We start from the raw sequence: 57,671 nt of genomic DNA on the forward strand, positions 1-57,671 counted from the left end.
TCAGGCGCAGCCTGGACATCTACGGCGCAGATGAAATCGACCTGTGGCGCATCTTGCGCAAGGACGTGGAGCGCAAGCACATTGCCATGCTGTTCCCGCAGTTGATCGCGCTGCAACACGAACACCCCGAGTTCTGGCTGCATTGCGCTTGCGACACCTACCTGGATGCAAGCCTGTATGACAGCAGCACCGAGCTTGGTCTGCAGATCCGCCTGATCCGCCAGCTTGCCCGGCATTGGGAAACGCACAAGACCGCCGGACGCGAGACAGCTGCCGCGCACTACCAGGGAGTGACGGCACTGCAAATGTTCTCGGTGCTGGGCGGTGCCCTGACCCCACGCATGCTGCCTGCACGCGACCCGGCTGGGGTGCATGTACTGGCCGTGCCATCGGCTTTTTCCAGCATGCAGCAACTGTGGTTGAGCGCGTGTGCATCCTGTCTGGAAGACCCCGACGCCTCGTTGTGGGCAGCCCGCCCGGTGCTGCTCGATGACACCGTGGCACGGCTGGTCGAACACCCTTGCCTGCGCGGGCTGGTATTGCAATTCCTGTGCGCCGACCAGGACAAGCGCAAACGCCACGCCCCCGAATATGCCCATGCGGTCAGCAACAAAATGCCCTACTTTGCGCAAGCTGCCTGGCACGGCCGCACCGAGCGCTCATTCTGGTCACGCGATGCGAGCCACGTACTGACTGAATTCGGCATTGCGCAAGCCTTGGGACACCGATTGACGGCGTCAGCGAGACGGCAAAGCGGCAGCGATGGCGAAGGTGCCACGGATGATATGGGCTTCGATATTTTCTGTGCCAGTGCGTTTCATTGTGTGGGTACGCTTCCAAGGATTCCGATGTCACGAGAACTGGAACCCCTGTTCGGTGCAAAGCTGTTCAGCGGCTTCCTGCAAGCCACGCTGGCGCTGTCGCGGGCAGCGGTACTGACAGGATCAGTGAGCGAGGCGCAATGGGACGGTTGGTGCAAGCAGGTCGAGCAGCGCAACAAGCTGCTTGGTCGCCGGTGTTATGCGTATGCGAAGGAAACGTACGCCCGCACCGCCAGCGATCGGCGACTGGCGTTCATGGGTGGATTAGGGGCAGTGGTTGCGCTGGAACATGTGATGAGCCGCGTGGTGCTGGCGATCGAGCAGTGTGTGAAGGAAGCACCGTTGGGGCCGTGGTTCAGGGTGCGGTAACACAGGCGTGTCAGCAGCCTCTACACCTGATACTGCACACCCGTCGCGATGATCGTCTCGACTTGTGCCACGTTCTCGATCGATTCCGAGAACTCGGTCAAAATCCTCGCGCGACTGACGCCGTTATCCAAACCGTTCACCCAGAAATCGCTTCCTGCCTGATCGAGCTCGCGATGCAGGACGTGCTTGTAGAGCAGCGATACGAAGTGCTCGTTGCTGCTGTTTGCGCCGTACATGCCTTCGAATTCCGGGCTGCCGATGAATGACGATGCAATGTTGATCAGCGACACACCGTTGTCCATGGCTGCGAGCCAAAAGCCCGTGCCTTCCTTGTCTGCCGTCCGGTCGAAGGCCGCCGTATAGAGCCGGAAGACCTTGGCCGCCGATTCGTCGAAAGCAATGCCATTGGTTTCATCAAACACGATTCGATCGATGCCGCGCGCGGTCACGTCCACGGTCTGGCCCTTGACCGTAAAGCCGTCGGCAATCTTCGTGATGGCGTAGGAAGCACTGGTGCCTGCCAGCTTCAGCGTGTCCCTGCCGCCATTTCCAACAAAGACGTGGTTGCCACGATGCGTGGCGATGAAGGTATCGTTGCCTGCGGACCCGACGAGTTCACCGCCGCCGAAACCCGCCTTGTAGATGTGCTGGTTGACCAGGTTGTTCGTCCAGACGTCGATGCCGGTGTAGTCCTGAGAACGCGTGATGAGGTCGTACATGCCGGAATTGTCGACATCTGCCACGTCGCCACTTCGCGGGCCACCGGGAAGTTCGATCTTGTCGTTGAAACGCCCGGAAGCATCGCCCAGCCAAACCGATACTGGTGTGTTCCCAGACGTGAACGCGACAATGTCCTGATAGCCGTCGTGGTTGAAATCGACCACGCTGACGTGCTTGTACCAGCCGCCGGATTCCGACACAGCGGTGCTCTGCGGCAGCCGAAGCTGGGTTTCGTCACGGAACCTGCCATTTCCGTCGTTGACGAGTAATTGCAGATACGCCTTCTGATAATAGTTGGCACCTTCGTCGCTATTCGTGATCGACATCACCAGATCGGGAAGATCATCCCCGTTCAAGTCGATAGCGTCGATCGAGACGACAGTTTCCTTCTGAACCCCGCTGCCGGGCAGATTGATGGGCAATGAGCCGGTGAAGTTGCCCTTGCCATCGTTCAGCAGCACCTGGGATGTCGTAAAACCGCCAGATGAGTACCAACCGCCGAGAACCATGTCCGCAAAGCCGTCATTGTTGACGTCGATGAACTCGGACATCGTAAACGTCTGTGCAACGGTCTGGGCAGGGTCCCAAGGTGCCAGATAGGTCAAGCGAGGCATGATCGACGTGCCTGCGGTGGTGAACTGGCCTTTGCCATTGTTCAACCACAGTTCGTTACCCCCGAACATCAACGCGTTGACAAGGATATCCAGCTTGCCGGTGCCGGTCGTGTCGCCTGCGGACGCGCCATGGCTGAACAGGATTTTCTGAGGAAGCGCGCTGGTTGCGTTGACCAGCTTGCCGCTGGCCGCATCAGACAGGAAAAGCTTGTTTTGTGCACCTGCGTACGGTTCGACGTCGGTGCCGGACTCGATCAGAAATACGTCGTCGATTCCGTCTCCGTTGAAGTCGCCGACTACCGTCCGAGCCACATAATTCGTCGTGGTATCGCCTTGAAGCAGCGTGTTCGATACGTCAGTGAATCCGCCACGGCCATCGCCGATGAATGCCTGAAGATTGGAGGCGGGCGCGCTGGGGTTCTCGATGTCGATGCGGCCAATCAGAAAGTCTGCCTTCCCATCACCGTTGAAATCACCGACGCTGATGCTGTCGACATATCCGCGTGCGATTGACGGAATGAAATTCGAGCGAATGAATTGATTCAACCCCGTGCCCCAAGAATAATATTAGAAATTAATTTCCCGTCATTGTATTAAGAAAGGCGATCAGAGCACATTAACCAGAGGAGTACGCTGCGCGAAGCAGTGATATCCGCGTTCGGTTGCTGCTACCTGGGCGCGACGGGGTCTGCTCCTTCATTGGTGCTTATCATGAACAAAGCCTCCGTTTTACGGGAGGCTTTGTCAGTAATCTGGACCGGCCTCTGTAAAGAGGCCGGTTCCGCTTGCGTTCAGCAGTTCTTTCCGTATCGATCAGGCCATCTGCGGGGGCAAGACGATGTTGGACGGAAGTGCAAGGTTATTCGTCAGTGTGCCTTGCGCCACGTTGACAAACACATTGCTCAGATTGATCAGACCGATCAGTTCGACCACCACGTCGCCCGCATCGAACGTGCCGTCGCTGTTGATGTCTGCCGCGACATAGGTGTTGCCATCCAGCTGGAAGGTGGCAAATTCCTGTGCGGCCGTGCCCTGTGCAGCCGCAGTCGCGATGGCAGCAATGGCAGCGCTGCTGATGGTCTGACCATTGCTGGTAGTGTAAGAGAACAAGGTGGTGCCCGTGCTGCCCAGAATATTGCCGACGTTGATCTGGTCGCCCTGCCCGAAGTTCGTGATGCTGACCAGATTGGCGTCGATGCTTTCGTCGGCGCTATCAGCCAGTTGCAAGCTCGATTTCAACAGGAAGATATCTGCGCCGCTCCCGCCGGATACGAAGGCCCGCTGCGCGATGCTCAGATAGTTGGCAGCCGTGGCGCTGCCAGTTACCGTCAGGCCGACCTCGGCGTCTGCCACCAAGTTGCTGGTATCCAGAACCAGCGAGCCGGTAAGACCCGAGGCATCGATCAAAGAGGTAGCCGTCGTCTCGGTGGTAAACGACACCTTGATCGGGAAGCTGCCTGCAATGTTGAGCGTCTGCAGTGCAGCATCGGCAATGGCGATCTCGGTGGTGTTGCCCGTGGTGCTTCCCGAGTTCAGATTCAGGGTCTCGACACCTTCCACGGAAACCGTACCGGCGTTCAGCGCAACCGACGATGGCGTGGTGGGATTGAAGACGATGCTGTAGCCGTCGTTCTCACCGCTTACGTCCCTGAACACCAGGGTCGTTACCCCACCTGCGGTCGTCCCGGTCACGTTCAAGGCTTGCGTCAAGTCCACATGGATTGCCGTGACACCGCCTGCCGAGTCACCACCGCCCAGCCCCAAGGAGCCGATTTCGCTGTTGACCACCCAGTCTAGGTCAACCGTCTTGGCGTTGCCCACCTGGTCACCTGCCACGCTGACGCGCTCGAAATTCACGAAAGCAGCTGCGTTGGTCGCGGTCATTGCATAGGCCGACACCGAATCGAAGCCGTCGCCACCATCCACCGTGACCCCGCTTCCGAAGATGGCACCGCTACCACCAACGTAGTCATTGCCAGCGCCAAGGTCGATGACCGAACCGGCAATGAACGTCGTGTTGGTGGTCAGACGAATGTCATCGTGGCCGGAGCCACCCAACACGGTGGTGATCTGGCCAACCTGTCCAGACACACGCCCCACCACGCCACCCGTGTTGCCGGTCGCATCCAGCGAGTTGATATTTGCATTCAGGAACGCGCTGTTCAAGCCCAGATCGACACGACCTGCACCGGTGACGATCACCGCCAGATCGTGGCTGGCACCACCGGTCAACGGGGCAGAACCTACAGCAAACGAACTCAGTGCATTGATGGTCAAGGTGGTGACCTGGTCGGAAAGCGCCAGACCAGAGAGTTTGTTCGCCGCGAAACCGTTGGACGTGAGCGTGACCGACGACAGCGATTCACCGGTTATCGACACTTTGCCAGCCGTGACACCGCGCGACACGGTGACAGCACCGCTGGTCACGCCCTCGGCATAGGCGAACGATGTATGGCCATTGGCAATGTTATTGCCGCCGAAGTTCTTGCTGTCCACCAGACCGGTTTGTCCAGCGGCCAACCCGGTGAAGAAGACATCTGCCGTCGACCCGACAATGAAGTTCTGCGCGCCGACAAACCGGGCGGTATTTACGCTGATGACTTCTACACCCAAGCTGGTGTAGATACCGATACGCTCGACATTCTGAACGTTGGCCGGTGTGCCGGTCACGTCCTGGTCGGTCGTCAGCCACAGGGTGTCGGAGGCGGTGCCACCCACCACCGACGCACCGGGTGCCGACAATTGGGCATACGTGCGGGTGAACGTCAACGGCTGGTCGGGCGTCGTCGCCCCACCACCCGTCGTGGGCGTCTGGCCAATCGGCGTGCCGTTGCTTTGCGCGGTATCGGCGGCCGTCTTCTGTTCGGTCACCGAGGTCGGATCAGCGGTGATCTTGGTCAGCGAGAAGTTGCCTGCCGGTGCATCAGGCCCGGTCAGGTCGGTCTTCGTGGCGACGTATACACTGTATTCAACCTTGTTGGCGAACAACGCACGATCCAGCGCAGCTTGAGAATCGGCAGGCAAGTCGTCGGGCAGCGGGGCAGTGATCAGATCGGTGATCTTGCTGACCAGAAGCGTGCGGGCCGCAGTCGACTCCACACCACCCGCGGCCTCCAGCACAGCCAACCAGAACGCCAGCCCATCGGCATCCGCTGCACGGCCAAACGTCGACTCATAGAAGGCTTCAACAAATGCTGTGGCAGATTGCGTAGCCGGATAACGCGCCTCACCCTCGGGTGCCAGCAGGAAACTTTGGCTGATGCTCTCGAGGCTTGCTCCATCCGCCAATGCCGTTGCCCAAAACGTCAATCCGGCAGAGTCAGGTGTGCGACCGAAATAACCGACGTAGAGCCGGGTGATGCTTGCAATGTCGAGATCGGTAGGCTGGGCCATCGATGAACTCCGGAGGGCTAAGTGAAAAGGGCCATCACGCCTTAAAATCGATGGCATTTCCCGAAGGAAATGCATGCCGTTTCAACCGCAGTGAATGGATGTGCTCGTTTTACGGATGAGCCTTTCCAGCCACATCCCTCAAATAAGGTATGGCTCCACTTTTCTCCGGTATTTCGCATTGGCGGTGTGATGGCCATCACACCAAGATGCAAGTCACCTTGCTGCAAGATGAAGTGGCCTGTGTGCTACCGCATTTGCTTAGGCGAGCATTCAGGCGAAAATCAAGCACATCAAAATCAGCGTCTCGACTGTTTTCCAGTGGCCCCATATGGATTGGGTCGACGCCCTTGCCCGCGCAGATTACATCGGCATTTACACCTGAGATAAGCTCGGTATCGTGTGACCAGCCCCGCAAGTCCACGACATTGCTGCTAGCGGTCCCTTGGACCACCATGCTCGCGTTGACATCAAGTACGCAATAACCACTGCCCCCCATAATTTCCAGTCGTATTTTTAGATATAACTTCGCCAGCAGCCTTAATAAGCACGGGGCTCCAATTCCCTTCTGGCAGGGCGACAAAAGCGCCAATCAAAAAGCAGCCCATATCACTCAGAGATACTGACTGCCTTTTGAAGCGGCACCGCCTTCAGCGCGGATCGATGGGATTTACGTTGCCCCAATACCCCTCGGACTGCGGATGCACCTGCGGGTCACGTTCGCACAAAAAATGCCGCGCAACTGCGCGGCATTTCCTCGATCGTCAGGTTATGGCCAGATCAGGCAGCGAACAAGATGTCCGAGGCATGCAACGCACCGGTCATACCGGTGAGTGAGATCATCGTATCGGCCACGTTCACGATTCGATCACCGTTGTCCATGACCAGATAACGCCCTGCCAGTAATCCGCCGGTCACGGTCACGTCGTAGACCTGAGCCACGGCGTTCGTCGAGGCAATTGCCGTGGCCCCGACCTCGGCCCAGATTTTCTCGTTCAGGCTTCGGATATCCGTTGCGTTGCTGACCGCAACCGCGGTCACTACTGCGGTAGTCCCCGAAGTGAACGTCAGTCCGACCCCAAACGCATTCGCACCGATGCCGAACGTGATCGTGTCACCAATTCCCGCGCCGTTGCCGTTGAAGTCCGTAATCCGGTCCATCAACGCAGCATCAGTACGCAGACTGTTAAGTAAGTCGTTGTTGCGGGTTTCCGCCAGCGTCAAGAACTTGAAATTGTCATTGCCTGCGCCACCGGTCAGGATATCGGCGATGTTGTTGCCACTTGCCGTCCCCCCAACGATGGTGTCGTTGCCGGAACTGCCAACAATGGTGTCGGCACTACGACCGCCAATAAGCACTGCGGCCGTATCGGACGCCGTCAGATTGAGTCGGCCGGTGAAGCCTGTGGCATTGATGGTGCTCCCGACGCCGGCCGCCAATGAGAGCGTCAAGTTAACGTTTCCATCAATGCTCACCGTGGTACTGCTGCTCGTGCTCAGCGCAGTGATTATGTTGGCTTGTGCGCCCGACCCCGCAGACGTAAGCGAAATAGTCGACGCGCCGGTCACCGACAGCGCAGCCAACGCGCTGGGCGGGCCGTACTGCAGGCCATTGTTGTTCAGGGTGATGTCGACATTGGCGACGCCGTTTGCGCTTTCGATATTGACGGCAGCCACATTGACGCTGGTGTCGATGCTGAAGGCAGACCCAAGCTTCGCATTGATGAACGAGGTCGTCCCGGTGTTGGCAACGGCAAAGCTGCTGAGCGTCGTGTTAGTAATCTGGCCGACATCTACCAAGGCTCCACTTGCCGCGAGCGCCAACACCTCGAAACTGATGACGCTGTTGATAGCGGCATAGTTCGGGGTCACGTCACTGATCTGCAAGGTATCGCGTCCGGCTCCGCCATTGATCGTGCCACCGGCCACGAAGGGCACGGTGACAACGAGCGTGTCGTTGCCTGCACCAAGGTCGATGCTTGCGCCAGCGGAAAGTCCGCTGCTGATCAAGGTGACGACATCGTTGCCGCCACCTACATTCAGTGTGTCGATGCTTGCGCCAACTGCGGTGATCACATCCACGCCTTCGCCGGTGATCACATTCAGCACGCCAGCCGTTGCATTGGAGCTGATCAGCTTGACGCCACCATTGGCGGCCGTGAACGAGGTCAGCGTCAACATATCCTGGCCGGAAAAGTCGACGGACCCGGTGCCGGTAACGACCAGACTGGTGATCTTTCTGGCATCAGGTGCGGACAGATTGATTGCATTGGTGCTGGTTGCCGCACGGTCACCTCGGTCAGATTGGCGGCTTCGCCGAGCAATTGGACGTAGACGTTGTCCGCCCTGATCGCGTATGCCGTGGCTGCCGGCCCGTTGCCTGCAGCAGCCAGGTTGACGTTGATCATGCCGCCCGAATAGCCAAATCTTTTCAGACTCAGTGACAACACTGCGGCAGCGGAACCATCAAAGCCCACCGCAGCAGCGCCATACAAGCCCGAAACGGCGAGCGTGGCGTCGCCAACCCCGCTTACGTTTGCACCGAAGGTGCCACCCGTCACCTGGATGACGCGAGCACCGCTTCCTGCGAGATCCACACCAGCCCCGGCAACCTGTGCGGATACGTTCACCGTTTCGATGTTGCGCAAGATTGGCGCAAGCGACAACGGCGAGATCAACGTCAAATTCAGCGTGTCATCACCGTCGCCCCCATCGATCTCGGCCCCATCTTCCATTCCCGTCAGCACAGAGAGAATGTCGTTTCCGCTTCCCAAGTTGATCAGGGCATCGGAAGCGAGTGCGTTCCCATTGACGGTGATGAAGTCAGCACCGCCACCGACGTTCAAGGTTCTGACACTGGCACCATTCACAGCGATGGTGTCGTTACCGCGGCCCGTGTTGATGTCGAGCGCGTTTGAACCAATGGATTTCAAGGTCACGCCGCCGTCGCCCACGACGAGCGTTTCCAGCGCTGACAACTCACGGCCGGAAAATTCGACTGAACCGGTCCCACTGACGGTGATGCTTGTCACCTTGCTTGCGTCTCGCTCGGAGAGCTTTAGCGAGCTGTAGCTGGTAGCCGTTACCTTGACCTCTCTGATGTCGGCACTGTTTGCCGTCTTGAGTAGTTCGACGGAAGAACTTTCGGTGATGACATCAATTGCCGACGCTTGCGCTTCCAAGGTCAACTGCAACGGCGTACTGAGCGAGTAGGCAAGTCTGTCAAAGGACAGTTTCAAGGTGCTTGCTGTTGAACCCGTGAAACTGACTTTCGAGCTTGCGAAAGACGCAAAGTCCCGCGCAGAGATCGACAACGCCGCAGCACCGACATTTTCGATCCGCACCTGCGAGTCTATTGGTATGTTGACGATGTTCGCTTGCTGCAGCCCGGTAAGCGAGCCAAGATCAAGCAATACATTGCTGCCCACAGGCGTCAGATTCACGATTTCGATATTGCGCAGCGTGGCAGCCGCGCCAGTGCTGGAACTCAGACTTACGTTCAACGTGTCGATGCCGGCACCGCCATCGAGTACGTCACCCGCCGTCAAAGTATCCAGACCGTTGATTTGCTTGGCATCGAACACGTCATCGCCCGCCGTTCCCGTTTTCGTGTCCTGACCAGTGGTCAGCGACAAGTTCGACGCAGGCGGCGTCGTGGGGGTGGTCGGTGCTGTCGGAATCGTTGGAGTCTTCGGGATGGTAGGCGTTGTGGGTGGAGTGGGCGTGGTGGGAGTGGGCGGCGAGGTCGGAGTCGGCGTAGTGACAGGGGGTACGCCAACTACGTCGGCAAATGCCTGCTTCGCCGCATCCATGTCATTGCTTTGCAAGGTGACCGCAAACTCAAGCCCGATCACGGCTTTCTTGCTGAATGCATCACGATCCTTCACCGTCTCGGCATATTGTGCGTCGCTCAGGCCCTCAGGCTTCGTGGTCATCGGCGTACTGACGACCTGCACAATGCTGGCCACCAACACCGCTTTCCCCGCGTCTGACTCCACTCCCCCAGCGGCATTCAACACATCAGACCAGAATTTCAGACCAGCTGAGTCGGGCGCACGCCCGAATACGGTCTGGTAGAAGGTTGCAACGAACTGCTCAGCCGTCTGTGACGGACCGTAGATCGCTACCGACTCGGGACTTGTCAGAAACGCACTGATGAGGCTGGTGGGTGACGCACCGTTGGCGACGGCTTGGCTCCAGAATTCAAACCCGGCGGCATCAGGGGCACGGTTGAACAATGCGGTGTAGAGGTTTGCGATCTCAGTTTGCTGGGCGGGTGTGATAACAGCCATTTATCCAAATTAATAAATTAATATTGGCCTTATAAGGCCTAGTTTGTTTGGATTAATGTAGCGGCGCATTGACCGATATGCGAGATAAAATAGTAACGCCCACCGCGCACAATCAAAGATAAATCGCTTGCGATTTGGGCCAGCGGCTGAACCTGCCAACCAGGAATCGTGGATACGATCAGCGAGACAGATAAGGCGTCAATAATTGCGCCAAGGCCAAATCTTCGGGCGTAGTCAGTTTGATATTGTTCTTCTCGCCAGGCACCGGGTGTACCTGTCGCCCCGCGTCCAGCCACAACTGAATTGGCGACTGACGCTCGATGCCATCACGCTGCGCATCATCAAGCAGCGTCAGCAGCGCAAGACGATTGAATGCCAGCGGCGTCTGAAAAAGGGCTACCTGCGACGCGTTCAAGTAGCGTTTTACGGTGCCGCCCTCGATGCGCGCCACCGGCACCTCGACTGGCAGAAATGCTGCCGTCGCGTCGTGTGTCATGCCGGCCTTGATCACCTCTCCCAGCAAACTGCGCGTGGCAAAGGGCCGGGCCACATCGTGAATGACGACCCGTTCACCGTGCGCCACCGCCACCATGCGGCGAATGGATTCTTGCCGCGTGGTGCCGCCTTCGATCAGACGCACCTGCAGGCCGTGCTCTTGTACGACTGTTTCCGCGTAGGCCAAGGCATCGGGTGGAACCGCCATCACGATTTCATCGACCAGGCCAATAAACTTCGACACCACCCACACGAAGATTGGCTTCTGATCCAGCGCCAGCCACGCCTTGGGGCCTTCACCCAATCGGGCACCAAACCCAGCGGCGGGAATCAACGCTGAATACGTCGTCATTATCTTGGTCCAGAAGTCTTGGTGCACCGTGTCCGGCTGCATAAAATCGTATGACAGTCATGAACCGCCATTGCGTTCACATACGGTCAGCACTACGCGAGTGCAGTGTCTACCTGGCTTGCAATCTGCAGAATCTGCGCATCGTCCGGGAAGTGACGCAGCCACACCCGCGCGCTTGCCCGGGCCTTGCGCAATTTGCCGTCTCGCAATTGTTCCGCCAGACGCAGCAAGGTATAGCACTGGGTCAGCAATGCAAACCCCCGCAGGTTATGCGCGGCAATGATCGTATCGAAATCCGGATCGGGCGTGCGCCAATCTCCGTAAAGCGCTTCAAGCCAGGTTTCCGGTTGGTCCAAGGCCCATACCCTGCCCTCTGGACGTTCGGTCACATGCAGGCTCAGCACAGGAAACTCCACAACGCGATTCCACGCCATGGGCACGCCTTCCATCCACAGGCCACCCGTACTGATCTCTGCCCCCTTGTCGGTGTGATAGCCGCACAAGTCCATCAGCAAGCCTGACGCAGGATGACGGACAGCGCGCGGGTTGATCAAACCGGCGTTAGGGTCCAATTCGACCCAGCCGTTGGCCAGCAGGAAGGCTACTGCTCTCCCCATTTCTTCAAAGGGCAAACCAACGTCCACATCTTTGTCGAACGGCAGCAGATGGCCGTCACGCATCAGGCCAAGCAGGGTGCCGGCTGTCGGGAATGCGTGGACGCCCGCCTGCGCGAGTTGAGCCACCGTGGTCCACATCAACACTTCGTAGGCTTGGTAGTCGAACGGGTATGACGTGGAGACAGCATCCCTGCGAGGAAATTCGGCGTCTGCTTGAAGCAAGCGGAGCATGTCACGAAACGATGAAATTGCTGCAGGCAGATCACCGGTACGCATCCGCAACAGTCCAAGCACGTGATGTACCGCAGCCTGATCCGGTGCGAGCAAAATCGCCTCGCTCGCGTGGAGTCTGGCTATCTGCAATTCCCCTAGCCGAAGCGCAATACGAACGGCATCCAAACGCAAGTCGAGCACCCCTGGAGAGAGGGGAATCAACTGCTGCAAGATAGCCCACGCCTCTTTCGGCCGATGAGACGACACCAGCATGCTCACCACGACCCGACCCGCGCGAATATGACGAGGATCTATCTGCACGCTGCGAGCAAAGGCCCGGTATGCCTCATTGTACTTTTCCGTACGCAACAACATGTCGCCGTACAGGCAATGCACGTTCGCGTCGTCGGGGGCCAGACTGACTGCCTTTTGATAAGACGTCAGGGCGTCTTCCCATTGGTTAAGGCTTTGCTGAACTGCGCCAAGCGTGCGCCAGCTGTCTGCACGCTGGGGATGGCGTGCTGCAATCTGCCGAGCCAAAGATAAGGCTTGCGCATGGTCGCCCGTTTGAAAATACGTGGTCATCCGTGATTGCAGCATTGTCAGATCGTCAACGTGTTCTTTGTGACGCACTTGACTTTCCTCAAGCTGCCCGCCTGGGTTGAGCGGCGTCGTGCTGGTAGCGTCTGTCATCGCTTACAGTAATTGAGGGCACAGGGGCTGGCTCACGAACAGAAATGCGTTGTGCCCACCAGAATCAATATCTTATAAGTTCAATAAATGCAGAAAGGCCACGCTTTGCAGCGTGGCCTTTCTGTTCTTGCCATTCAACGGGCTATCAGTTCATTCCATTTGCTGCTGTACTCAGTCCACGTATTGGCTGGGACATTCGACAGTGGCTGCAGAACGAAGCCTGATGCGGCATGACATACGCCGTGCCGCATGCAGTGATATGTCGATTAGGCCAGGGTAATGACGCCAGCAGCGATGTCGGCGTTGGTCAGGTCGATCACACCGTTCAGCTTGACCAGTTGGTCGGCGCCTTCAACGAAGGTGTTGCCAGCGCTGTTGTCGACCACAATGTAGGTGTCGCCACCGAATTGGAACCACGAAGCCAGCGCATCGCCAACGGCACCGTTACCCTGCGAAGCTTGGGCGGTCAATTGAGCCAAGGTCGCGCCAGCCGGCAGGGTGGTTTGGGTCAGCGTCGTCGTTGCGAAGCCGCTGGTTGCCAGGCTCGTCACGTCGATGCTGTCACCGGCTGCGAAGTCGGTGATGGTTGCGTAGATCAGCGAGGTCACGCCAGAGTTGGCCGACAGGATGAACTGGTCATCGCCAGCACCACCCGTCAGGACGTCCAGACCGGTACCCGAGGTGATAACGTCGTCGCCTGCGCCACCAACGATGGTGTCGTTGGTCACGCCACCTTCGAGGTTGTTGGCACCAACCAAGCTACCCTTAATCGAAACAGCAGCACCAACCGTGGTGTTTTCCGACACAAAGTTGATTTCACCTGCGGTGACTGCCGAAGCGTCGAAGCTGGTGACAGCGGTGTTGCCGGTGTTGGTCAGCGTCAGGCCAGTATTACCCGTCACAACGATCGACGTTGCGCCGGTGGCTTCCAGGGTCAGTGCGTGCTGGATAGCGGTGTCAGGCAGGGTTGCCGACGAGTCGGTCGTCGAGATGTTGATGGTCTCGATGCCAGCAGCGGTAACCGTCGTGGTCAGCGCGGTAGTAGCCTTCAGAGCCAGGTTGAGCGAGTCAGCCTTGCCAGCGGTGTTAGCCAGTGCATAGGTGAAGTCGACGTTGCCACCGATCGTCAGATCGGTACCAGCAGCAACATTGGTTGCCGACACAGCAGCAGCGATGGGTTGGTTGACCAGCAGGTGCTTGAATGCCGAAGCGTCGTAAGCGCCGCTTGCGTTAGCGCCCAGGCCCAGGGTTTCGAAGCCGGTGATACCAGCGTTCAGCGTCACAACGCCTGCAACAGCGTCGATCACCAGCACGTCGTTGTCGCCGGCACCGCCGTCGATAGCCTTGGTAGGCGAAGCATCCAGAGTCACGGTGTCAACACCCGAACCGCCCTTGTAGGACTGGTTCGCGCCAACGATGACCGAGACAGCGCCCGTCGAAGCCGAAGCGTCGATGGTCGTGATGTCCGAATCAACTGCGGCGGTCAGCGAGATGCCCTTGCCGGTCGACGCGATGTTCAGCGTGGTGACGGTCGAGTCGACAGCCAGGGTGCTGAGCACGCCTGCGCCGTTCAGGTTCAGGGTGGTCACGGCTGCGTCGGTACCGTTAGCGATGGTGACGCCCGAACCAGCAGTTGCCGCCTTCAGCAAAACGGTAGCCGAGGTAGCAGCCTTGTTGAAGGTTGCGTTGATCACGCCAGCACCAATCACACCCAGGGTTTGCGTGGTCAGGCCAGTCAACGTAGCGGTACCAGCAGAAGCTTCGTAGCTGGTCACGCCAGTCACTTTCGAGGTATCGACAGTGGTGGTGTACGAGTTGAAGCGAAGGGTTTCGACGTTCGAGACCTTCGCCAGATCAATTGCGGTCCCGCCTTGCAGAATAGCGGTGTCGTTACCGCCACGGCCGTCAAGAGTGCCGGTGAAAGCGACGGGCAGGGTGAACACGTCGTCGCTGGCAGTGCCGGTGACGTTAGCGGTGGTGGCGATCGTCAGGAAAGCGGCGGCCTTAGCGGTAGCAACGGATGCTGCGGTTTCGTCCACAGCGCTCAGGTCGAAGCCTTGAGCGGAAGTCAGCGAGGTGTTCAGAGCCGAACCGTAGTACACGCCAACAGCGACCTTGTTAGCGAAGGTGCCGCGATCTTCCACGCTTTGTGCGAAGGCGGGATCAGCGATTTGTGCTGCGGTCAGGGGCGTGGTGACAGCGGTAACGATGCCGGAAACGACTTGTGCACGCGCGGCCGTGGAATCAGCACCACCAGCGTTGTTCAATGCAGCAACCCAGAAGGCCAAGCCTGCTTCGTCCGGAGCGCGGCCGAATACGGTGGTGTAGAAATCAGTGACGAAGTCTTGAGCCGACAGGAAGGGCGAATAGGTCTGGATGCCTTCCGGAGCGTTCAGGAAACCTTGGGTGATAGTGTCGATGCTGGCACCGCCGGCCAGTGCCGACGACCAGAAGTTCAGACCTTCCGTGTCAGGCACACGGTTGAACAGCGAAACATACAGGTTGGTGATTTGGGTCAATTGTGCAGCAGTTGCCATTACGTCAAGCTCCTAGGAATTTGGATGTAAGAACAGGCTATAAGAGACAGCCATTTTTCTCACTGACCGGACTGTATCCGAGGGAGCCCGCCAAGCAGTGTGACGTACGTCACACATCAAACATATCGACTGTATAAGAGGTAACGAGTCACAAACAGGCTATCAACGGTACCAAGTCGTAGCACCCCTGATACGTTGATCTGCGCTCAGATCACGGCTAAATACATAGCCCGCCTGTGTTCCGTCCGCGTTCAAGGTCCCCAACACCGACGTATTGGGCGTGCCAGCGTTGCTATACAGGAACCCACTGTTGTTGATAGTGCCCTGCGCGGCCACCGCAGCCGTAGTGCCGGGCGCGCTAACCGTCAGACTGGTGTCGAATACGCGCTGCGCAAAGTCGATGGTGAGCCGCGGGTCGGTAATGGTGGCGGTAACCGATTTGCCGCCAGAAATGATGTACGCCTCGGAGCCGCCAAGCGCAAAGCTGAACTTTTCGCTGGTCGGCAAGGCCATGGTGCCAGCAGCGCGCATCAGGCCAAAGGTGTCATTGCCGACGGTGACCTCAGCGTTGTTGCCTAGTTTTTTTCGCCCGTCGGCCAGCAGAGTTTCGTAGCGCCCCCAATAAACGGCGACTTGCGCAGGTGGCTTGGCCGAAGGGGGGACAATGACGTCAGGCATCACGGGAATGACTACCGGCGGGGTCGGCTCAACAGGCGCGACAGGCATTACCACCGGCGGCGGCGCAACTGGCGCGACCACCACTTTTACCGCGTTGACCTCAGCCACTGCCTCGGTGCGCGCGCCGGTTTGAGCGCTTCCGGCCACGCTGGTGTCCTCACGGCGCTTGGCATTGGGCTCGTCGGGAAGCGCATCCAAGAGCTTGGTGGCCGGGATGTAGCTGGGCCGCCCCTCGCCACGAGCCAGTTGCAGTTGCAAGTCGCGCATGGCGGCGGTCAACACCGAACCGCTGCCACCGCCGCATGCACCCAGGCCGTCCTGAAGGCAGTTTGCGCCGTAGGGCGTCATTTCGATGGCACCGCTGTGCACACCTACAGTGGTGGACAGACTGGTAGCAGCCACCGTGAAGTCGGTGCCGCGAATGCCGATGGCGGCCAATGGGGTGTTCAGCCGGTATTGATCTTTTGCCGCGTGCCCCCCTGCGCCGGTGATACTACGCATGGTGCCCTGTTCCAGAGAGAAACGGATAATCGACTTGGCCGGATCCTGGGCGTCGTAACGATAGTCCTGGATCACCAGGCGGGAGTTGGGACGCACGCTGACCAAGGCTTGATCGACCATGCGCACATGCACCTGTCCATTGACGCCGGTCTGCACCGAATCTGTCTGATGGACGGCATTGCCTCTCTTCAAGGGCGTGCTACTGCCATCGGCCTGGATCAGGGACGCATCGCCCAAGGCGAAGGTGACAGTGCCGACCACACTGGCGTCGGGCGTGGATGCGTGCGCAGACACCGCCATGGCTACGCAAGCAACAGCCATCATGGCGTTATGCGGAAAAAGCTTCATGGCGGGTTCCTTCAAACGGGTGGTATTTCGGGACTAGCCGGAAATGGTATCGGAAAGCAAGCAGCAAATGGTTGTGCAGGTGTCGCACATCCATAAGGCCGATCGACCTGCCCTGCCCCGCTGCCGTTCGGTCAGAAACCGTAGCGGATGCCGGCCCAGATGACGCGGCCGCTCTGGTCGAAAAGCCTGATGTTCGAGCTTTGCTTCAGGCGTTCGATGCTGACGAAACCATCTACCGGACCGACGAGCGGGAATTGCAGCTGCAATCTTGCCTGGGTACGGGTGGTGCGGCGGACAGCGTTGTCTGCCAGGATGGCGCTGTAAAGATTGTTGTCATGCGTCTGCGCCACCGCAAACAAGCCTTCCAGCACCACGCGCGGGCGCAATTCGGCGGCAACGACGGTGGTCATTTCATAACGACGGGCGTCGCCTCCGGGACGGGCGTGAACCGCCGTGTCCTGCCCGTGGCGCAGCAGTACAGCGGCCTGCACCGGCGTGTTGCCGATGAGGCCCACGCATCCACCACCCCCTTGCAGCCAGATAATGCGGGCGTCCAGGTTGCTGACGCTGGCGTAATGGCGCTGTTCCAATTCCCCGCCCAGCCCTGCTCGGCAAGTGCCGTACTGACGCTCCCAGCCCAATGCGGCGCGGGCACCGTAAAGCAGGTCCTGGCCACCCAGGCGGATCTGCTGCATGGTCAGACGCTGGCTGATGCTGCCGTAATCGGTGTCTTGAATCAGGCTGCCGCCCACCAGCAGGTCGCGCGTGTTGTAGTCGCTCAGGTCACGGTTGCTGCGCTGGGTCAGCGCCAGCAGCACTTCGCCTCGCCGGTCGCCCCGGTCGTTGAAAGCGTGGCCGTAGCGCAGCAAGGCTGAACTTTGGAAGGCGGTGTCGCTGCGTGCACGTTCTTCGTCTGCAATCGGAATGTCGACGATCACGCCCGCCCCTGCCAATAAAGGCAGGCTGGTCAGGGTGATGCCGTTGTTGGCATTGGTGTCGCGGCCAACTTGCGTGCGCAGTTCGCCATGCCAGCCGGTAGACGCTGGGACCACCGCCGCCAGCGCGGGCGCGATGGTCTGACGGCGCAGGCTGGCGATCCGCGCCATCAAGGGAGCAGGCGGGCTGAATTCCTGGATGACGTAATCGAACAGCGACTGTGCCGTGACATCGTCGCCACTGAGACGCGTGACAACGGCAAGATCCAGCCAGGCACCCGCGAAGTCGGGTTGGATCATGACGGCGCGCTCGTAGGCAGATGCAGCCAATTCATAATCACCCGCTTCTTGAGCGACAGTGCCCAGCAGGTACAAAGTATCGGGATCGTTGCTGGCGGCCAGTGGCGCGGCCGCCAGAGCGGCGTCCTTGAAACGCCGTTTGGCACGTAAGGACTGGATGGTGTCGAACTGATCGCGGGTCAGTATCGGGCCGGCTTCGGGCGGCGTGTATACGAAACGCTGGGGAGACGCGGAAGAAACCCAGGGTGCGGCCTGGCCGTCGGAAATCACGGGTGCGGCATCAGCATGGGAAACCGACGGGCCATGACTGGCTTCCTGCCCATGAACGACACCGGCCATCATGCACACGGCGAATGCGCACGCGCTCAACGCGAAACGGAACGGCGCGGCAAAACGTGTTTGGCGCACAGTGCCGACCGGGGAGCCAGGATGCAAACGGGGGAAACTTGGCATGCGGCCACGACTATGCCGGAATTTTGTGCCGGTGCCCATCCCGATAACTGGGTCTTGAGTATCCAAAGTGCCGGTACCTACTCGATCGTGTACAGCCGCAGCGGCTGGCGATGGCCTCGCACCGAGTGCTCGCCCAGCAGGTTCAAACCATGCGCCGACACAGCAGCGGCCGTCCCCGGACCAACGATAACGGTATGACCCAGGCTGCGACTCAGCTCTTCATAACGACTGGCGAGCACCACTGAATCACCCAATGCGGTAAATGTGCGTCGCTGCACTGGCCCGAAATGCCCTACCAATACCGGCCCGGTTTCAATACCGACACCGACACGCAGGCCCTTTTCACCCCACGGCCCCGATGGGAAATCAGCCATTCTTCGCACCACATCGGAAGCCGCAGCCAGCGCACGCTGGGCGTGATGGGGATCGTCGTCGACCGCGTTCCACAAGGCCATCGCAGCATCTCCGATGTATTTATCGATCACCCCACCATGCGCATCGACGACTGCGCCAAGCTCGGTGAAAAAATGCTGCAGCAACTCGGCGATGTCCTCGGGAGCCAGGGTGTCGCTCATCGAGGCAAAACCACGAATATCGACGAACATTACCGTTACGTCGCGGCGCGTAGCGTCGATCTGGCTGTTTACTTGTTGACGTTGTGCCAGTTGGGCCACCATGCGAGCGGGTAAATAAGCGGAAAACTGCGCGAACAGGCCCCGGCCAGTTCGCGCGGCACGATACAACTCAAGGCTGCCGGCCAATGCAAAGGCAAACAGGCCGAAAAGCAATGTCTGGGTAGCGGGCAATAAAAAGCCTGGACTCATTCGCAGCAGCAGGCCAGCAGCGAAGCTGACAGGCAGAAAGAGCAGAAGCCACACCAGAGGGGCCATCATTCTATATAGAGGATGGGCAATGGCGCGATGCATTTGCCATAAAAGCAAAAACGCCCAGACCGCCAGCCAGAGGGCGATCAGCAACAACGCACCGCGCGGCGCATAGGAAAATGCACCGCTGCCATCCAGCAAAGCCGACAGGGTTTCCGCATGAGGCTCGATTCCCGCAGCAACGCTATGCAACGGCGTTGCGATCACGTCAGCCAGGCCAAATGCGGTCCCACCTACCAGCACCGCTGCCCCTTTCAACACATTGGAAGACACTGCGCGTTCCAATACATCGGCTGCAGGCACTGACGCCCAGGCATCACGTTGGTGGCGATAGGGCACGACCAGCGTGAAATCAGCCGCCAAGGGCAGTTCCAACAAGGGTTGGCCCTTGGCATCTTCTGCAGTCAATACATAAGCCGGAGCCAGCACGCCTTTCCCCGGTGCAATACGTAGCTGCGACGCGTCGGTCATGGACAGATATGCCGCCAAGGTCAGCGTGGGATAACAAGCCTCTTCCCGACAAATCAGCGCTTGAATACGGCGAACATTGCCATCACCGTCGATGACGGGATTGATATGCCCAAGGCGGGTTGGTACCAGCCCGGCATGATTGGTCAAATAGCCGCGCGCCTGTGGGGGATGCGCGGCACCATCCGGCCCGGCACCTTCCAATGGCCAATTAGGGGGGATCAACACGCCATTTGCGCGTGAATCTGCACTGGCAAACACCACAGCAGAAATCACGTTGGGGGAACGTAGTTGCGCTGCCAGCAAAGCGTCGTCGGTTTTGGACTCGGGAAATACCATGTCCAGCGCCATTACCGATACTTCGTGCGTCTGATTCAGGGTTTGCAACAGTGTGGCCATGACAGCCCGAGGCCAGGGCCAGGCACCGACACGACCCAGGCTGCCCTCGTCTACATCGACAATTGCCAAACGCCCTTCCGCACCATCACGCGCCAGCACACGCGTGTAGATATCGCTGATTTCCAGATCGAACCGCCGCGATGCATCAGGCCAAATCCAGCAAAATGCGAACGCCATCGCCAGCGCAGCAAAGACGCAAAGCACTTGGCCAAGCTGACGGGAGGTTCTCATAGGCCAGGATGTTACCAATAATTGCTAAAACAACCTGTGCTTGAGCGAGGCTACTGATGGCCTATCGTAGGGAGAATTTGTGAAGGCCTGGAGATGTGAAGTTCAAACGCGCGAACTTCGGACATGGCCTTCATTCTAATAAAGCCGAATGGCTGAGTTCCACAGCACCGGCTGAGCGGACAGACGAACGGCTGAAGTACAAAACAATAGATGAAACGACTCGACCACCGACCTTAGGTTTGTTGCATATCACGCGCAGCCAGCGGAGTCTCAATGGTCACGATGTCATTGCCAGCCCCATGCTTTTCCAGCGCATCCGGTCCCTCTTCCGCCAATTTGCGCAACAAATCCGGCTGCAACACGATGATCACCCGCCCTTCTTTCTTCAAAATGCCGCGTTTCTGCAGTGAATGAATTGCACGCGATACCGTCTCGCGACTGGTATTGATGTTGAAGGCCATCTGCTGCTGCGTGGGCAGGTTTTCGATGACGGTGTTGTCGGCATTTTGCGGATCGATGCCCGTACGCGCCATGCCCAGCAATTGCAGATACACCCGCTGCTGCGCATTGCTGATCGACAGCAAGGTCCGCTGATGCGACAACTGACGCACCACAGCTGCCAACCGGATCATGACCCGCTCAGCCACCAGCGGGTACCCAAAGAACAATTGGCGGGCCGCCTTGCGTGGCAGCAGTCCCACGGTGGACGGCGCAACCGCCACCACGGTGGCCGAACGTGGCTGGTTGTCGATCAGGGACAATTCACCGAAGTAGTCGCCCGGCTTGACCAGGTGCAGACCGACTTCACTGCCGTCTTCGCCGAAATCGACAATTTGCAGCGATCCTTCCAGCAGGAAAGCCAGCGAATCGCTGTTGGCTCCCTTGGCAATGACGGTTTCACGGCGCGCGAACAGGCGCAATTGCATGATGCCCGCGATCTCTTCAAGAATGCGGGACTCGATTCCTTCGAAAAGTGGAATCGTCGACAAAACCTGCTGCGATATAGCCATGGATACCTGGGAAGCCTTAGCCATAAAGTATAGCGCTCGTGCTTGCCGGCTCTTGTATGTGTCTGATACCTGCTTTGTCACATACCTGCAATACCCGCGCCATACTATCGACACAACTCAGTCACCTGCGCGACGCAAATCACCATGTCCAGCACCATTCTCGTTGTCGAAGACGAACCCGCAATTCAGGAACTGATCGCGGTCAATCTGTCCTTTGCAGGCCACAAAGTGCTGCGCGCCGATGACGCCGAGCAGGCCGAAACCCTGATCCGCGCCGAATTGCCCGACCTGATCCTGCTCGATTGGATGCTGCCCGGCGCATCGGGTATCACCTTGGCGCGCCGCCTGCGCGGCGATGAACGCACCCGCGACGTGCCGGTGATCATGCTGACCGCCAAGGGTGCCGAGCAGGACAAGGTCGACGGCCTGGAAGCCGGTGCCGACGACTACATCACCAAGCCGTTCTCGCCGAAAGAGCTGATGGCGCGCATCAAGGCGGTGTTGCGCCGTCGCGCACCGCAGCTGACCGATGATGTAATCGACGTAAGCGGCCTGCGTCTGGACCCGGTCACGCACCGTCTGAACGGCGGCGACGCGTTGTTGCCGATCGGCCCGACCGAATTCCGCCTGCTGCATTTCTTCATGACCCACCCGGAACGCGTGTTCTCGCGTTCGCAGCTGCTTGACCAGGTGTGGGGCGACCACGTGTTCGTGGAAGAACGCACGGTGGACGTGCACATTCGCCGTCTGCGCAAGGCGCTGGAACCCAGCCGTCACGACGTTCACGTGGAAACCGTGCGCGGCAGTGGCTACCGTTTCACTGCCACACCGATTGCGCCGGTCGCACCGATAGCCTCGGCCACCAACGACGCCTGATTCCAGCCACCAGCGGGGCCTGACGCACGCCAGGCCCGCTCCTGCGACAATTGCACATGGTCTGGCTTCGAAATCTGGTTTTCATTGTGGTCCTGGCGCTTCTCGCCCGGGCCAGTCGTCATGCGCTGGGCAACGACAGCGCGTGGATTTTCTTCTGTGCCGGCATCTTGCTGCTGCTGCACTGGCACGTGCTGCAACTGGCGCGCGTGTCCAAGTGGACCGAAGATTTACGCCGTCCGCCGCCAGTTACCACCGGTTCCTGGGACGATTTGCTGGCGCGTCTATATAAGTACCATCGTTCGCAGGAACGGCTGCTGCACGAGGCCGAGGAAGGCCTGCAGGGTGCGGTGGCGGCCGGGCAGGCACTGCCTGACGGCGTGGTCACGCTGGACGCGGGCTTTCACATCCTGTGGTGCAACCGCATCGCGCGCCAGCATCTGGGCTTGCGGATTCCTGCCGATCAGGGCCAGAACCTGCTGAACCTGATGCGTGCGCCGGAATTCGTGCGCTATGCCAGTCAGGACAGCTGGACCGAGCCGCTGCTGGTACGCAGCCCGGCATCTTACGAACGTTTGCTGATGGTGCAGCTGATCGTCTACGGACGTGGGCAGCGCATGGTGCTGACGCGTGATGTGACCCAGATCGAAAAGCTGGAAACCACCCGCCGCGACTTCGTGGCCAACGTGTCGCACGAATTGCGCACTCCGCTGACGGTGCTGGCTGGCTTCCTGGAAACGCTGAAGGACATGCCGGACGAAGCCTTGTCGGCCGAGCAGCGCGAACAGTACATGGGCATGATGCTGGAACAGGCCCAGCGCATGCAGGCCATCGTGGCCGACTTGCTGACGCTGTCGGCGCTGGAAGCCTCGCCCTCTGCCGAACCGCATCCGGTGGGCATGCGCACGCTGATCGAAGCGGCGCGCCAGCAGGCCGAACCTTTGTCCGCAGGCCGCCACCAGTTCATCTGGAATGTGGACGAGACGCTCGACATCTTAGGTACGGCAAGCGAACTGGGGTCGGCCATCACGAACTTGCTGGTCAATGCGGTGCGCTACACCCCTGAAGGCGGGCGCATCACCATCAGCTGGCGACGCGAGGCCGACGGCAGCGCACGTTACCGGGTGGTGGATACCGGCATCGGCATTGCCGCTCACCATTTGCCGCGCCTGGCCGAACGTTTCTACCGGATCGACCGCAGCCGTTCGCGCGAATCCGGCGGCACCGGATTGGGTCTGGCGATAACCAAACACGTGGCCATGCGCCACGACGGTGAGCTGCAGATTGCCAGCGAACTTGGCAAGGGCAGCAACTTCAGCATTGTCTTCCCGGCAGAGCGAATCTCGGTCGCAGAAGACGACGCGGCATAAGCTTATGCCTATTTGATCCGCAGCTACCCCCATTGCCGACGGGGGTTTACCTGCGTGCGAGCCCACTTTGGCTCACAATGGTCGATTGTGTTTTTTCGCAGGACGGAGTCGCCGCATGGCCAAGATCGTGTTTTTCGAGAACATCCACCCCAGCGCACGTGCCGTATTCGCACGCGCCGGTTTGACCGACATCACCACGTACAACAGCGCCTTGTCGCCTGAAGCACTGATCGAAGCCGTTCGCGGCGCAGAAGTGCTGGGCATCCGCTCGCGTACGCAAATGGACCGTGCAGCACTTGCGGCTGCCGCACCGTCTCTGCGCACCGTGGGTTGCTTCTGCATCGGTACGAACCAAGTGGACCTGAAGGGTGCCGCCGAACAGGGCGTGCCGGTCTTCAATGCCCCGTTCTCGAATACCCGCTCGGTTGCTGAGCTGGTGATTGCCGAAGCCATTCTGCTGCTGCGTCGCGTGCCCGAGAAAAGCGACCGCGTGCATCACGGCCACTGGGACAAGACCGCCACCGGTGCCTATGAAGCCCGTGGCAAGACGCTGGGCATCATCGGCTACGGCAACATCGGCTCGCAGGTCGGTACCCTGGCGGAAAGCATCGGCATGCGTGTCATCTTCCATGACCTGGAAGCCAAGCTGCCGCTGGGCAATGCGCGCGCGCAGCCGGATCTGTCGGTGCTGCTGGGCGAAGCCGACGTGCTGACCCTGCATGTGCCGGGCGGTCGTGGCACCGAGAACATCATCAACGCCGACACCCTGAAGCAGATGAAGCCGGGTTCGATCCTGATCAACGCCTCGCGTGGTGGTGTGGTCGATATCGACGCCCTGCGCGACGCGCTGGTCAGCAAGCACATTGCCGGCGCAGCGCTGGACGTGTTCCCGGTCGAACCCAAGAGCGTGGACGAGCCGCTGGCTAGCCCGCTGATCGGCCTGCCCAACGTGATCCTGACCCCGCACATCGGCGGCAGCACGATGGAATCACAAGAAAACATCGGCATCGAAGTGGCCGAAAAGCTGGTGCGTTTCATCCAGACCGGCACCACCAAGGGTGCCGTCAACTTCCCCGAGCTGTCTTATGAAGATGCCGAAGGCGCAGCGCGCCTGCTGCACGTTCACCGCAATGAACCCGGCGTGCTGGCCTCGCTGAACAACCTGCTGGCCGAGCGCAAGCTGAACATCGTCAGCCAGCGTCTGCACACCAAGGGCGGCATTGGCTACGTGATTACCGATGTGGATGGCAACATCGACGCGGGTGCGCTGGAAGCTGTGCGCAAGCAAAGCTCGACGATCCGGGCCGACGTGGTTTAAGTCATTGAGTTGCTAGATAGCACGCAGTCTTCGTCGCGAAGACTGCGATGCGACAACAGCGGGTTCACGCCGAAAGTGTGAACCCGCTGTTTGTTTTTGGGCGAAATGGCGCGCACCTGCGTGCTGCTGGTTTTGCTCAAAACACATTCTTGCGCCACCAAATTGCATGACCTATCATCTATTGGTACGTCATCAATGGAATGGCAATGACCTCCCCGGACGACACCCGGCACGGCCAATTCGGTGCCTTGTTGGGACTGACCACCCGCCAATGGCGGCGCGCGGTCGATCAGCAGCTTCAGCCTTTCGGCTTGACCGAGGCAACCTGGCGGCCCCTGCTGCAAATTGCCCGCACGCCTGAAGCCCTGCGACAGAAAGAATTGGCAGCGGCGCTATCCCTGGACAGCTCGGCCGTGGTCCGGCTGCTGGATTCCCTACAAGCTGCCGGACTGATCGAACGACGCGAAGATGCCGCCGACCGACGCGCCAAGTCGATTCTGCTGACAGACACCGGCAAGGCCATGGTGGCGCGGGTCGAAGAAAGTGCTCGCCAAGTGCGTGACATTGCGCTGGTCGGCATCTCGGATGCAGACATCGCCACCACCATGCGGGTCATGCGCCAGATCCACCAGACCCTGACGCCCGATACGCAAGACCCAGCGCCATGAGCGCTATCCAACGACCCCGCATCGTCGACGGTGTGGAAATTCCGCAGGCCCCCTTGTGGCTGCTGGCGATCATTACTTTCTGCGGCACTTTTGCGATGCACATCTTTGTGCCCGCCCTGCCGATCGCGGCGGCCGACCTGGGTGTTGGCGCAGCCGCCATGCAGACCACCATCAGCATCTACATTCTGGGGCTGGCCGTGGGGCAGCTGATCTACGGCCCGCTTGCCGACCGGTTCGGCCGCCGCAAGGTGTTGATGTTCGGCATCGTGATCTACACCTGTTCGGGCTTGGCAGCGGCGCTGGCCCCCGATGCGCAAGCCCTGATCACCGCCCGGCTCTTCCAGGCCCTGGGCGGCTGTTCGGGTTTGGTGCTGGGGCGAGCGATGGTGCGCGACACCTCCACCACCGACGATGCGGTGAAGCGCCTGGCCTTGATGAACATGATGGTCATGCTCGGACCGGGGCTGGCACCGCTGCTGGGTGGGTTGCTGGCCAATTCCCTGGGATGGCGGTCGATCTTCTTTGCGCTCTGTGCGCTGGGCATTGCCAATTTCCTGTTGGCCTGGCGGCTGCTGCCGGAAACCGGCAAGCCCCGCCCGAAGAACGGGCCATCGCTGCTGAATGATTACAGCAAGCTGCTGCGCTCGAAAGTTTTCCTGCTGCTGACCCTGGGCGGCGGCTGCGCCACCACGTCGGCCTACGCGTTCATCGCATCGGCACCCTTCATCTTCGTGCACGACCTGCAACGACCGGCGAGCGAAGTCGGCCCCTACCTGGCCATGCTGGTGTGCGGGGTATGGGGCGGCAGCTTCACGGCAAGCAGGCTGATCACTCGCGTGTCGGTGCGAAAGCTGATGATCGTCGCCAACGCAGTCAGCGTGCTGGCTACCTTTGTATTGCTGGGCGCAACCCTGCTGGGACAGTTGTCGGTGCCGCTGGTGATCGGCACCTTGTTCGTCTTCAGTTGGGGTTCCGGCACCGCGTCGCCGTCTGCCTTGAGCGAGGCCATCAGCGTGAATCCGAACGTGATCGGCTCGGCGTCCGGGCTGTACGGCTTCGGGCAGATGTCCATCGGCGCAATCTGTACGACCCTGGCCGGCATGGGCAGCAACCCGGCGCTGGGCGTGAGCATCGTCATGGCAACGGCCGGGGTGATTGCACAGCTGAGCTTCAGATATGCGGGGCGGGTGCGGACGGCAGGGTGATTACCAGCTTATTGGTGCGGTCATGTCGGCAAAGTCACACCGATATCGCCCAGTTGCCGAAGCAGATGCGAACCACTAGCTGAAACGCCGCCGCACCCACCACCCGGCCACCAGCCCCAGTCCGCCCACCACTGCAAACACCCACCCGGACACTGCACCGGCCATGATGCCGGACAGCAAGGTGCCCACGGTGCAGCCCAGCGCCACCATGGCCCCCCAGCCCATCAGCAGGCCGCCGCCCAGCGCACGCAACGATTCGGATGCACTTGGCCATTTGGGTCGGAAATCGCCCGCGATCAAGGCTGATGCAAAAGATGCCAGCACCAGGCCGATGACAAACACACCGTTGCGTGACAGCAGCGCGTCCTTCACCACGGTGGCGCAGCCCGCAAAACTGTCCAGCCCTTCCAGGCGATCCGGCAACCAGCCCTGGCTTGCCGCAGCGGTGCGCGCCAGGCTTCCCAGTTCGGCGGTAACGCCCAACGGTGCCACGCGAAAGTAGGCCACCACGCCAATCGCCGCCACCAGCAGGCCACCAACATAGGACGGCCAGCGCGCGCCAAACAGCAGCGCGCCAAGTCGAGGGACTTGGTTCAAACCAGCAAGCTCAGCCCCTGTCTGATCAGCCTGCCTGCGATGATGTCGAAGCAACCACGCCACGGCACTGACCAGCAGCCCTACTTGCACCAACAAAGACCCACCGTATCCCAGAAAGTGCGGCAGCCACACCACCGGCGCGGCTTGGATGGTCGACAGGTACAAGGTGTTCCACGACGCAAAGCCCAACGCGAAACCCGCCACGGCCCCCAGCAGCGCAAACACCGATCCAACTGCGCCCTCGCCCAGTCGGTACAGATGAGCGCTGATACAAGACCCGCTTAGCGCCGTGCCCAGCCCGAAAGCCAGCGCACCCGCAGCAAGCACCCAGCTGACCGGTCCGATGTGCGCGCCTGGTGGCAGACCAGGCGCACGCGCGATCGGCAGAAAAGCACCGAACACGGCGTGATAACCGATCGTGCCTACGATCAAGGCCACGACGATGCCGATCAATCCCCGTGCATCGCGTCGCTCCAGAAAGTCGCGGGCATTGCAGTAGAAACAAAAGCGCGAGCGTTGCAGCACCAATCCGAAGAGCGCACCTGCCACCACTGAGAACGCCAACGCGCGCCCGTCATCGGGGCGCGCGGCGAGCCACCATGCCATCGCAGCCAGGGCTGCGGCGATCAAGGTGGACAAGGCCAAGGCAGGCGTCGGTGCGGAGCTGGGAGCCACCAATGTGGCACCCGTTACCTGTCTGCCGCTCAGACCTTGCCCCATACCGTTCCGGCCGGGTTGGCAATCGGCACGCCTACGCTGTTGCCGTATTCGGTCCAGGAACCGTCATAGTTGCGCACCTTGTAGCCCAGCAGTTTGCTGAGTGCGAACCACGAGTGGCTGGACCGCTCGCCAATGCGGCAGTAAGTGATGATTTCCTTGCTGCCGTCGATGCCCACGGCGGCATACAAGGCGCGCAATTCCTCGACCGGCTTGAAGGTGCCGTCTTCTGCCACCAGACGACCCCACGGCACGTTGATCGCACCCGGTACGTGACCGGCGCGAATCGACAATTCCTGCACACCATTGGGCGCGATGACCTTGCCGCTGTATTCGTCGGCCGAGCGGATGTCGACCAAGGCCACATTGCTTTCCTTGCGAGCCGCTGCCACCACGTCAGCCAAGCGTGCGCGCAACGCGGCATTGGCCGGTTTGACCGTCACACTGCCCTGCGCTGGGGTAACCGCTGCGGTGGCCAGTGCCCGGCCTTCGGCTTCCCATTTCTTGCGACCGCCATCGAGGAGCTTCACGTTTTCAATACCGTAGATATCGAAGACCCACGCACCCCAGGCCGCGAACCAGTTGTTGTTGTCGCCGTACAGCACGGTGACGGTGTCCTGATTCACGCCGGCATTGCGCAGCAGCTTCTGGAATTGCTCGGGCTTGGCGATGTCGCGTTCGACGGTGTCCACCAGGTCGGTGTGCCAACGCAGATTGGCCGCGCCGGGCAGGTGGCCACGTTCGTACAGACCGGGATTCACGCTGACTTCGATGACCCGGACTTTCGGATTCGACAGATTTTCAGCCAGCCATTGCGTGCTGACCAGGTGCGAACTTTGAGCAAAAGCGGGAACAGCGAACGAGGTGGCGGCAAGCGAGGTGGCAGCAAGCAGCACCCCGGCCAGGGCAGACCGAAGCGACATGGGAATCTCCGTGACGGGATGTGTGGATACCCACATTAGCCAAACACCATCACGCCACGAACGAATCGTTCGCCATATCTACATGACGAATTCAGCTGGTTGTCAGCGCTTGAACAGGGGCCGTCTAACAAGCCACAACAAGCCACAACAAGCATCGCAGGGGTTGATCGCAACCTGCCCAGCTACTTAATGCACCGCCCCGACGCGCTGTTGAATCCCCTGCACCAGCCTGCTACAGCGTTCCGCAATTTCCGCGCGCGGCACGCCGGCCGCCGGATTGCTCTTTGCCCGCAGACATTCGGCAAGCACCACGCGCATCTGCATTTTCCGCGTGAAATGCGGATCTTTCTTGGCACCCATGTACATAAGACCTGCGGTGCCCATGACGCCAATCAACGTCAACCACAACACGCCTGCAATCAGACAGATCGATATATCCATCTGCTGTTTGCGCGTGCTGGGTGACGAGGGTGCGCGTGTGGGTACGGGTGCCACGACATTGCCGATTGACGGGTGTCCAACTGCGAAAATAGTTTCGATCAGTCTATAACCGAAAAATCCAAAAATATACTCAATCCGCCCAACGGAAATTGAATCTATCTTGCGCTATTTCATCAATTTATTTCAGTAATTAATTTCATTAATTACGACTAACCAGACAAACCCGCGAAACCTGCGCCACCCCCGCCATGACAGCATTATCATGAGGTTAAACCAGCATCCTGGATTACCGATAAATGCTGTTGTTCATCATTGCTCTGATCACGATGTTGATAAGCTGGATTTACGCTTCGCCAGTTGCCAACCAGCGCGATGAACAGGCGTCGGCGTGGACGATTGCGCCTGTGTCGCCACAAGTCATGGACACCAACATCCTGCTTGCCATGGGCAGTGACAAGCATCTGTTCTTCCCCAGTGACAATGTGGTCGTCAGCCACAGCCATAAAACACCCGAATCGGCACGCCGGGTCACGCTGAATCTGGGAGAGCAGAAAAAAGTGGTGTTGTACGTGCCGCAAAAGCGCGCCATTCGGGATCAGCAGGCCAAGCTGCTTGCCAGCAAAGACCCGATCTGTCCGCGATTGCCGCAAGACGTCAATGCAGCGGTGCTGTGGCAGGAAGACAAACTGGGGGCGCAGATTGCCGCAGAAACCCGCGCAGGAAAATTGCCCAAGACGCAACAGGACCCGGGCAAGCCCATGCGCAGCCTGTACGACATCCACCAGATACGCAAACCTGCGCTGACCACAGCCCCCGAGCGCCAGGCCGCGTGGCTGGCCGTCAAACGGAAAACCGCTGAGAACATCAACAAGGCGGTCGAGGTAACCGATTTGCTCGGCGCCGATGCCGAAAAGGCCCGCTACTTCGTGAAAACGCTGCCAACCGGCCAGCTTGTGTCGATATGGACGGTCGTGCCGATCATGCATCCACACTACAAGTACCGCATCGAAGTCGAACAGGACATCGAACGCACCGGCTCAGCCATCACCACTGCCATCTTCGCCAGCAGCGATGTCATCGAACCCTGCCTGGACCTGGCTGAACGCATCTCCATGCAAGCGGGTCAGGTGCTGGCCGAGACCCATAGCCGGGTCAGGTACCACTGACACGGGCGTCTCTCAAACGCGTCAATACGGCCAACGGAGAGCAAGGTCGACAACGAAAAATCTGCACTATGAGAGCGCGGGAAAGTCAGTGCGACAGCAGACTTCCCGCGGGCTTTCAACGAAGACGACGAATATTTTCGTCAATTCTGCCCTGGATATGGGACAAGGTATCCGGCCTGATTTGCCCCGGAAACCCGCGCTGGGCGGTTGTCTTGAACGTGCTGGCTACCCCGCAGATCTGGTCGATGATGTCGCCTGCAGCATGGCCTGACAAGCCTGCCTCTTGCTCCCCCAACTTGAGCAGGCTTCCACGGGAAATCTCCAATGCCTCACCCAGCACGTCCATCTGGTGGTATCCCCCCGGCCCTTCGCAAAACGTCACGTCATAGGCTGGAGCCAATATCCAATCACCGGTCGCGGACATCAGATATGCAAAGTTCTTGGGGTGATCATCCCGGTTGTTGAACACAACGTTGAAAACGGCGCGTTGGAACGCCAGCGCGCGCTCTCGAACGTCGTTGGTACACAATTGCGTTGCACGCAGAAAATTGACGTAATCCAGCGTACCCGGCACGCGGAAATCTGCACCTGTGAACGCAGCGAGACTTTGCATCGGTACGCGCATGCCAGCCTGTCGATCAAACCGTTTGGTGGCAAAGGCCGCATGCCCCCCAGGAAGCTCGAAGTAAGCCGTATCCGGCGTCGTGATCCCGCATGCACGTAGACATTCGGCATAGGCGGCTTCAATCGCACACACTTCAGCGTGCTCTCCCTGGCCCGGAAATTTGATCAGCCAAGCTTCCGAGTTCGGCGTCTCGACCGTGCTGAATTCATCACTGACTGCGTCTCGGTAAAGCAGTGCTTTGGGTCGGGCCCCGTGCGGAGAACCGCCAAGTTGCAGCAAACCAGCCAGGAATTCGCCTCCGGTGCCGTGCAGTACGTCCTGCACCTCTGCAGCAAGTTTGTGCAATGGAATGTCGTCTTGCAACCCGGCTGCGTCCGGGGCAGCAGGCGCAAAGGACAGCGCGCCCATGGCGCTGGCGCCAATGTAGGTAAGACGCTCCAACGGTCCAACCCGCGCAGGATTGATCTGCCGACGCTTGAAAAGCCGATCCATCAGCAACATTCCCCAGCCATCGGGCAACGCATCGTAAACCGGACCAGGCAACCCGAGTTGATGTGCGGGAAAATCCTTGCGAAGCTTGGAGCCATGCAGCGGAAGCTGGTAGGCCGACAGTTCAAACCCTTTGGCCAACGCTTCGTCGCTGTATTCGAAGACGATCAGCGGCCGACCAGTCAGCGCGGTCGATGACACCAGCGTGCCCCAACGCCAGTGCGCGCCCCAACCGTCATAGTAGACGTCGATCTGTCTAGACATCGCTGGCCTTTCTCTTCGTGCGCCGGCGTGTTGCACTGTCCTCGTAGCGCAAGATGTCATCCAGGCTATCCAGCTGAGGCATGAAGAGTTGTTCCAATTCTTGCCGTCGTCCCAACACCATGGCGACACGAATCACGCTCTCGAATGTCGTGTTTCGACCCGCCTCCAGATTGGACAGCGTATTCACGCCGATGCCTGCGCGGCCGGCAACATCCGCTTGGGTCATCTGTCGAGCAAGTCGTTCTTTGCGAAGTCGCTCGCAAAGAAGCTTGACGAGTTCATCCGGCTTGGTGAAAAGTAAATCCATAATTTTGGGGCTTAAGTGCCTTTTCTGGACTTAATTCACCATATTTTGGACTTAAACACTGTTCGGATCAATGTCCGCAACATACTTGCGGACATTGATCCAGGTGCCGACACGAATCAAACCAACACGCGCTCGATCCCGCCTTCGTTGGCGCGCTTAACGTAGCTTTCCATCCACGTATCGCCCAGCAGGTGCTTGGCGATTTCCACCACGATGTAGTCGGCATCCACCGAGGCGTCGTCGTTGTAGCGCTTCAAGCCCTGCATGCACGACGGGCACGACGTCAGGATCTTCACGTCACCCGTGAAGCCATCGGCGCGCAGCTTTTCCGCACCCTTGGTGATCTCGATTTCCTTGCGGAAACGAATCTGCGTGGAAATGTCGGGGCGCGATACCGCCAGCGTGCCCGACTCACCGCAGCAACGCTCGCTCTTTTCCACTTCCGGGCCGACTAGTGCGCGCACCGTCTTCATCGGCTCCTGCAGCTTCATCGGCGTGTGGCAGGGGTCGTGGTACATGTAGCGCGTACCCGTCACACCTTCCAGCTTCACGCCCTTTTCCAGCAGGTATTCGTGAATGTCGATCAGGCGGCAGCCGGGGAAGATCTTGTCGAATTCATAACCCGCCAGCTGGTCATAACAGGTGCCACAGCTGACCACCACCGTCTTGATGTCCAGATAGTTCAGCGTGTTGGCCATGCGGTGGAACAGCACACGGTTATCCGTGATGATCTTCTCGGCCTTGTCTTCCATGCCATTGCCGCGCTGCGGATACCCACAGCACAGGTAACCCGGCGGCAGCACCGTCTGCACACCCACGTGCCACAGCATGGCCTGGGTGGCCAAGCCTACCTGCGAGAACAGGCGCTCTGATCCGCAACCCGGGAAGTAGAACACCGCTTCCGACTCGGCCGACGTTGCCTTCGGATCACGAATGATCGGCACGTACTTGTTGTCTTCGATGTCCAGCAACTTGCGCGCGGTCTGCTTGGGCAGGCTGCCGGGCATCTTCTTGTTCACGAAGTGCACGACCTGCTCGCGGATCGGCGCTTTGCCCACGGTAGCCGGCGGCAGTGCGGTCTGCTTCTTCGCAAACTTGCCCAGCATGTCGTGCGCGAAGCGTTGCGCCTTGTAGCCGACTTCCACCATCGCGGTACGCGTGGCGTTGATGGTGCGCGGGTCCTTGGCGTTCAGGAAGAACATCGCGGCCGAGGTACCCGGATTGAAGGACTTCTTGCCCATGCGGCGCAGCAAGGCGCGCATGTTCATCGACACGTCGCCGAAGTCGATATCCACCGGACAGGGCGTGGCGCATTTGTGGCAGACCGTACAGTGGTCGGCCACGTCTTCGAATTCTTCCCAATGCTTGATGCTGATGCCGCGACGCGTCTGCTCCTCGTACAGGAAGGCTTCCACCAGCAAGGACGTTGCCAGAATCTTGTTGCGCGGCGAGTAAAGCAAGTTGGCTCGCGGCACGTGGGTGGCACAGACCGGCTTGCACTTGCCGCAACGCAGGCAGTCCTTCACCGCATGCGAAATCGCACCGATGTCGCTCTGCTGCATGATCAGCGACTCATGGCCCATCAGTCCGAAGCTGGGCGTATAGGCATGACGCAGGTCACCGCCCGGCATCAGCTTGCCGGCATTGAAGCGGTTCTCCGGATCGACGCGGCGCTTGTAGTCCTGGAAGGGCTTCAGTTCGGCGTCGGTCAGGAATTCATACTTGGTGATGCCAATGCCGTGCTCACCCGAGATCACGCCATTCAAATCACGCGCAATCTGCATGATGCGCACGACGGCCTCGTTGGCCTCTTGCAGCATCTCGTAGTCGTCGGAATTGACCGGGATGTTGGTGTGCACATTGCCATCACCCGCATGCATGTGCAGCGCCACGAACACACGGCCCTTCAACACCTTGTCGTGGATGGCCTGCGCCTCTTCCACCACACAGGCCAGCGCCGCACCCGCAAACAAGCGTTGCAGATGCGCGCGGATTTCCGTGCGCCAGGAAATGCGAATGGTGCGGTCCTGCATCACGTCAAACAGACGTGCGTCGGGCTGGATCATCAGGCGCTGGCGCAAGGCCGGCAGCAAGGCATCCAGGCCGTGCAGTTCAATCGACGACAGTGCCTCGGCAAGCGGCAGGTCCAGATGTTCCAGCATCCAGCGCCAGCGTGCGCCAACCTGGCTCAGCAGCTCCAGCGCCTGTGCACCGCGATCACCCAACAGTTCTTCACGCGACAGGCGCGCGCCGTCACCGTCGTCGCTCTTGCCGACCGGCAGTTCGCCGTCGAAGAAGGCCTGCAGCTTTTCGACCAGCTTCAGCTTGTTGACGGTGGACAGCTCGATGTTGATGCGTTCGATATGGTCGGTGTATTCGCCCATGCGATTGAGCGGGATCACCACATCTTCATTGATCTTGAAGGCGTTGGTGTGGCGCGCAATCGCCGCCGTGCGCGAGCGATCCAGCCAGAACTTCTTGCGGGCCTCGGCGCTGACCGCCGTGAAGCCTTCACCGTGGCGCGTGTTGGCCAGGCGCACGACTTCGCTGGCGGCAACCGCCACCGCGTTTTCGTCGTCACCCACGATGTCACCGATCAGCACCATCTTGGGCAGCACACCGCGCTTGCTCTTGGTGGCATAGCCCACCGCGCGCAGATACCGCTCGTCCAAGTGTTCCAGGCCCGCCAGGGTCGCGCCGCGTGCACGACCTTCGCCGTCCAGGTACGCCTTGACCTCGACAATCGACGGGATGGCGTCGCGCGCCTGCCCGAAGAACTCCATACAGACCGTGCGTGTGTGCTTGGGCATGCGGTGCAGAATCCAGCGCGCCGACGTGATCAACCCGTCGGTACCTTCCTTCTGCACGCCTGGCAAACCGGCCAGGAACTTGTCGGTCACGTCCTTGCCCAGCCCTTCCTTGCGGAAACGCTTGCCTTCGATCTGCAGAGTTTCGCTGCGCAGCAGCGCAACGCCTGGGGCTTGCTTGCCGTCGAACCACTTCAGTTCGAAGCGCGCCATCTCCACGTCGTGGATCTTGCCCAGGTTGTGATCCAGACGCGTGACTTCCAGCCAGTCGCCCTGCGGATCGACCATGCGCCACCAGGCCAGATTGTCCAGCGCGGTGCCCCACAGCACGGCCTTCTTGCCGCCGGCGTTCACGGCAACGTTGCCGCCCACACAGGACGCTTCCGCAGAAGTCGGGTCAACCGCGAACACAAAACCGGCTTTCTCGGCCGCATCGGACACGCGCTTGGTGACCACGCCAGCGCCGGTGAAGATCGACGCGCTGACCTCGGTCAAGCCCGGCAACACGGTCTGTTCGACCGCGCCGATGGTTTCCAGCTTCTCGGTGTTGATGACCACCGACTTCCAGGTCAGCGGAATCGCGCCGCCCGTATAGCCCGTGCCGCCCCCACGCGGAATGATGGTGAGGCCCAACTCAATACAGGAACGGACCAGCGCGGCCATTTCCTCTTCGTGGTCCGGCGTCAGCACCACGAAGGGATATTCCACGCGCCAGTCGGTTGCGTCGGTCACGTGCGATACGCGCGACAAGCCATCGAACTTGATGTTGTCGGCAGCCGTGATGCGGCCCAGCAGCTTGCGCGTCTGCTTGCGCAAGTCGTAGGTGGATGCGAATTCGCGCTCAAACGCAGACACCGCGCCACGTGCCAGTTCCAGCAGGCTGGCTACCTTGCCGTCGCGCAGCGTGTCGCTGGCGTCACGGCGACGCTCGACTTCGCGCAGGCGGTGGTTCAGCGCTTCCACCAGCTGGGCGCGGCGCTTCGGGTTGTCCAGCAGGTCATCCTGCAAGTACGGATTGCGCCGCACCACCCAGATATCACCCAGCACTTCGTACAACATACGCGCCGATCGGCCGGTACGGCGCTCGGATCGCAACTCGTCCAGCATCGACCAGGCGTCGGGCCCAAGCAGGCGCAACACGATCTCGCGGTCGGAGAACGAGGTGTAGTTGTAGGGGATTTCGCGCAGGCGGGAAGCCGCTTGCGGGGGGATAAATGCAGTAGGAAGCAGCGGCGCGTTCATGTCTGGGACCTTCGCTCAGGGCGGACATTCTAGCTGGCGGATGCTGAAACGCGGGTAAACCCGGCGGGATCACGTCGGCAGCGTTGCACCATGAACCACACTTAAGTGCATTTGACGCATCCAATCACATTACCAACTTTACGAACTTAACGAAAAGCATATAATTCACTTCAGACTTTAAAAACGGACCCGCCATGAATACGCAGGCCTTGAGATCAGTACCCATCAGTATCGAGGAGGAGATGCGTCGCTCCTACCTCGATTACGCCTTGGAAGTACTTCGTGGTTGCAGCATTTTTAGCGATTGTGAGCCGCAGGCTATCAGTCCGGAACCCAAGGGACCCGCAAGCTCGAAAGCGAGGGATCGTTCTCGGTATCCAATAAAAACGCGTGCATGGCAGCTACGCTCACAGCATCGACAATTCTTTGGCGCTTCTAAGGTTGACGCGCGAAATGCGCCTTGAGAGCAGACAGCGATGAGTACACAAATCCTCTCTCAAACCATGTTTCGTGACACATTCGATTCCCGCGGCGATAGCGATCCATACGCATCCCCGCAGCAATCTGCAGCCTTACTCAAACAAGGGGCCGAGTACCGAAGACAGCGAATTGATGCTGCCGACATGTTGACCAGCGACCAAGCCGCAGCACTCGCAGGCGTCAGTCGTGTCAGCATTCATGCCTGGGCGAAAGTTGGACGTTGCATTGGTATTGCGCACATCCGCCGCGGGCTCAAATTGCCGCGATGGCAATTTGAGCCTGAAGTGTGGGATTGGATTGCGCAAGTCGCCAAGGCACTACATACCCAGGACGGTTGGCGTCTACTCAGCTTTTTCGAGACACCGCTTAATGCGCTCGACGGTAAGACACCTCGTCAAGCGCTAGAGCAGGGCACGGCAGGAGATCGAATTGTGGCGCTCGCGACAGCTGATGCTCACTAACCTTTATGCACTTCCTTCCGCAGGAAACACCCATAGTCGAACTGCCCGCAGGTGCGACGTGGTTTCGTGTTCAACGAATCAAAGCGATCTCGGGCAGCGTCCGAAAACGCGGCTTCATTCTCCCGCCGGCGGGTATATTGGCGGCGCGTTTCGACCTCCCGGACGGCATTACTGCCTATTTGGCCGACAGTGAACCGACGGCGCTGTATGAAACGGTCTTCCGGCGCGAAGCCACGTCCTGCACACTACTGCAGCTGACAGAGCGCCAGCTTGTAGTATTCACAAATGCTAAAGCGTTAAGGCTCGCTGACCTCCGTGGGCAGGAAGAGAAATATCCCGCTCTGCATTCACTAAGATATCCGGTCACGCAAGACCTCGCGAGACGCTACCGCGTCTCTGCCCTGGACGGCATTCTGTTTACCTCTGCGCAGCATGCAACGCACCGCTGCATTTGCATATTTGAAAGCGGTATAGCGAAGATGCGACGTGGTGCCCAGATCCCGTTGGTTCAACCGGGCACGACTCGACTGCATCGCCACGTTTTAGATGCCGCTTATCGCTCCCAAGTACCCATTGTCGACACCGGCGACATTTGAGCTTCAGGCAAACCACGGCGCTCAGATCGCTTTCTTACAGCAAATCCCACACTGACTCGCCGCCTGCCCGCACCAGCATGGGTATTCGGCGATCAGCACGGCCCAAGCACCAGCGTCTGCTGCCTGCTTGCAGTCTTCCGCCAAGCCCACACCAAGTAGTCGAATTGTGCGCGCTACGCCGACGTTGGCGAAGTTGGGAGCGCTTCCACGGCGAGACGCAAGCCCATAGCCCGCAGAATCGCCGCCAAGCTGCTGAGACCAGGATTGCCCTGCGGCGACAAGGTGCGATACAGCTGTGTGGGATTTAGTTGCGCTTGCTCGGCGACCGCCTGGACACCGCCGAACGCCTCGGTCATGTGACGCAAGGCGATCAGCAGTTCCGCTTGGTCGCCGTCGGCCAGAATGCTGTTGAGCACCTCGAGCGCAAAGGCCGGATCGCCGCGATACAGCTCGGCTAGCGCCTCTTCATGAGATCTGCTTTTCATCATCCGCCCTAGCAAAATTCGTTTATAGACGAATTTGCGTAGATCGGTTTATCAAGCAAACCACGGCCCCCACACCGCCTCCTTGAACCCCACACTCACCTCGCCCCCTGCCCGAACCAGCACCGGGCGGCGCACCAACGCGGGGTATTCAGCAATCAACGCCGTCCACGCCGCCGCATCTGCCGGCTGCTTGCGGTCTTCCGCCAGGCCACGCCAGGTGGTCGAAGCGCGATTCACCAGTTTCTCCCAGCCTCCTACTTCATCCGCCCAGGCACGCAAGGTGTCGGCAGGCACCGGGTGATCGCGATAGTCGATGAATTCATGTGCCACGCCTGCGCTGTCCAGCCAGGCGCGCGCCTTCTTGCAGGTGTCGCAGTTTTTCAGCCCGTAGACCTTTACGTCCGCCATCAACCCACTCCTTGAATCAGATATTGAAGCCATGTCCGATCAGGCCTGATCAGCGGCTTTCACACGTCAGGACCATTGCCCGATGGCACAGTCTTTGCATTGAACCACCCCGTGTTAGAGAAACCGTTGCCGATTGAACCGGAGTGGTGCATCGACCGTGATTTTCCCTGAAAACCCCATCAAGGTTTCCCCGCAAAGACGGGTAGGTCCGCTTGTCCTGTTAGTTGAAAAACGCAACTATTGAAAAGTGAACCTACATGGTGCGTGACCGCATGGAATTGAACGGAGGGGCTCGGGACGTTGCAATCAACTACGTCACGTTCCGACTGGATGTGCTGACAGCGATTGCCAAGCACGATGCATCGCTGGTCTACGAGCGCGAGTGCAGCGTCAGTCTGAAGGACTTGCGCGTGCTGCGGTTCGTTGCGCTGGAACCTGGGTTGGCACAGGGACGACTCGCCAATCTCTGCTATCTGGAAAAGACCTCGACGTCGAAGATGGTGACGGCGCTGGTCAAGCGGGGTTTGCTGCGACGCAAGATCGGAACGGAAGATGCGCGTCAGGTGCGGCTGCATCTGACCGCACATGGCAAGCGTGTCGTGGATCGCTGCGAGGTGCTCGGCCGTGAGATCGAAGGCAAGATGATGTCGGTACTGAGCGAACAGGAACGCTGCGTGTTCGAACAGTGCGTGGAACGGATAACGGCCGGTCTGCTGTTGCAGCGCGAGCGTGCTGCCAGCGGAACGGAAGACCAGGATTGATTCAGTTCTTCGGCGTGCCGCAGCCCTTGCGAAGCGCCGCGTGCCCCCACCCAGGAGAAGTCGCCTAATGCTCCCAACTCGGTTTCCCACCCGGTTTTCCACCCGAACGATGAAATGCTGGCTGGCCGGTGCCGTACTGGCCGCGATGTCCAGCGTCGGTATCGCGCAGGATGCGCCCAAGGTCCTGCGCATGGTGCCGCAGGCGGATCTGAAGATTCTCGATCCGATCTGGACCACGGCGTTCATCACGCGCAACCACGGCTACATGGTGTATGACACCTTGTTCGGGGTGGATGTGGACGGCAAAGTGTCGCCGCAAATGGTCGATACCTACACCAAGAGCTCTGATGGCAAAGTGTGGACCTTCAAGCTGCGCAGCGGCCTGGCCTTCCACGACGGCGCGCCGGTGACGTCTGCCGACGTGATCCAGTCGATCAAGCGCTGGGGCACGCGCGACGGCCTGGGCCAGAAGATGATGGCCGCGCTCGACAAGTTCGAAGCCGTTGACGACAACAGCTTCACCATGACCTTCAAGACCCCCTTCGGCATGGTGCTGGAAGCGCTCAGCAAGCCCTCGTCGATGCCGCCTTTCATCATGCCCAAGCGCGTGGCCGAGACGCCTGCCGACAAACAGATCGACGACACCACCGGCTCTGGCCCGTATGTGTTCAAGAAAGACGAATTCCGCCCCGGCGAACGCATCGTCTACACCAAGAACGCCAAGTACGTGCCGCGCACCGAAACGCCGTCGGGCACGGCTGGCGGCAAGCATGTCTACATCGACCGCATGGAATGGGTGATTCTGAAAGACGCGCAAACCATGGCCAACGCCATTGCCAACGGCGAAGTCGACATGATCGAGTGGGTGCCGGCCGAGCAATACGCCCCGCTGAAAGCCAACCCGAAGATCGAACTGCTCAGTGTGCCGCCCAAGGGCTCGTTCGCGCTTCACCTGAACCGCCTGGTGCCGCCCTTCAACAACGTGAAGATCGCGCAGGCCGCCTTCATGGCCGTCAGCCAGGAAGCGCTGATGCGCGCGCAGTTGGTGCACAAAGAGCTGTACAACACCTGCACCTCGGTCTACCCCTGCGGGTCTACCTACGGCATTGAAAAGGACACGTCCTACTTCACCGGCAAGCCGCAGTTCGAGAAGGCCAAGGCGCTGCTGAAAGAAGCGGGCTACGACAACACGCCGATCGTGCTGATGTGGCCGGCCGACTTTGCGGTGATCAACAAATTCCCGCCGGTCATGGGCCAGCTGCTGCAGCAAGCGGGCTTCAAGGTCGACATGCAATCCATGGACTGGCCGTCGCTGGTCACCCGCCGCGCCTCGAAGAACCCGGTCGGCCAGGGTGGCTGGAATGCGTTCATCACCGGCTGGCAGATTGCCGACACCATGAACCCGATGTTCTTTGCGCCGATGAACGGCGGTGGCCCGGACAAGGGTTGGTTCGGCTGGCCGACCGACGAGAAGCTGGAATCGCTGAAGGGCAAGTTCCTGGAAGCCACCGACGATACCGAACGCAAATCGCTGGCTGCACAGCTTCAGAAACAAGTCTATGACGGTGCGATCTTCGCGCCCATCGGCGAGTACAAGCCCATCGTGGCAGTGCGCAAGGATGTGGTCACAGGCCTGGTTCCCGGACCCGCCATCGTGTTCTGGAATCTGAAGAAGAACTAAGACCTGGCACCCAAAAGAACTGAGTCAGACATCCTGAGCCAGACGCAAGATGCACAATGACGCACGCCCCGGCAGCCACTCAGCGGCCGGGGCGTGCACGTCTATTTGCCTGACCCTATTCACCCGAGACCACCATGAACATCTTCATCGCAGGTTTTCAGCACGAGACCAATACCTTCGCCCCCAGCCCCGCCGACTGGGCCGCCTTCAACAGCGGTGCAGCCATGCCGGCATTTGTGCGCGGCGCGGAAATGGTGGAGCGCTTCAGCGGCAAGAACATGCCCATCGGCGGTTTCATCGATGCTGCGCGTGAAGAAGGCTGGAAGCTGCTGCCGTCCGTCTGGGCGGGCGCAGCTCCCTCGGCCCATGTCACGCAAGACGCATTCGAGCGCATCACCGGCCCGATGATCGAAGACCTGAAGGCAGCCATGGAACTTGGCGTGGATGCGGTCTACCTGGACCTGCACGGCGCAGCCGTTGCCGAACACATCGACGACCCGGAAGGCGAAGTCATCGCCATGGTGCGCGCCATCGTCGGCCCCGCCACCCCCATCGTTGCCAGCCTGGACCTGCACGCCAACGTTACCCAAGGCATGCTCGATGGCCCGGACGCCATCGTGGCCTATCGCACGTATCCGCATGTGGACATGGCCGACACCGGTCGCCTGGCTGCCGAACTGCTGAAGCGGCGTATTGCACGTGGCTCGCGGGAAGTGATCCATATGCGCCGCCTGCCCTTCCTGCTGCCGCTGAACGTGCAGTCGACCATGATCGAACCTGCGGCGTCCGTCTACGATTACCTGCGCGATCTGGACACCCGTTACGGCACGGTGCTCAGCTTTGCCCCCGGTTTCCCGGCGGCCGACTTCCCCGAATGCGGCCCGGTGGTATGGGGATACGGCGACGCCGCCCTGGAAGCCGTCGAAGCCCTGTACGCACGTGTGGACCAACCGCGCTCGCAATGGCGTCTGGACTTCTTCGAACCGCGCGAAGCCGTGGAATTGGCGCTGAATCTGGCTGAAAAAGCCGACCGCCCGGTGGTCATCGCTGACACGCAGGACAACCCTGGCGCAGGCGGCGACAGCAACACCACCGGCATGCTGCACGCGCTGCTGGCCGAAGACGCCGGCAAGCGTTTCCCCGGTCAGATTGCACTGGGTCTGATGCACGACGCCGCTGCTGCTGCCGCTGCTCATGCCGCTGGTGTAGGTGCCGAGATCGAAATCGACCTGGGTACTCAAGTGCCCACCTGGGGCGGCCAGCACAGCGACGTGCCGGTACATGGCAAGTTCAAGGTATTGGCATTGGCCGACGGCCCGGTCACCATTCTTGGCCCGATGATGCACGGCGTGAAGATGCAGGTCGGCAAAAGCGCGTGCCTGGAGATCGAGGGCGTGCGTGTGGCCGTATCCACCGGCAAGAGCCAGATGCTGGACCGCGAGCTGTATCGCTTCGTGGGCATCGAGCCCGAGCAGATGAAGCTGCTGGTCAACAAAAGCTCGGTGCATTTCCGTGCGGACTTCACACCGATTGCGCATCGCATCCTGATCGCCAAAGCCCCCGGCCCGATGGCCGCCGATCCTTCTGAGCTGCCGTTCACCCGTCTGCCTGCCGACATGGCCTTGCAGCCCTGATCCGTTCCCGCCAAGCTTCCCGCTCAAGCCCAAAGAGGCCACACACGTGCCGACAGATCCGCAAAAATATCTCGACTTCATGAAGCAGCATGCCGACGAGTTTCTCGCCGTGCGCCACACCATCCACCAGAACCCGGAACTTGGTTTCGAGGAATTCGGCACCAGCGAACTGGTGGCCAGGAAGCTGGCCAGCTGGGGTTATGAAGTCGAGCGCGGCATTGGCGACACGGGCGTGGTCGGCCGCTTGCAACGTGGAAACGGCAGCCGCAGCATCGGCCTGCGTGCCGACATGGATGCATTGCCCATTCTGGAAAGCACCGGCCTGCCCTATGCCAGCAAGAAACCCGGCGTAATGCATGCCTGCGGCCACGACGGCCACACCACCATGCTGCTGGGCGCGGCAAAATACCTGGCGGAAGCGGGCGATTTTTCCGGCACCGTGAACCTGATCTTCCAACCCGCCGAAGAAGGTCGCGGCGGTGCGCTGAAAATGCTGGAACACGGCCTGTTCGACAAATACCCTTGCGACGCCATTTTCGGCATGCACAACCTGCCCGGCTACCCGCAGGGCAAGCTGATGTTCCGCGACGGTGCGACCATGGCGTCTGCCGACAAGGTGGTCATCACGCTGACCGGTGTCGGCGGCCACGGCGCCATGCCACACAAATCCGTTGATCCGGTGGTCGCCGCCGCCAGCCTGGTGATGGCATTGCAGACCATCGTGTCACGCAATGTCGATCCGCAACACATGGCGATTGTCACGGTCGGCATGTTGCACGCTGGTCAGGCCAACAACATCATTCCCGACAAGGCCGTCATGGAGTTGACCGTACGCACACTGGACCGCGACGTGCGCAAGCAGGTGGAAAAACGCATTCGCGCAATCACCGCCGCGCAGGCAGAGAGCTTCGGTGTCGAGGCACACATTCACTACGACTACGCCTTCGCCGTACTGGTCAACACGCCCGAAGAAACTGCCCTGGCACGCACGCTGGGCCGCGAGTTGATGGGTGAACAAGGCATCGACGCAAACTTCGTTGCGCAGACCGCCAGCGAAGATTTTTCCTACATGCTGGAACAACGCCCGGGCAATTACTGCTACATCGGCAACGGCGTGGGGCAGGAACATGGTTCGTGCAATGTGCATAACCCCGGCTACGACTTCAACGACGCCAACCTGCCGATCGGCTCGGCCTACTTTGCGCTGCTGGCCGAACGGTATCTGGCCGGCCAGGTTGGCAAACCCACAGAGGCGGTGCCCGCATGAGCGTCCCCGACACTCAACTCGTCAACGCCGACGCAGTCACGCTGTCGGGCTGGATTCACGGCCGCAATGTGTCGTGCCGTGATGTCATGCAAGCCTTCCTTGGCCACATCGACCGCGTCAACCCGGCCGTCAACGCCATCGTCGCCCGCCGCGACCCGGATGAACTGCTGCGCGAAGCCGAGGCCAGCGACGCCGCACTTGCGCGTGGCGACAGCATTGGCTGGATGCACGGCTTCCCGCAGGCCCCCAAAGACTTGGCAGCCGTGCGCGGCATGGTCACCAGCCAGGGCGCGGCCTTCCTGGCGCAAGATGTGCCAGCCGACGACGCCATCGGCATCGCCCGCATGCGCGAAGCCGGGTCGATCTTCATCGGCCGCACCAACACACCGGAATTCGGCTTGGGCTCACAAAGCTACAACCCGGTCTACGGCACCACCGGCAACGCCTACGACCCGTCCCTGACGGGCGGTGGCAGCAGCGGCGGCGCAGCAGTTGCGTTGGCCCTGCGCATGCTGCCGGTGGCCGATGGCAGCGACATGATGGGTTCGCTGCGCAACCCGGCCGCCTTCAACAACGTGTTTGGCTTTCGGCCCACCTTCGGCCTGGTGCCCAGCGCCAGCCCCGAACGCTTCCTGAGCCAACTGAGCACCGACGGCCCGATGGCCCGCACCGTGCCCGACCTGGCCATGCTGCTGAGCGTGCAAGCCGGCCGCGACGCGCGTGCGCCCTTCTCGCTGGACAGCGATCCCGCGCAGTTCACGCAGGAACTATCCGCAGACTGCGCCGGCAAGCGCATCGGCTGGCTGGGGGATCTGGACGGCCACCTGGCAACAGAACCCGGCGTGCTGGACCTGTGCCGCACGGGCCTGAATGCCTTCAGTGACATCGGTTGCCACATCGAAGACGCAAGCCTGGGTTTCTCGGCCGACCGGCTATGGGACAGCTGGGTCACCCTGCGCCACTTCCTGGTTGCCGGTCGCCTGGGCGGCTTCTACAACGATCCAGTCAAGCGCGCCCAACTCAAACCCGAAGCCATCTGGGAAATCGAAAACGGTTTTGCACTGACTGGCAAAGACGTCTACGCGGCCTCAACCGAACGCAGCGCCTGGTACGCGCACCTGATGGCCTTGTTCGAACGCTACGACTACCTGGTGCTGCCCTCCGCGCAGGTGTTCGCCTTCGACGCCAAACAGCACTGGCCGACCGAGATCGCCGGCCGGCAAATGGACACTTATCACCGCTGGATGGAAGTCGTGATCCCCGCCGCGCTGGGCGGTATCCCGGCGATCAGCGTGCCCGTAGGCTTTGACCCACAAGGCCGCGCAATGGGCATGCAGATTCTCGCCAAGCCGCGTGATGATCTGGCGCTGCTGCAGCTGGCGTATGCGTATGACTTGGCAACGGAGTGGGTGAAGAAGAAGGTACCGGCGGTGTTGTCGGATGCGTGAGCAGATAGCGCGTGTATTTGAAGGAAAAGCGTTTCTGCGGCCGTTGTTTTACGGATATCCGGGCGGCCTGCGTGTCGAGCTGGCCGAACCCGGCTCGTCCACCCATCAATTCCGCACGGCGCTGAATAAAAGCGTCGAGATATGCAAACACGTGTTCGGACCTGCGCCCGAGCTCGTGGTTTGCCTGAGAACGTGGGTAGAAGGAAGTGCATTTGCAGCGCGTCAGTCTCTACGCAAGCTCCGCGCGTTGGGTATTCATATTCCGAAGCAACGAGAGATTTGGATAAGCACATCCGACGACGGGTACGAGGACGAAGACGACTGGACCCCACCAGATCCCCCGGCTGATTGGGTGACCATCGCCTTTCCCATCGATATAACCATGCTTGAGCCATTGCTTTGGTCTGCATGCGCTACAGACTTCAATATCGAACCGAAAGCACCGTGCTCGGTCCATCTCATGGATTTGGCTCGCGGCGTGATGGCACTCCCCTATGACGATCGTGGCATGGATATCGTCGGGCCGAACCACGCACTGCTGTCAGAGATTTTCACCACGTACAGGCACTATTTGCTGGGCTACGACATGGAAATCATGCAGGCGACTTTCGCGCCTGAAGAAGTCGCACCGGAATAACGAGACTGTCCGCCAAGTTCGAAATTTGAAAGCGGCATCGTCGTGCTGCGCGCCAGCGCATTCACGCTGCGTTTTCTCTTGAGATCTTTCCCATCAGGAACCGCCGCACGATTCCCACCGCATACACACTCGCGACCCGCTGCAAGAACGCCCTGAAGTCCACCGACGCCGTGCTGTCGGCGCGGTCGGAAATCGTGCGCAGCACTGCGCAGGGCATCTCGTACTCGTGGCAGATCTGGGCGACGGCTGCGCCTTCCATTTCCACGCATAGAACATCCGGCAAGGCTTCAACCAGCGACGTTGCCATGCCGGCTGCGTGCACGAAGGTGTCGCCGCTGGCGATCAGGCCTTCATGCACCGCAGGCACGTCGATACCGAAGTCAGCACGGGTCGCCGCATCGATGTCGGTGGCAAGCTGTTCGGCCACGTAGGCCGCAGCGCTTTGACGCAGCAATGCATTCAGCGACGCATCGGTGTCGAAGTACGCACGGTCGAGCAAGGGGATTTCATGGCGCGGGAAAATCGGGCGCGCATCCATGTCGTGTTGGACCAGCGATGTACCCACCACCACGTCACCTACGCGCACGCCTTGCCCGATGCCGCCTGCCAAGCCAGTGAACACGATGGCATCCACCTTGAATTCGCGGATCAGTGTCACGGTGGTGGCGGCAGCAGCCACCTTGCCGATGCGGGCCAGCACCAGCACGCAGGGGTGGCCGTACAGTTCACCCACGTGATAGTCGCGCAGGCCTACGCGCTGCACGACCACATCCGGCCCCATGTCGGCCAGCAGGCCGGCGAGTTCATCGTGCATGGCGGCAAGAATGCCGAGACGGCGTGGGGAGGCTTGGGATGACATGGTGACCGGTGGCTGATGCGTGAGGCCGAATTATCCGGCAAGCGATGGGCGCTGTCCTGTGGCTGCCAGTGCCGCAATCTGAAAATAAGCGCGGCACTCACGCAACGGGCGGGCAGGTTTTGGTCGAACTCGGCGCGTACCAGGACTACCATGGAAAGAAATACGCATACACCCAGGATGACAGCGTGACCGAACGCAACCGCCACCCACATGGCGAACCGCTGCAAGCCGAGCGGAAGCAAGACGAGCAGGATGCCGCAAGCGCTTCTTCGAACGCGCCTTCAAATGCCTCCCCGGGTGGACCGCGAAATGCGGCACCGAATGTTGCACCGAACGTTCCTCCGAACATTCCCCCCAAAGCCCCCTTCACCACCTCGCGCACCCAACGGGCACGCCAGCACTGGCATGTAGCCAAGACCCGCGCATCGGGCCTGTCCGCCCCGTGGCTGATGGTCATTGCCACCCTCATGTTCGCCACCATGGGGGTCTGCGTGAAGTTGGCGTCTGCCGACTATTCCACCGGCGAGATCATGTTTTATCGCAGCGTGATCGGCATCGTGATGATGGTGTTCCTCGCGCGTTCACAAGGCATCAGCCTGGCTACGCGCGTGCCCGTCAATCACTTCTGGCGCAGCGTGACCGGCGTGGTGTCGATGTACATGTGGTTCTACAGCGTGGGCGGCCTGCCGGTGGCCACCGCGATGACGCTGAACTACATGTCTTCGGTCTGGATGGCGGTGTTCATGATCGGTGGTGCGCTGCTGTTCGGCACCAGCAAGGTCGACAAACGCATGGTCGTGTCGGTGCTGCTGGGCTTTGTGGGCGTGGCCTTGGTGCTGCAACCCACCATGGCCGAGAACCAGTGGTGGTACGGCCTGATCGGCTTGCTGTCGGGCATGATCTCCGCGACTGCATATCTGCAGGTAGGCGCGCTTGCGCGGGCCGGTGAACCAGTGACCCGCATCGTGTTCTATTTCTCGATTGCGGGCATGGTGCTGGGCTTCATCACTGCCTTGCCGGCGGGTCTGCACCCCTTGACGTTCAAGGGCGTGTTCTTGCACCTGACAGTGGGCGTGCTGGCCGGGTTTGCGCAGATTTTGCTGACCCGCGCCTACGCAATCGGTCGCACGCTGGTCAACGCCAGCCTGCAGTACCTGGGCATTGCGTTCGCCGCCATTTACGGCGTGGTGTGGTTCTCCGACCCGATGAGCACCAGCCTGTTCATCGGCATGGTGATGATCGTGGGTGCGGGCATGTGCGCGGCGATGCTGAAGAGCAAGCCAGTCAGCACCAAGAGCAGATAAGTTGCCTGACCTTACTTATTCAGCATCGCGAACCCAAGCGTGAACAGCAGTTACATCGGTGGCCGCACGCGCGACGATGACGATACGCTGGCATCCCTTCAACGATTGATGCGGCAACGCATCAGGGAGACTACGCGTCGATGAGTTACGACTTGATGGTGTTCGAACCCGCCTCTGCCCCAGCTGATCATGATGAATTCATGACTTGGTATCGGGCGCAGACGGAATGGGCAGAGGACCATGCCTACAATGATCCGAAGGTAAGCACGCCGCGCCTGAGCGCGTTCTTCCACGAGATCATCAAACAGTATCCGGCGATGAACGGGCCGTATGGCGTTGAGGAACTGGACGACGAGGATGAGGACGACGCGCTGGTGTCGGACTACACCGTCGGCCAGTCGGTGATCTACATCGCGTTTGCGTGGAGCAAGGCCGAGGGAGCCTATCCCGAGGTACTGCGTCTGGCCACCAAGCACCAGATCGGGTTCTTCGACGTGAGTTCGAACAACGAAGAAGTCTGGCTGCCGGATGGCAAGGGCGGCCTGGCGATCGTGCACAAGGCATAACGCAGCGCGCTTGCCGTCCGAACAACACTCACAAGCCCCCACCCATGCCAGATACCGCCGCGCAACACCCACCCGTCGCCCTCGTCACAGGCTCCACTTCCGGCATCGGCGCAGCAATTGCACGCCGCCTGTCGCGCGAGGGCTACGCCGTGGTGCTGCATTCGCGCAGCTCGGTCGATGTCGGGCGCGCGATGGCAGCCGAGCTGGGCCTGGCCGCCTATGTGCAGGCTGATCTGGCCATCGATGCCGATCGCATCCGACTGTTGAAGGAAGCCATTGCGGTCTGGGGCCGGCTCGATGTGCTGGTCAACAACGCGGGCATCAGCGGTGTCATTCCCCACGGTGATCTGATGGCCGCAACCCCTGCCATCTGGCAGACGCTGCATGAAGTCAACGTGGTGGCACCGTTTCGCCTGATCGCCGAGGCCGAGGCAGCCTTGCGCGAGGCGTCGCGTCGCGGGCGGCCCGGCAGCGTGGTGAACATCAGTTCGCACGCCGGTGTTCGCCCCAAGGGCGCGTCCATTCCCTATGCGGCGACCAAGGCCGCACTCAATCACATGACCAAGCTGCTGGCCTTGAGCCTGGGGCCGGATATCCGTGTGAATGCCGTGGCACCCGGCTTGGTGGACACACCGCTGACAGCAGACTGGACGGCTGCACAAACCCTGTGGCGCGAGCGTTCGCCCATGCACCGCGCAGCCAGCCCGGATGACATCGCACACGTGGTTGCCATGCTGATTTCGTCGGACTACCTGACGGGCGAAATCGTGATGTCCGACGGCGGTTTGAATTTGACCTGAAAACGGGTTTCTCCTAGGGCACGACCGGCTGCGGACAGAAACTTGTGCACTACCATGCTTGCTCCCGCTTCCGAAGGAGTAGACATGGAGCAGACCTGGCGCTGGTTCGGCCCCGCCGACCCGATTCCGCTGGCTCACATTCGCCAAGCCGGTGCCACCGGCATCGTCACTGCCCTGCACCACGTGCCATCTGGCGTGGCTTGGTCAGACGCTGAAGTCGCCGCGCGCAAACGCGAAATCGAAGCCGCTGGGCTGACCTGGTCGGTTGCCGAAAGCATCCCGACGCCGGAGTCGATCAAGCTGCGCAACGCCGACTGCGCCACAGCCATCGAAGTCTGGAAGGAATCGCTGCGCGCCTGCGCCCGCGCCGGCATCAAGACCGTCTGCTACAACTTCATGCCCGTGGTCGACTGGACCCGCACCGACCTGATGTGGCAGTTGCCGTCCACCGGCCATGCGCTGCGTTTCGACATGACCGATTTTGCGGCCTATGACTTGTTCATGCTGCGCAGGCCGGGTGCGGCGCAGTCATTCACGCCGGAGATTGCCGCTGCCGCCGAAGTGCGTTTTGCGGCCATGTCGGCCGACGACCGCACGCGGCTGGAACGCACCATCATCGCCGGCCTGCCCGGTGCTGATTTTTCCTACGACCAGACTGCGCTGCGCCAGCGCATCGACGCCTACGAGAACACCGATGCTGCAGACCTGGCGGCCAACCTGACGCATTTCCTGTCCGAAGTTGCGCCGGTTGCGCAGGCGGAAGGTGTGCACCTTGGCATTCACCCGGACGACCCACCGCTGCCGCTGTTCGGCCTGCCGCGTGTGGTGTCGACCGCCAGCGACCTGCGTCGCATTCTGGCCAGCGTGCCAGTCGATGCCAGCGGCCTGACCTTCTGCGTGGGATCGCTGGGCTCGCGCGCCGACAACCCGCTGGTCGAGATGGCGACGGAATTTGCATCACGCATCCACTTCGCGCACCTGCGCGATGTGGCACGTGAAGACGATGGCTCGTTCTACGAAGCAGACCACCTGGACGGCTCGAACGACATGGTGGGCGTCATCGACGCCCTGCTTGCAGAAGAGCGTCGCCGTGCCGCAGATGGTCACGCACAGGCGGCCATTCCCCTGCGTCCGGACCACGGTCATCTGCTGGGCGACGACGGCGACAAGCGCAGCAACCCGGGGTATTCGTACATCGGTCGCTTGAAGGGTCTGGCAGAGATACGCGGGGTGATGCGGGCACTGGATCGCGCCACGCATCGACCCTGACGCCACCGGCCCGACAGAAGCCTGATCCGGTGTTGGCATCGCGCATCGATGGCGACACCGGAATCAGCTATGTGGAAACACCCACAGCAGCCCTGCCGTCATCGACAGATAGCGCAGGAATTTCCCGATTGCCATGTACAGCGCGCAACGCGCTGCCGGCCAGCGCATCCAGCCACCGACGGCACACAAAGGATCACCCACCACGGGCAGCCAGGACAGCAGCAGGGTCTTGGGCCCCAGGCGCACCAGCCAATCGTGCATGGCGCGCCGGATGCGGTGATGTTCCGGGTGCGGGTTGTGATGCGGTCGAAGCGGAACATGGGGTTCCGTCGCATGCGCGTCAGCCCCGTCCGCATGCTCGGCATCATGCGAATGCCGCACCTTCTCCACCGCCTTGTGCGCGCCCAGCCCCATGTAATAGGTGATCATGCCGCCCGCCGTATTGCCCGCGGTCGCTACCAGCATGGCCGTCCAGAACATGTCAGGTGCCACCTTCACATAGCCGAACACCGCCGCCTCGGAGCCAATCGGCAACAAGGTGGCGGACAAGAGCGTCACGATGAAAATCGCGGACAAGCCCACACCGGGCAGCGCCACGGCTGCAAGCAGCCAGGCTATCGATTCGTTGAACCAGGTTTCCATGGGGAAGCAGTGTAGCGGTAGAGAAACGAGCATTTGTGTCAAACTTCTTGTTTCCCTTGACTGGCCGTGACATGTCCACCGACTACCTGAAACGCATCCTTACCGCCAAGGTCTACGACGTTGCCGTCGAGACCCCCCTGGAACGCGCTCCGGATTTGTCGGCACGAATTAACAACACGGTGCTGCTCAAACGGGAAGACGCGCAGGAAGTCTTCAGCTTCAAGCTGCGTGGTGCCTACAACAAAATGGCGAATCTGCCGCCCAAGCTGCTGGCACGCGGCGTGATCGCAGCATCTGCCGGCAATCACGCGCAAGGTGTGGCCCTGGCTGCCCAGCGCCTGGGCTGCCGCGCCGTGATCGTCATGCCGGTGACCACGCCGAATGTGAAGATCGACGCCGTGAAAAAGCGCGGTGCCGAAGTCGTGTTGTCCGGCGACAGCTTCACCGACGCCTACCTGCACGCGCAAACCATCCAGAAAGCACAGAAACTTACCTTCGTGCATCCGTTTGACGACCCGGACGTGATCGCCGGTCAGGGTACGGTCGGCATGGAAATCCTGCGCCAGCACCCGGGCCCCATCGACGCCATCTTCGTGGCCATCGGCGGTGGCGGGCTGATCTCGGGCGTGGCGGCCTACATCAAGCAACTGCGTCCCGAGATCAAGATCATCGGCGTGCAGACCGAGGACTCCAATGCGATGATCCGCAGCGTGCAGAAAGGACGTCGTGTGCAGTTGACGGACGTCGGCCTGTTCTCGGACGGCACGGCCGTGAAGCTTGTCGGCGCAGAAACCTTCCGCCTGACGCGCAAGTACGTGGACGACTTCGTCACCGTCGATACCGATGCCATCTGTGCCGGTATCAAGGACGTATTCCAGGACACCCGCAGCGTGCTGGAACCCGCTGGTGCCCTGGCATTGGCCGGTTTGAAGCAGTACGCCGCCGAACACAAGCTGAAAGGCAAGACGCTGATCGCGATTGCCTGCGGCGCAAACATGAACTTCGACCGCCTGCGCTTCGTGTCAGAACGCGCCGAGGTGGGTGAAGCACGCGAAGCTGTGTTCGCGGTGACCATTCCCGAAGAACGCGGCAGCTTCCGCCGCTTCTGCGAGCAGGTCGGCAACCGCAACGTCACCGAGTTCAACTACCGCATTGCCGACGCCGAGAAAGCGCACGTGTTCGTGGGTGTGCAGATCACCGCCGCCAGCGAGTCCGACAAAATCGCCGCAGGTTTCCGTCGCGCCGGATTCACAGCGTTGGACCTGACGCACGACGAGCTTGGCAAGACCCACTTGCGCCACATGGTGGGTGGCGCAACCGCGCTGGCGGAAAACGAAGTGCTGTATCGCTTCGAATTCCCTGAGCGCCCCGGTGCCTTGATGCGCTTCCTGGAATCGATGTCGCCGAACTGGAACATCAGCCTGTTCCATTATCGAAATCAGGGCGCGGATTACGGGCGCATTCTGGTTGGTATCCAGGTGCCAGCCGCTGAAAAACGCACCTTCAAGACCTTCCTGTCGGAGATCGGTTATCCGCATTGGGACGAGACGGACAACCCCGCGTATCGGCTGTTCCTGCGTTAAACGATGGTGGCAACACCCCGCGCCATTTGGCGGGGTGTTGCCGCTCATTGCACCCGCTCATTCCACCCGCTTATTCGACCGAAAACACCTTCGGCGTCGCCCGCGCGTCGCGACTCAGTTCAAACACCTTCAGCGTGCCCTTTACCTCTGGCCCCATGCCGGGGGAATTCATGGGCATGCCCGGCACGCTGATGCCGACGATTGCGGGCTTTTCCTGCAAGAGCTTGCGGATGGCCGCGACTGGCACGTGTCCTTCCACGGTGTAGCCACCAATACGCATGGTGTGGCAACTGGCCATGTGCGAAGACCCATGCTGGGACTTGATCGCCGACAGGTCGTCCTGATCGATGGCATCGACTTCAATGCCCTGCTCGCGCAAGTACGTCACATAGCTGGTGCAGCAACCGCAGGTAGACGTTTTGTACAGCACGGCAGGCGTCGCGGCATGCGCCACCGTGCCGGCAAGCAGCAGGCCGGCGAATGCAAGGCGGACAAGGTGGCGGGTACGGATGGAAGACATGGCGGACCTCGTGTTGGAAATTCGGGTTAACAACTCAGGTTGAGGCGTCAGGCTGAAAACTCAGGTTAGAAACTCAAGCCAAAAAATCAGGCAAAAAATCAGCGTGAACACCCCAGATCGGCAAACCGCTGACAGTCTGATCAGACACGCGGGTTGACGCGCAACTGCCCCATCATGCCGGCCTCTTCGTGTTCAAGAATATGGCAGTGATACATGCGCAGACCGACGTGATGCTGTGCGACCTTGATGCGCACCGTCTCGCCGGGTTCCACGTTCACGGTGTCTTTCCAGGCCACGAACGGCGCATGTTCCGTCACGCCATCCTGCCTGCGCGATACCAGCTGGAACTGCACGCCGTGCAGGTGGAAAGGATGATCCATATCGGCGTCGTTGCGGATATCCCAGTGCTCGACCAGGCCCACCGTGGTGTCGATATCGACCCGTGCCATGTCGAAGGTCTTGCCGTCGATCATGAAGCGCATGTTGCCGGTGCCGTGGCCCATGTCCTCACTCAATACCACCGTGCGCACACGCTCCGCCATGCCCAGTGCCGGCACTTCGCGCAAGGCGGTCGGCAGGGCAACCGCCGTTCCCGCAGCCAATTTCACGCCGGCCAGCGTGATCCGCACGTCCTCGGCGTCGGCCGCCATCTTGCCGCGTGAATACGGGCGTGCCACCAGCTTGGTGTTCGTGGCCGTCGTGCTGGGCGACACCACGATCTCGACGCGTTCGGCAGGAGCCAGCAGCAAGGAATTCAGCCCTGCCTGCGGGGTCTCGAACAAGCCACCGTCGGTACCCACCTGGGTAAGCGTCGTGCCTTCGAGCATCAGATCCAGATAACGCGCATTGCACGCATTCCAGATGCGCCAGCGCTCGGTCCGCGTCACGACAATGCTGGGTTCGCGCTGCCCGTTGACCAGCACAAACTGCCCTTCCCGTCCGTCCATCACGTCGTCAGCTGTGTTGGGCGGAATCGTGCCGTCCGACATCAGGCGCAGGTCGCTGATGAACAGGTGGCGTTCCGGCAGTGCGTGCAGCGGGTCTTTGGCGGCGCGCACGATGAAGGCACCTGCGAGGCCACGGAAAGCCTGTTCCGCCGTATGACCATGCGGATGCGGGTGATACCAATAGGTGCCCGCGCTGCCCACCGGCAAGGTGAAGCGGTACAGACGCGACTCGCCCGGTGCCACGACTTCGTGCGGATTGCCGTCCTGATCGGGCGGCACCGGCAAGCCGTGCCAGTGCAGGGTGGACGGCTGCGACAACCGGTTCACGAAACGGATTTCCACCGTATCGCCCTCGTGCACATCGATCACTGGCCCTGGCAAGCTGCCGTTGAAAGCCCAGACCTCGGTGCTTTCACCGTCTATCAGGCTCATGCGCACAGGTGCTGCCACCAGTTCGCCCTGAAACAGGCCGGCGCGCGTAGCGTGGTTGTGCAGTCGGGGGAGTTCGCGCAGCGTGGCACCGGCAGGCATGCGTGTGGAAGCAGCGAGTGAAACCGGCTGGGCAGTCGTGTGCGCAGTGGCCGGCGCGGCCTTTGCGCCATGTCCGGCATGAGGATTGGCAGCAGGTGCTGTCCAATGACCGGCGTGCAGCGACATCGCCTGCGACATAGCGGGCCAAAGGGCAGCACCCAGGGTCGCGGTAAGAAAACGGCGGCGTGTCGACATGAAGCTCCTGACGGGAAAAGATGACTGGCAGCGGCTGGTGGCCCACCTTGCGTGGCGAGACTGCCCCCTTGGACAAACAGGACCGGTGCGATAACCCGACATGGAACCACAATCGAATGACCAACGTGGTCGGGCCGGGTTACTGCTCAGACCATGCACACGCCGGATTGCTCCCTGCCGGGGACAGGCGTAATATACCCCCATAGGGTATATAGAGCCAACCATGTCCTCCCCAGATCAAGTGTCCTTGTCGATCACCGGCATGACCTGCGCCGCCTGCGCCGCGCGCATCGAAAAGGTGTTGCAACGCACGCCTGGTGTGACGGCAAGCGTCAATCTCGCCACGGAAACCGCGCAGGTAAGCTGGACGCCAGGCACCGCCAGCGCGGATCAGGTGATTGCCACGGTCGAGCGCGTGGGCTATGGCGCAACCGTGCGCATCGAGCATGTCGACCCTGTACCGGCGCGTGCAGCAGCCTTGCGGGCGGAAGGACGGCAGTTACTGATCGCTGCCATTTTCACCCTGCCTTTGATGATCGAAATGCTGGGCATGCTGGGCGGCGAACATGTGGAAATCGTGCCGCGCTGGCTGCAATGGCTGCTGGCCACGCCCGTGCAATTCTGGATCGGTGCCCGCTTCTATCGGGGTGCGTGGCATAGCCTGCGCAGCGGTGGGGCCAACATGGACGTGTTGGTAGCACTGGGCACGTCCATGGCCTATGGCTTGAGCGCGGTGGTGACGCTGCTGGGTCTACATCATCAGCACATCTACTTCGAGGCCAGCGCCGCGATCATCACCCTGGTGGTGCTGGGCAAATGGCTGGAGGCGCGCGCCAAGGGCAAGACGGCGGGTGCGATTGCATCCCTGCTGGCCTTGCAACCCAAAACCGCGCGGGTAGAGGTCGATGGCGAATTGCGTGACGTCCCTATCAGCCAACTGAAAGTCGGTGATCGGGTGATCGTGCGTGATGGCGAAGCGGTGCCGGTCGATGGCGAGGTCATCACCGGCCACGCCACCATCGACGAAAGCATGCTCACCGGCGAAAGCATGCCGGTGGAAAAGACCACTGGCAGCCGGGTCTACGCAGCGACCCGCAACCTGCGCGGCAGCCTGACCTGCAAGGCGCTGCGGGTAGGCGGGCAAACCCAGTTGGCCGAAATCGTGCGCCTGGTCGAAGCTGCCCAGGGCTCGAAAGCCCCGATCCAACGGTTGGCAGACCAGATATCCGGGGTGTTCGTGCCTGTGGTGCTGGCCATCAGCGTGCTGACCTTCCTGGGTAGCCTGGCATTCGGCCTGGACGCCGTCACCAGCCTGGTTCACGCTGTGGCCGTGCTGGTCATTGCCTGCCCCTGCGCACTTGGTTTGGCCACGCCCACTGCGGTGATGGTGGGCATCGGTCGCGGTGCGCAGCACGGCATTCTGTTTCGCGATGCCGCAGCACTGGAACGCGCGCAGCACACCCAGGTGCTGGTGGTGGACAAGACCGGCACCCTGACTCGTGGTCAGCCGGAAGTCGTGGATACCGTGGTGTTCAGTGACACTACGCCAGCACAGTTGCTGCAGTGGGCGGCCAGCCTGGAACAAGGATCGACGCACCCGTTGGCCAACGCTGTACTACTGGCCGCGCAACAAGCCCTGCTGAAGCCCTTGCCAGTCAGCGCGTTTGCCACGGTCGCCGGGCAAGGCGTCGAGGCAGATATCGCAGGCGTGGGACACGTGCGGGTGGGTGTGGCTGCGTGGACGATGACTCGCGCAGGCGAAGCAAATGATCTCGGCCAAGGAAAAGAGCGCGCATCAAGCCAGGGGCGACCAGATCAAGGTCAGCAGGATCAAGGCCCGCAAGGTCAAGGCCGCCAAGATCCGGTTCAGCAAGATCACCAGCAAGCCCTGGCCAGCCTGGCCGAGCGTGGCCTGAGTCTGGTGGCCGTGTCGGTCGATGGTGTGTTGCGCGGCGTGCTTGGCATCACAGATGCGCTGCGCCCCACATCGGCCGCCGCTGTGGCTGCCCTGCACGCATTGAACGTGAAGGTAGTGATGCTGACTGGCGACCAGCCCGCTGCGGCCGCACGGATCGCGGCACAGTGCGGTATTGACGAGGTGCACGCCAGCCTGCTGCCCGCCGACAAGGCGGCTTATGTCACCAAGCTGCGTGAAGCAGGTACGGTGGTAGCAATGGTGGGCGACGGCATCAACGACGCCCCTGCCCTGGCGGCCGCAGAGGTCAGCTTTGCGATGGGCGCAGGCAGTGACGTGGCCATCGACGC

At 60.6% G+C, this 57,671-nt stretch carries 44 protein-coding genes (2 of these 44 running past the window's edge); 21 read left to right on the forward strand and 23 right to left on the reverse strand.

Translation table 11 applies throughout. From position 1 onward, the window contains the following. Positions 1-1,190, forward strand: partial view of a hypothetical protein gene (locus FXN63_RS24530; RefSeq protein ID WP_148818128.1) — the 3' portion only. Its footprint begins 58 nt before the window's first position; 1,190 of the gene's 1,248 nt are visible here — the last part of the coding sequence; the start codon falls outside the window, past its left edge; it ends in the stop codon at positions 1,188-1,190. A gap of 20 nt (positions 1,191-1,210) precedes the next feature. Here FXN63_RS24530 and FXN63_RS24535 read toward each other — a convergent pair whose 3' ends face one another. From FXN63_RS24535 to FXN63_RS24585, 11 genes are all read right to left on the reverse strand, one after another. Further along, positions 1,211-3,070, reverse strand: coding sequence for an FG-GAP-like repeat-containing protein (locus FXN63_RS24535; protein ID WP_148818129.1), 1,860 nt, complete (start codon positions 3,068-3,070; stop codon positions 1,211-1,213). 267 nt (positions 3,071-3,337) lie between these two features. Further along, the gene (locus tag FXN63_RS24540; protein WP_187395022.1) at positions 3,338-5,917 is read right to left on the reverse strand and encodes a DUF4214 domain-containing protein; all 2,580 of its coding nucleotides are present in this window, start codon (positions 5,915-5,917) and stop codon (positions 3,338-3,340) included. A 777-nt stretch (positions 5,918-6,694) separates the two neighbouring features. Then, complete coding sequence (locus FXN63_RS24545) at positions 6,695-8,095, reverse strand: beta strand repeat-containing protein (protein WP_148818131.1); 1,401 nt, start codon at positions 8,093-8,095, stop codon at positions 6,695-6,697. Further along, complete coding sequence (locus FXN63_RS24550; protein ID WP_148818132.1) at positions 8,089-10,206, reverse strand: DUF4214 domain-containing protein; 2,118 nt, start codon at positions 10,204-10,206, stop codon at positions 8,089-8,091. The genes FXN63_RS24545 and FXN63_RS24550 overlap by 7 nt, the downstream gene beginning before the upstream one ends. A gap of 178 nt (positions 10,207-10,384) precedes the next feature. Beyond that, positions 10,385-11,053 carry an IspD/TarI family cytidylyltransferase gene (locus tag FXN63_RS24555; RefSeq protein ID WP_187395023.1) on the reverse strand — a complete coding sequence of 223 codons (669 nt, stop codon included), beginning with the start codon at positions 11,051-11,053 and terminating at the stop codon, positions 10,385-10,387. A 92-nt stretch (positions 11,054-11,145) separates the two neighbouring features. Next, positions 11,146-12,576 (reverse strand): tetratricopeptide repeat protein, encoded by a 1,431-nt coding sequence (locus FXN63_RS24560; RefSeq protein WP_148818134.1) that lies wholly within the window; start codon positions 12,574-12,576, stop codon positions 11,146-11,148. Positions 12,577-12,842: 266 nt separating this feature from the next. Next, the gene (locus FXN63_RS27320; protein WP_148818135.1) at positions 12,843-15,113 is read right to left on the reverse strand and encodes a DUF4214 domain-containing protein; all 2,271 of its coding nucleotides are present in this window, start codon (positions 15,111-15,113) and stop codon (positions 12,843-12,845) included. Between the two features lie 162 nt (positions 15,114-15,275). Further along, positions 15,276-16,640, reverse strand: a complete 1,365-nt coding sequence (locus FXN63_RS24570) for a FecR family protein (protein ID WP_148818136.1) — start codon at positions 16,638-16,640, stop codon at positions 15,276-15,278. A 131-nt stretch (positions 16,641-16,771) separates the two neighbouring features. Continuing rightward, the gene (locus tag FXN63_RS24575; protein ID WP_148818137.1) at positions 16,772-18,283 is read right to left on the reverse strand and encodes a tetratricopeptide repeat protein; all 1,512 of its coding nucleotides are present in this window, start codon (positions 18,281-18,283) and stop codon (positions 16,772-16,774) included. 122 nt (positions 18,284-18,405) lie between these two features. Further along, complete coding sequence (locus FXN63_RS24580) at positions 18,406-20,310, reverse strand: CHASE2 domain-containing protein (protein WP_148818138.1); 1,905 nt, start codon at positions 20,308-20,310, stop codon at positions 18,406-18,408. A gap of 233 nt (positions 20,311-20,543) precedes the next feature. Next, the gene (locus FXN63_RS24585; protein ID WP_187395025.1) at positions 20,544-21,299 is read right to left on the reverse strand and encodes a Crp/Fnr family transcriptional regulator; all 756 of its coding nucleotides are present in this window, start codon (positions 21,297-21,299) and stop codon (positions 20,544-20,546) included. A 165-nt stretch (positions 21,300-21,464) separates the two neighbouring features. Between FXN63_RS24585 and phoB the strand changes: the two genes are divergently transcribed. The 5 genes from phoB (at position 21,465) to FXN63_RS24610 (ending at position 26,754) form a co-directional block, all read left to right on the forward strand. Continuing rightward, positions 21,465-22,196 (forward strand): phosphate regulon transcriptional regulator PhoB, encoded by a 732-nt coding sequence (gene phoB, locus FXN63_RS24590; RefSeq protein WP_148818140.1) that lies wholly within the window; start codon positions 21,465-21,467, stop codon positions 22,194-22,196. A gap of 56 nt (positions 22,197-22,252) precedes the next feature. After that, positions 22,253-23,563 (forward strand): phosphate regulon sensor histidine kinase PhoR, encoded by a 1,311-nt coding sequence (phoR, locus tag FXN63_RS24595; protein WP_148818141.1) that lies wholly within the window; start codon positions 22,253-22,255, stop codon positions 23,561-23,563. A 115-nt stretch (positions 23,564-23,678) separates the two neighbouring features. Continuing rightward, positions 23,679-24,881: a phosphoglycerate dehydrogenase gene (gene serA / locus FXN63_RS24600; RefSeq protein ID WP_148818142.1), complete on the forward strand. Its 1,203-nt coding sequence runs from the start codon at positions 23,679-23,681 to the stop codon at positions 24,879-24,881. 206 nt (positions 24,882-25,087) lie between these two features. Continuing rightward, positions 25,088-25,549, forward strand: coding sequence for a MarR family winged helix-turn-helix transcriptional regulator (locus tag FXN63_RS24605; protein ID WP_148818143.1), 462 nt, complete (start codon positions 25,088-25,090; stop codon positions 25,547-25,549). Next, positions 25,546-26,754, forward strand: coding sequence for a multidrug effflux MFS transporter (locus FXN63_RS24610; protein ID WP_148818144.1), 1,209 nt, complete (start codon positions 25,546-25,548; stop codon positions 26,752-26,754). The genes FXN63_RS24605 and FXN63_RS24610 overlap by 4 nt, the downstream gene beginning before the upstream one ends. 75 nt (positions 26,755-26,829) lie before the next feature. On the opposite strand, the gene FXN63_RS24615 is transcribed toward FXN63_RS24610, so the two are convergent. The 3 genes from FXN63_RS24615 to FXN63_RS24625 all read right to left on the reverse strand — a co-directional run bounded on the left by FXN63_RS24615 (position 26,830) and on the right by FXN63_RS24625 (position 29,393). Next, positions 26,830-28,071: a YeeE/YedE family protein gene (locus tag FXN63_RS24615; RefSeq protein WP_187395026.1), complete on the reverse strand. Its 1,242-nt coding sequence runs from the start codon at positions 28,069-28,071 to the stop codon at positions 26,830-26,832. Then, positions 28,056-28,991 carry a sulfurtransferase gene (locus FXN63_RS24620; RefSeq protein ID WP_148818145.1) on the reverse strand — a complete coding sequence of 312 codons (936 nt, stop codon included), beginning with the start codon at positions 28,989-28,991 and terminating at the stop codon, positions 28,056-28,058. The genes FXN63_RS24615 and FXN63_RS24620 overlap by 16 nt, the downstream gene beginning before the upstream one ends. Positions 28,992-29,177: 186 nt before the next feature. After that, positions 29,178-29,393, reverse strand: a complete 216-nt coding sequence (locus tag FXN63_RS24625; RefSeq protein ID WP_148818146.1) for a hypothetical protein — start codon at positions 29,391-29,393, stop codon at positions 29,178-29,180. Between the two features lie 335 nt (positions 29,394-29,728). Here FXN63_RS24625 and FXN63_RS24630 point away from each other — a divergent pair, with 335 nt between their 5' ends. Continuing rightward, positions 29,729-30,598 carry a hypothetical protein gene (locus FXN63_RS24630; RefSeq protein ID WP_148818147.1) on the forward strand — a complete coding sequence of 290 codons (870 nt, stop codon included), beginning with the start codon at positions 29,729-29,731 and terminating at the stop codon, positions 30,596-30,598. Between the two features lie 115 nt (positions 30,599-30,713). Here the strand turns inward: FXN63_RS24630 and FXN63_RS24635 are convergent, their stop codons facing one another. The 3 genes from FXN63_RS24635 to FXN63_RS24645 all read right to left on the reverse strand — a co-directional run bounded on the left by FXN63_RS24635 (position 30,714) and on the right by FXN63_RS24645 (position 36,332). Further along, a complete protein-coding gene (locus FXN63_RS24635; RefSeq protein WP_148818148.1) occupies positions 30,714-31,976 on the reverse strand; it encodes a type II toxin-antitoxin system HipA family toxin in 1,263 nt (420 codons plus the stop codon). After that, the gene (locus FXN63_RS24640) at positions 31,969-32,283 is read right to left on the reverse strand and encodes a helix-turn-helix domain-containing protein (RefSeq protein ID WP_148818149.1); all 315 of its coding nucleotides are present in this window, start codon (positions 32,281-32,283) and stop codon (positions 31,969-31,971) included. The genes FXN63_RS24635 and FXN63_RS24640 overlap by 8 nt, the downstream gene beginning before the upstream one ends. Before the next feature lie 116 nt (positions 32,284-32,399). Then, a complete protein-coding gene (locus FXN63_RS24645) occupies positions 32,400-36,332 on the reverse strand; it encodes a DUF3683 domain-containing protein (RefSeq protein ID WP_148818150.1) in 3,933 nt (1,310 codons plus the stop codon). Between the two features lie 476 nt (positions 36,333-36,808). On the opposite strand from FXN63_RS24645, the gene FXN63_RS24650 reads away from it, so the two are divergent. Beyond that, positions 36,809-37,273 (forward strand): helix-turn-helix domain-containing protein, encoded by a 465-nt coding sequence (locus FXN63_RS24650; RefSeq protein ID WP_148818151.1) that lies wholly within the window; start codon positions 36,809-36,811, stop codon positions 37,271-37,273. Between the two features lie 5 nt (positions 37,274-37,278). After that, on the forward strand, positions 37,279-37,869 hold the full coding sequence (locus FXN63_RS24655) for an RES family NAD+ phosphorylase (RefSeq protein ID WP_148818152.1): 591 nt from the start codon (positions 37,279-37,281) through the stop codon (positions 37,867-37,869). Between the two features lie 173 nt (positions 37,870-38,042). Here the strand turns inward: FXN63_RS24655 and FXN63_RS24660 are convergent, their stop codons facing one another. Both FXN63_RS24660 and FXN63_RS24665 read right to left on the reverse strand, forming a co-directional pair. Then, positions 38,043-38,354, reverse strand: a complete 312-nt coding sequence (locus FXN63_RS24660; protein WP_148819798.1) for a helix-turn-helix domain-containing transcriptional regulator — start codon at positions 38,352-38,354, stop codon at positions 38,043-38,045. Positions 38,355-38,405: 51 nt separating this feature from the next. Continuing rightward, positions 38,406-38,762, reverse strand: a complete 357-nt coding sequence (locus FXN63_RS24665) for an arsenate reductase (protein ID WP_148818153.1) — start codon at positions 38,760-38,762, stop codon at positions 38,406-38,408. 272 nt (positions 38,763-39,034) lie between these two features. Between FXN63_RS24665 and FXN63_RS24670 the strand changes: the two genes are divergently transcribed. From FXN63_RS24670 to FXN63_RS24695, 6 genes are all read left to right on the forward strand, one after another. Further along, positions 39,035-39,523 (forward strand): MarR family winged helix-turn-helix transcriptional regulator, encoded by a 489-nt coding sequence (locus tag FXN63_RS24670; protein ID WP_222863968.1) that lies wholly within the window; start codon positions 39,035-39,037, stop codon positions 39,521-39,523. A gap of 109 nt (positions 39,524-39,632) precedes the next feature. Then, complete coding sequence (locus FXN63_RS24675; RefSeq protein ID WP_148818155.1) at positions 39,633-41,204, forward strand: ABC transporter substrate-binding protein; 1,572 nt, start codon at positions 39,633-39,635, stop codon at positions 41,202-41,204. 134 nt (positions 41,205-41,338) lie between these two features. Further along, entirely contained in the window at positions 41,339-42,838 is a 1,500-nt protein-coding gene (locus FXN63_RS24680) for a M81 family metallopeptidase (protein ID WP_148818156.1), read from the forward strand. 79 nt (positions 42,839-42,917) lie between these two features. Further along, on the forward strand, positions 42,918-44,105 hold the full coding sequence (locus FXN63_RS24685) for a M20 aminoacylase family protein (RefSeq protein ID WP_148819800.1): 1,188 nt from the start codon (positions 42,918-42,920) through the stop codon (positions 44,103-44,105). After that, positions 44,102-45,553: an amidase gene (locus tag FXN63_RS24690; RefSeq protein ID WP_148818157.1), complete on the forward strand. Its 1,452-nt coding sequence runs from the start codon at positions 44,102-44,104 to the stop codon at positions 45,551-45,553. The genes FXN63_RS24685 and FXN63_RS24690 overlap by 4 nt, the downstream gene beginning before the upstream one ends. Continuing rightward, positions 45,546-46,190, forward strand: coding sequence for a DUF3885 domain-containing protein (locus FXN63_RS24695; RefSeq protein WP_148818158.1), 645 nt, complete (start codon positions 45,546-45,548; stop codon positions 46,188-46,190). Before FXN63_RS24690 ends, FXN63_RS24695 begins: the two co-directional genes overlap by 8 nt. A gap of 61 nt (positions 46,191-46,251) precedes the next feature. On the opposite strand, the gene FXN63_RS24700 is transcribed toward FXN63_RS24695, so the two are convergent. Beyond that, positions 46,252-47,049: a 5'-methylthioadenosine/adenosylhomocysteine nucleosidase gene (locus FXN63_RS24700; RefSeq protein WP_148818159.1), complete on the reverse strand. Its 798-nt coding sequence runs from the start codon at positions 47,047-47,049 to the stop codon at positions 46,252-46,254. Between the two features lie 185 nt (positions 47,050-47,234). Between FXN63_RS24700 and FXN63_RS24705 the strand changes: the two genes are divergently transcribed. The 4 genes from FXN63_RS24705 to uxuA all read left to right on the forward strand — a co-directional run bounded on the left by FXN63_RS24705 (position 47,235) and on the right by uxuA (position 50,988). Then, a complete protein-coding gene (locus tag FXN63_RS24705; RefSeq protein WP_246164965.1) occupies positions 47,235-48,353 on the forward strand; it encodes a DMT family transporter in 1,119 nt (372 codons plus the stop codon). Positions 48,354-48,493: 140 nt separating this feature from the next. Beyond that, on the forward strand, positions 48,494-48,919 hold the full coding sequence (locus FXN63_RS24710) for a hypothetical protein (protein WP_148818160.1): 426 nt from the start codon (positions 48,494-48,496) through the stop codon (positions 48,917-48,919). 44 nt (positions 48,920-48,963) lie between these two features. After that, entirely contained in the window at positions 48,964-49,719 is a 756-nt protein-coding gene (locus FXN63_RS24715) for an SDR family NAD(P)-dependent oxidoreductase (RefSeq protein ID WP_148818161.1), read from the forward strand. An 84-nt stretch (positions 49,720-49,803) separates the two neighbouring features. After that, positions 49,804-50,988, forward strand: a complete 1,185-nt coding sequence (gene uxuA, locus FXN63_RS24720; RefSeq protein WP_148819803.1) for a mannonate dehydratase — start codon at positions 49,804-49,806, stop codon at positions 50,986-50,988. Positions 50,989-51,051: 63 nt separating this feature from the next. Here the strand turns inward: uxuA and FXN63_RS24725 are convergent, their stop codons facing one another. Beyond that, complete coding sequence (locus tag FXN63_RS24725; RefSeq protein ID WP_148818162.1) at positions 51,052-51,630, reverse strand: YqaA family protein; 579 nt, start codon at positions 51,628-51,630, stop codon at positions 51,052-51,054. A 71-nt stretch (positions 51,631-51,701) separates the two neighbouring features. On the opposite strand from FXN63_RS24725, the gene ilvA reads away from it, so the two are divergent. Next, entirely contained in the window at positions 51,702-53,213 is a 1,512-nt protein-coding gene (ilvA, locus tag FXN63_RS24730; RefSeq protein ID WP_148818163.1) for a threonine ammonia-lyase, biosynthetic, read from the forward strand. Positions 53,214-53,283: 70 nt separating this feature from the next. On the opposite strand, the gene FXN63_RS24735 is transcribed toward ilvA, so the two are convergent. Together FXN63_RS24735 and FXN63_RS24740 are read right to left on the reverse strand one after the other, a co-directional pair. Beyond that, positions 53,284-53,733 carry a DUF411 domain-containing protein gene (locus FXN63_RS24735; protein WP_148818164.1) on the reverse strand — a complete coding sequence of 150 codons (450 nt, stop codon included), beginning with the start codon at positions 53,731-53,733 and terminating at the stop codon, positions 53,284-53,286. Positions 53,734-53,873: 140 nt separating this feature from the next. After that, positions 53,874-55,406 carry a multicopper oxidase family protein gene (locus FXN63_RS24740; RefSeq protein ID WP_148818165.1) on the reverse strand — a complete coding sequence of 511 codons (1,533 nt, stop codon included), beginning with the start codon at positions 55,404-55,406 and terminating at the stop codon, positions 53,874-53,876. A gap of 223 nt (positions 55,407-55,629) precedes the next feature. Between FXN63_RS24740 and FXN63_RS24745 the strand changes: the two genes are divergently transcribed. After that, positions 55,630-57,671: the 5' portion of a heavy metal translocating P-type ATPase gene (locus tag FXN63_RS24745; RefSeq protein ID WP_148818166.1), read on the forward strand. It continues 247 nt past the right edge of the window; only the first 2,042 of its 2,289 coding nucleotides appear in the window; the start codon lies at positions 55,630-55,632; the stop codon falls past the right edge of the window.

The sequence above is a fragment of the Pigmentiphaga aceris genome (assembly GCF_008119665.1).
GTDB lineage: Bacteria > Pseudomonadota > Gammaproteobacteria > Burkholderiales > Burkholderiaceae_B > Pigmentiphaga > Pigmentiphaga aceris.

Bases quoted from the DNA above. Each gene is read 5' to 3' on its own strand.
- FXN63_RS24640 (WP_148818149.1), bottom strand. From the start codon at position 32,283: ATGGATTTACTTTTCACCAAGCCGGATGAACTCGTCAAGCTTCTTTGC.
- FXN63_RS24635 (WP_148818148.1), bottom strand. From the start codon at position 31,976: ATGTCTAGACAGATCGACGTCTACTATGACGGTTGGGGCGCGCACTGG.
- FXN63_RS24560 (WP_148818134.1), bottom strand. From the start codon at position 12,576: ATGACAGACGCTACCAGCACGACGCCGCTCAACCCAGGCGGGCAGCTT.
- FXN63_RS24735 (WP_148818164.1), bottom strand. From the start codon at position 53,733: ATGTCTTCCATCCGTACCCGCCACCTTGTCCGCCTTGCATTCGCCGGC.
- FXN63_RS24670 (WP_222863968.1), top strand. From the start codon at position 39,035: ATGGAATTGAACGGAGGGGCTCGGGACGTTGCAATCAACTACGTCACG.
- FXN63_RS24650 (WP_148818151.1), top strand. From the start codon at position 36,809: ATGAGTACACAAATCCTCTCTCAAACCATGTTTCGTGACACATTCGAT.
- FXN63_RS24615 (WP_187395026.1), bottom strand. From the start codon at position 28,071: ATGGGGCAAGGTCTGAGCGGCAGACAGGTAACGGGTGCCACATTGGTG.
- FXN63_RS24690 (WP_148818157.1), top strand. From the start codon at position 44,102: ATGAGCGTCCCCGACACTCAACTCGTCAACGCCGACGCAGTCACGCTG.
- FXN63_RS24725 (WP_148818162.1), bottom strand. From the start codon at position 51,630: ATGGAAACCTGGTTCAACGAATCGATAGCCTGGCTGCTTGCAGCCGTG.
- FXN63_RS24545 (WP_148818131.1), bottom strand. From the start codon at position 8,095: ATGTTGACGCTGACCTCGTTCACGGCCGCCAATGGTGGCGTCAAGCTG.
- FXN63_RS24570 (WP_148818136.1), bottom strand. From the start codon at position 16,640: ATGAAGCTTTTTCCGCATAACGCCATGATGGCTGTTGCTTGCGTAGCC.
- FXN63_RS24610 (WP_148818144.1), top strand. From the start codon at position 25,546: ATGAGCGCTATCCAACGACCCCGCATCGTCGACGGTGTGGAAATTCCG.
- FXN63_RS24655 (WP_148818152.1), top strand. From the start codon at position 37,279: ATGCACTTCCTTCCGCAGGAAACACCCATAGTCGAACTGCCCGCAGGT.
- FXN63_RS24685 (WP_148819800.1), top strand. From the start codon at position 42,918: ATGAAGCAGCATGCCGACGAGTTTCTCGCCGTGCGCCACACCATCCAC.
- FXN63_RS24620 (WP_148818145.1), bottom strand. From the start codon at position 28,991: ATGTCGCTTCGGTCTGCCCTGGCCGGGGTGCTGCTTGCTGCCACCTCG.
- phoR (WP_148818141.1), top strand. From the start codon at position 22,253: ATGGTCTGGCTTCGAAATCTGGTTTTCATTGTGGTCCTGGCGCTTCTC.
- FXN63_RS24630 (WP_148818147.1), top strand. From the start codon at position 29,729: ATGCTGTTGTTCATCATTGCTCTGATCACGATGTTGATAAGCTGGATT.
- FXN63_RS24555 (WP_187395023.1), bottom strand. From the start codon at position 11,053: ATGACGACGTATTCAGCGTTGATTCCCGCCGCTGGGTTTGGTGCCCGA.
- uxuA (WP_148819803.1), top strand. From the start codon at position 49,804: ATGGAGCAGACCTGGCGCTGGTTCGGCCCCGCCGACCCGATTCCGCTG.
- FXN63_RS24715 (WP_148818161.1), top strand. From the start codon at position 48,964: ATGCCAGATACCGCCGCGCAACACCCACCCGTCGCCCTCGTCACAGGC.
- FXN63_RS24710 (WP_148818160.1), top strand. From the start codon at position 48,494: ATGAGTTACGACTTGATGGTGTTCGAACCCGCCTCTGCCCCAGCTGAT.
- FXN63_RS24550 (WP_148818132.1), bottom strand. From the start codon at position 10,206: ATGGCTGTTATCACACCCGCCCAGCAAACTGAGATCGCAAACCTCTAC.
- FXN63_RS24675 (WP_148818155.1), top strand. From the start codon at position 39,633: ATGAAATGCTGGCTGGCCGGTGCCGTACTGGCCGCGATGTCCAGCGTC.
- ilvA (WP_148818163.1), top strand. From the start codon at position 51,702: ATGTCCACCGACTACCTGAAACGCATCCTTACCGCCAAGGTCTACGAC.
- FXN63_RS24695 (WP_148818158.1), top strand. From the start codon at position 45,546: ATGCGTGAGCAGATAGCGCGTGTATTTGAAGGAAAAGCGTTTCTGCGG.
- phoB (WP_148818140.1), top strand. From the start codon at position 21,465: ATGTCCAGCACCATTCTCGTTGTCGAAGACGAACCCGCAATTCAGGAA.
- FXN63_RS24540 (WP_187395022.1), bottom strand. From the start codon at position 5,917: ATGGCCCAGCCTACCGATCTCGACATTGCAAGCATCACCCGGCTCTAC.
- FXN63_RS24580 (WP_148818138.1), bottom strand. From the start codon at position 20,310: ATGAGAACCTCCCGTCAGCTTGGCCAAGTGCTTTGCGTCTTTGCTGCG.
- FXN63_RS24665 (WP_148818153.1), bottom strand. From the start codon at position 38,762: ATGGCGGACGTAAAGGTCTACGGGCTGAAAAACTGCGACACCTGCAAG.
- FXN63_RS24700 (WP_148818159.1), bottom strand. From the start codon at position 47,049: ATGTCATCCCAAGCCTCCCCACGCCGTCTCGGCATTCTTGCCGCCATG.
- serA (WP_148818142.1), top strand. From the start codon at position 23,679: ATGGCCAAGATCGTGTTTTTCGAGAACATCCACCCCAGCGCACGTGCC.
- FXN63_RS24605 (WP_148818143.1), top strand. From the start codon at position 25,088: ATGACCTCCCCGGACGACACCCGGCACGGCCAATTCGGTGCCTTGTTG.
- FXN63_RS27320 (WP_148818135.1), bottom strand. From the start codon at position 15,113: ATGGCAACTGCTGCACAATTGACCCAAATCACCAACCTGTATGTTTCG.
- FXN63_RS24660 (WP_148819798.1), bottom strand. From the start codon at position 38,354: ATGAAAAGCAGATCTCATGAAGAGGCGCTAGCCGAGCTGTATCGCGGC.
- FXN63_RS24680 (WP_148818156.1), top strand. From the start codon at position 41,339: ATGAACATCTTCATCGCAGGTTTTCAGCACGAGACCAATACCTTCGCC.
- FXN63_RS24740 (WP_148818165.1), bottom strand. From the start codon at position 55,406: ATGTCGACACGCCGCCGTTTTCTTACCGCGACCCTGGGTGCTGCCCTT.
- FXN63_RS24645 (WP_148818150.1), bottom strand. From the start codon at position 36,332: ATGAACGCGCCGCTGCTTCCTACTGCATTTATCCCCCCGCAAGCGGCT.